Annotated in this window: 55 protein-coding genes and 1 tRNA gene (2 of these 56 cut by a window edge); 30 read left to right on the top strand and 26 right to left on the bottom strand. The window is 64.8% G+C overall.

All coding sequences use genetic code 11. The features are described 5' to 3' along the window. From gltB to CSW57_RS11405, 7 genes are all read right to left on the bottom strand, one after another. On the bottom strand, positions 1-3,603 hold the 5' portion of the coding sequence (gene gltB, locus CSW57_RS11435; RefSeq protein WP_099382869.1) for a glutamate synthase large subunit. 984 nt of this gene lie to the left of the window's left edge; only the first 3,603 of its 4,587 coding nucleotides appear in the window; the start codon lies at positions 3,601-3,603; the stop codon falls past the left edge of the window. A 308-nt stretch (positions 3,604-3,911) separates the two neighbouring features. Beyond that, positions 3,912-4,523, bottom strand: a complete 612-nt coding sequence (locus CSW57_RS11430) for a response regulator transcription factor (RefSeq protein WP_099382868.1) — start codon at positions 4,521-4,523, stop codon at positions 3,912-3,914. Beyond that, positions 4,520-5,629 (bottom strand): sensor histidine kinase, encoded by a 1,110-nt coding sequence (locus tag CSW57_RS11425; protein ID WP_099382867.1) that lies wholly within the window; start codon positions 5,627-5,629, stop codon positions 4,520-4,522. Before CSW57_RS11425 ends, CSW57_RS11430 begins: the two co-directional genes overlap by 4 nt. A 25-nt stretch (positions 5,630-5,654) precedes the next feature. Then, positions 5,655-6,287: a PaaI family thioesterase gene (locus tag CSW57_RS11420; protein ID WP_099382866.1), complete on the bottom strand. Its 633-nt coding sequence runs from the start codon at positions 6,285-6,287 to the stop codon at positions 5,655-5,657. A gap of 60 nt (positions 6,288-6,347) precedes the next feature. Then, entirely contained in the window at positions 6,348-6,644 is a 297-nt protein-coding gene (locus CSW57_RS11415) for a putative quinol monooxygenase (RefSeq protein ID WP_023955154.1), read from the bottom strand. Positions 6,645-6,690: 46 nt separating this feature from the next. Further along, entirely contained in the window at positions 6,691-7,479 is a 789-nt protein-coding gene (locus tag CSW57_RS11410) for an ABC transporter (protein WP_099382865.1), read from the bottom strand. Further along, positions 7,476-8,402 (bottom strand): ABC transporter ATP-binding protein, encoded by a 927-nt coding sequence (locus CSW57_RS11405; protein WP_099382864.1) that lies wholly within the window; start codon positions 8,400-8,402, stop codon positions 7,476-7,478. The genes CSW57_RS11410 and CSW57_RS11405 overlap by 4 nt, the downstream gene beginning before the upstream one ends. Positions 8,403-8,496: 94 nt before the next feature. On the opposite strand from CSW57_RS11405, the gene CSW57_RS11400 reads away from it, so the two are divergent. Further along, positions 8,497-9,282, top strand: a complete 786-nt coding sequence (locus tag CSW57_RS11400; RefSeq protein ID WP_223249197.1) for an ABC transporter permease — start codon at positions 8,497-8,499, stop codon at positions 9,280-9,282. 6 nt (positions 9,283-9,288) lie between these two features. Here CSW57_RS11400 and CSW57_RS11395 read toward each other — a convergent pair whose 3' ends face one another. Both CSW57_RS11395 and CSW57_RS11390 read right to left on the bottom strand, forming a co-directional pair. Further along, a complete protein-coding gene (locus CSW57_RS11395) occupies positions 9,289-9,486 on the bottom strand; it encodes a hypothetical protein (RefSeq protein WP_099382862.1) in 198 nt (65 codons plus the stop codon). An 88-nt stretch (positions 9,487-9,574) separates the two neighbouring features. Further along, positions 9,575-10,456 carry a LysR family transcriptional regulator gene (locus tag CSW57_RS11390; protein ID WP_099382861.1) on the bottom strand — a complete coding sequence of 294 codons (882 nt, stop codon included), beginning with the start codon at positions 10,454-10,456 and terminating at the stop codon, positions 9,575-9,577. Positions 10,457-10,496: 40 nt separating this feature from the next. On the opposite strand from CSW57_RS11390, the gene CSW57_RS11385 reads away from it, so the two are divergent. The 5 genes from CSW57_RS11385 (at position 10,497) to CSW57_RS11365 (ending at position 16,649) form a co-directional block, all read left to right on the top strand. Continuing rightward, positions 10,497-11,792 carry an MFS transporter gene (locus tag CSW57_RS11385; protein ID WP_099382860.1) on the top strand — a complete coding sequence of 432 codons (1,296 nt, stop codon included), beginning with the start codon at positions 10,497-10,499 and terminating at the stop codon, positions 11,790-11,792. A 67-nt stretch (positions 11,793-11,859) separates the two neighbouring features. Continuing rightward, complete coding sequence (locus CSW57_RS11380; RefSeq protein ID WP_099382859.1) at positions 11,860-13,251, top strand: glucose-6-phosphate dehydrogenase; 1,392 nt, start codon at positions 11,860-11,862, stop codon at positions 13,249-13,251. A gap of 134 nt (positions 13,252-13,385) precedes the next feature. Then, positions 13,386-15,191, top strand: a complete 1,806-nt coding sequence (locus tag CSW57_RS11375) for an N-acyl-D-amino-acid deacylase family protein (protein WP_099382858.1) — start codon at positions 13,386-13,388, stop codon at positions 15,189-15,191. Further along, positions 15,192-15,641, top strand: coding sequence for a nuclear transport factor 2 family protein (locus CSW57_RS11370; protein ID WP_099382857.1), 450 nt, complete (start codon positions 15,192-15,194; stop codon positions 15,639-15,641). It begins immediately after the preceding gene. Between the two features lie 207 nt (positions 15,642-15,848). Next, positions 15,849-16,649, top strand: coding sequence for a YsnF/AvaK domain-containing protein (locus CSW57_RS11365; protein ID WP_223249196.1), 801 nt, complete (start codon positions 15,849-15,851; stop codon positions 16,647-16,649). 51 nt (positions 16,650-16,700) lie between these two features. Here CSW57_RS11365 and CSW57_RS11360 read toward each other — a convergent pair whose 3' ends face one another. The 4 genes from CSW57_RS11360 to CSW57_RS11345 form a co-directional block, all read right to left on the bottom strand. Then, positions 16,701-17,270, bottom strand: coding sequence for a YdeI/OmpD-associated family protein (locus CSW57_RS11360; RefSeq protein WP_099382855.1), 570 nt, complete (start codon positions 17,268-17,270; stop codon positions 16,701-16,703). A 120-nt stretch (positions 17,271-17,390) separates the two neighbouring features. Continuing rightward, the gene (locus tag CSW57_RS11355) at positions 17,391-17,801 is read right to left on the bottom strand and encodes a DUF779 domain-containing protein (RefSeq protein WP_023955191.1); all 411 of its coding nucleotides are present in this window, start codon (positions 17,799-17,801) and stop codon (positions 17,391-17,393) included. 53 nt (positions 17,802-17,854) lie between these two features. Beyond that, positions 17,855-19,378, bottom strand: a complete 1,524-nt coding sequence (gene exaC, locus CSW57_RS11350) for an acetaldehyde dehydrogenase ExaC (RefSeq protein WP_023955193.1) — start codon at positions 19,376-19,378, stop codon at positions 17,855-17,857. A 193-nt stretch (positions 19,379-19,571) separates the two neighbouring features. Beyond that, a complete protein-coding gene (locus tag CSW57_RS11345) occupies positions 19,572-20,963 on the bottom strand; it encodes a phenylacetate--CoA ligase family protein (protein WP_143696520.1) in 1,392 nt (463 codons plus the stop codon). A gap of 182 nt (positions 20,964-21,145) precedes the next feature. Here CSW57_RS11345 and CSW57_RS11340 point away from each other — a divergent pair, with 182 nt between their 5' ends. From CSW57_RS11340 to CSW57_RS11320, 5 genes are all read left to right on the top strand, one after another. Further along, the gene (locus CSW57_RS11340) at positions 21,146-21,703 is read left to right on the top strand and encodes a TetR/AcrR family transcriptional regulator (RefSeq protein WP_143696519.1); all 558 of its coding nucleotides are present in this window, start codon (positions 21,146-21,148) and stop codon (positions 21,701-21,703) included. Next, entirely contained in the window at positions 21,696-23,165 is a 1,470-nt protein-coding gene (locus CSW57_RS11335) for an MFS transporter (protein WP_189339216.1), read from the top strand. Before CSW57_RS11340 ends, CSW57_RS11335 begins: the two co-directional genes overlap by 8 nt. Positions 23,166-23,253: 88 nt before the next feature. Beyond that, positions 23,254-23,910 carry a hypothetical protein gene (locus CSW57_RS11330; RefSeq protein WP_223249195.1) on the top strand — a complete coding sequence of 219 codons (657 nt, stop codon included), beginning with the start codon at positions 23,254-23,256 and terminating at the stop codon, positions 23,908-23,910. An 11-nt stretch (positions 23,911-23,921) separates the two neighbouring features. Next, positions 23,922-25,097: an alkaline phosphatase family protein gene (locus CSW57_RS11325; RefSeq protein ID WP_099382851.1), complete on the top strand. Its 1,176-nt coding sequence runs from the start codon at positions 23,922-23,924 to the stop codon at positions 25,095-25,097. Positions 25,098-25,211: 114 nt separating this feature from the next. Continuing rightward, a complete protein-coding gene (locus CSW57_RS11320; RefSeq protein WP_223249194.1) occupies positions 25,212-26,021 on the top strand; it encodes a UbiA family prenyltransferase in 810 nt (269 codons plus the stop codon). 56 nt (positions 26,022-26,077) lie between these two features. Here the strand turns inward: CSW57_RS11320 and CSW57_RS11315 are convergent, their stop codons facing one another. Next, positions 26,078-26,764, bottom strand: a complete 687-nt coding sequence (locus CSW57_RS11315; protein ID WP_099382850.1) for a CPBP family intramembrane glutamic endopeptidase — start codon at positions 26,762-26,764, stop codon at positions 26,078-26,080. A gap of 386 nt (positions 26,765-27,150) precedes the next feature. Between CSW57_RS11315 and CSW57_RS11310 the strand changes: the two genes are divergently transcribed. Further along, positions 27,151-28,716: an acyl--CoA ligase family protein gene (locus CSW57_RS11310; protein WP_099382849.1), complete on the top strand. Its 1,566-nt coding sequence runs from the start codon at positions 27,151-27,153 to the stop codon at positions 28,714-28,716. A 30-nt stretch (positions 28,717-28,746) separates the two neighbouring features. Here the strand turns inward: CSW57_RS11310 and CSW57_RS11305 are convergent, their stop codons facing one another. Beyond that, complete coding sequence (locus tag CSW57_RS11305; protein WP_099382848.1) at positions 28,747-29,484, bottom strand: DJ-1/PfpI family protein; 738 nt, start codon at positions 29,482-29,484, stop codon at positions 28,747-28,749. Between the two features lie 152 nt (positions 29,485-29,636). Here CSW57_RS11305 and CSW57_RS11300 point away from each other — a divergent pair, with 152 nt between their 5' ends. Then, complete coding sequence (locus tag CSW57_RS11300; RefSeq protein ID WP_099382847.1) at positions 29,637-30,317, top strand: alpha/beta hydrolase; 681 nt, start codon at positions 29,637-29,639, stop codon at positions 30,315-30,317. 5 nt (positions 30,318-30,322) lie between these two features. On the opposite strand, the gene CSW57_RS24275 is transcribed toward CSW57_RS11300, so the two are convergent. Next, positions 30,323-30,685, bottom strand: coding sequence for a hypothetical protein (locus tag CSW57_RS24275; protein ID WP_143696518.1), 363 nt, complete (start codon positions 30,683-30,685; stop codon positions 30,323-30,325). Positions 30,686-30,988: 303 nt separating this feature from the next. Between CSW57_RS24275 and CSW57_RS11290 the strand changes: the two genes are divergently transcribed. The 3 genes from CSW57_RS11290 (at position 30,989) to CSW57_RS11280 (ending at position 33,330) form a co-directional block, all read left to right on the top strand. Continuing rightward, positions 30,989-31,357: a PLDc N-terminal domain-containing protein gene (locus CSW57_RS11290; protein ID WP_030167167.1), complete on the top strand. Its 369-nt coding sequence runs from the start codon at positions 30,989-30,991 to the stop codon at positions 31,355-31,357. 101 nt (positions 31,358-31,458) lie between these two features. Next, positions 31,459-32,199: a glucose 1-dehydrogenase gene (locus CSW57_RS11285; protein ID WP_099382845.1), complete on the top strand. Its 741-nt coding sequence runs from the start codon at positions 31,459-31,461 to the stop codon at positions 32,197-32,199. 54 nt (positions 32,200-32,253) lie between these two features. Then, entirely contained in the window at positions 32,254-33,330 is a 1,077-nt protein-coding gene (locus tag CSW57_RS11280) for an NAD(P)H-dependent amine dehydrogenase family protein (RefSeq protein WP_099382844.1), read from the top strand. Between the two features lie 29 nt (positions 33,331-33,359). On the opposite strand, the gene CSW57_RS11275 is transcribed toward CSW57_RS11280, so the two are convergent. Continuing rightward, positions 33,360-35,063, bottom strand: a complete 1,704-nt coding sequence (locus CSW57_RS11275) for a sensor domain-containing protein (RefSeq protein ID WP_099382843.1) — start codon at positions 35,061-35,063, stop codon at positions 33,360-33,362. A 344-nt stretch (positions 35,064-35,407) separates the two neighbouring features. Here CSW57_RS11275 and CSW57_RS11270 point away from each other — a divergent pair, with 344 nt between their 5' ends. Then, complete coding sequence (locus tag CSW57_RS11270) at positions 35,408-36,499, top strand: GAF domain-containing protein (RefSeq protein ID WP_143696517.1); 1,092 nt, start codon at positions 35,408-35,410, stop codon at positions 36,497-36,499. 201 nt (positions 36,500-36,700) lie between these two features. Here the strand turns inward: CSW57_RS11270 and CSW57_RS24455 are convergent, their stop codons facing one another. Beyond that, positions 36,701-36,895 carry a hypothetical protein gene (locus tag CSW57_RS24455; RefSeq protein ID WP_099382841.1) on the bottom strand — a complete coding sequence of 65 codons (195 nt, stop codon included), beginning with the start codon at positions 36,893-36,895 and terminating at the stop codon, positions 36,701-36,703. A gap of 276 nt (positions 36,896-37,171) precedes the next feature. Between CSW57_RS24455 and CSW57_RS11260 the strand changes: the two genes are divergently transcribed. Then, a complete protein-coding gene (locus CSW57_RS11260; RefSeq protein WP_223249193.1) occupies positions 37,172-37,660 on the top strand; it encodes a histone-like nucleoid-structuring protein Lsr2 in 489 nt (162 codons plus the stop codon). Between the two features lie 92 nt (positions 37,661-37,752). On the opposite strand, the gene CSW57_RS11255 is transcribed toward CSW57_RS11260, so the two are convergent. Both CSW57_RS11255 and CSW57_RS11250 read right to left on the bottom strand, forming a co-directional pair. Next, complete coding sequence (locus CSW57_RS11255; RefSeq protein ID WP_223249192.1) at positions 37,753-39,072, bottom strand: transcriptional regulator; 1,320 nt, start codon at positions 39,070-39,072, stop codon at positions 37,753-37,755. 70 nt (positions 39,073-39,142) lie between these two features. Further along, positions 39,143-41,293 carry an MMPL family transporter gene (locus CSW57_RS11250; RefSeq protein ID WP_099382839.1) on the bottom strand — a complete coding sequence of 717 codons (2,151 nt, stop codon included), beginning with the start codon at positions 41,291-41,293 and terminating at the stop codon, positions 39,143-39,145. 211 nt (positions 41,294-41,504) lie between these two features. Between CSW57_RS11250 and CSW57_RS11245 the strand changes: the two genes are divergently transcribed. After that, positions 41,505-42,623 carry a sensor histidine kinase gene (locus tag CSW57_RS11245; RefSeq protein ID WP_143696516.1) on the top strand — a complete coding sequence of 373 codons (1,119 nt, stop codon included), beginning with the start codon at positions 41,505-41,507 and terminating at the stop codon, positions 42,621-42,623. Next, positions 42,611-43,255 (top strand): LuxR C-terminal-related transcriptional regulator, encoded by a 645-nt coding sequence (locus CSW57_RS11240; protein ID WP_099382837.1) that lies wholly within the window; start codon positions 42,611-42,613, stop codon positions 43,253-43,255. Before CSW57_RS11245 ends, CSW57_RS11240 begins: the two co-directional genes overlap by 13 nt. A 2-nt stretch (positions 43,256-43,257) precedes the next feature. Here CSW57_RS11240 and CSW57_RS11235 read toward each other — a convergent pair whose 3' ends face one another. Further along, a complete protein-coding gene (locus tag CSW57_RS11235; protein WP_143696515.1) occupies positions 43,258-43,473 on the bottom strand; it encodes a hypothetical protein in 216 nt (71 codons plus the stop codon). Positions 43,474-43,574: 101 nt separating this feature from the next. Here CSW57_RS11235 and CSW57_RS11230 point away from each other — a divergent pair, with 101 nt between their 5' ends. Continuing rightward, positions 43,575-43,994: a YccF domain-containing protein gene (locus tag CSW57_RS11230; protein WP_099382835.1), complete on the top strand. Its 420-nt coding sequence runs from the start codon at positions 43,575-43,577 to the stop codon at positions 43,992-43,994. A gap of 20 nt (positions 43,995-44,014) precedes the next feature. Here the strand turns inward: CSW57_RS11230 and CSW57_RS11225 are convergent, their stop codons facing one another. The 4 genes from CSW57_RS11225 to CSW57_RS11210 form a co-directional block, all read right to left on the bottom strand. Next, positions 44,015-44,416, bottom strand: a complete 402-nt coding sequence (locus CSW57_RS11225; RefSeq protein ID WP_099382834.1) for a nitroreductase/quinone reductase family protein — start codon at positions 44,414-44,416, stop codon at positions 44,015-44,017. Between the two features lie 21 nt (positions 44,417-44,437). Further along, positions 44,438-45,310, bottom strand: a complete 873-nt coding sequence (locus CSW57_RS11220) for an SCO6745 family protein (protein WP_099382833.1) — start codon at positions 45,308-45,310, stop codon at positions 44,438-44,440. A gap of 87 nt (positions 45,311-45,397) precedes the next feature. Further along, positions 45,398-45,868, bottom strand: coding sequence for an HD domain-containing protein (locus tag CSW57_RS11215; RefSeq protein WP_099382832.1), 471 nt, complete (start codon positions 45,866-45,868; stop codon positions 45,398-45,400). Between the two features lie 57 nt (positions 45,869-45,925). Further along, a complete protein-coding gene (locus tag CSW57_RS11210) occupies positions 45,926-46,420 on the bottom strand; it encodes a DUF6328 family protein (RefSeq protein WP_099382831.1) in 495 nt (164 codons plus the stop codon). A 99-nt stretch (positions 46,421-46,519) separates the two neighbouring features. Between CSW57_RS11210 and CSW57_RS11205 the strand changes: the two genes are divergently transcribed. Together CSW57_RS11205 and CSW57_RS11200 are read left to right on the top strand one after the other, a co-directional pair. Next, complete coding sequence (locus CSW57_RS11205) at positions 46,520-47,413, top strand: alpha/beta fold hydrolase (RefSeq protein ID WP_099383329.1); 894 nt, start codon at positions 46,520-46,522, stop codon at positions 47,411-47,413. Between the two features lie 43 nt (positions 47,414-47,456). Beyond that, a complete protein-coding gene (locus CSW57_RS11200) occupies positions 47,457-48,842 on the top strand; it encodes an MFS transporter (protein ID WP_099382830.1) in 1,386 nt (461 codons plus the stop codon). Positions 48,843-48,905: 63 nt separating this feature from the next. Here CSW57_RS11200 and CSW57_RS11195 read toward each other — a convergent pair. Then, positions 48,906-48,988, bottom strand: a tRNA-Leu gene (locus CSW57_RS11195). Positions 48,989-49,340: 352 nt separating this feature from the next. On the opposite strand from CSW57_RS11195, the gene CSW57_RS11190 reads away from it, so the two are divergent. The 7 genes from CSW57_RS11190 to pknB form a co-directional block, all read left to right on the top strand. Continuing rightward, positions 49,341-50,723, top strand: coding sequence for a DUF3662 and FHA domain-containing protein (locus CSW57_RS11190; protein WP_099382829.1), 1,383 nt, complete (start codon positions 49,341-49,343; stop codon positions 50,721-50,723). Between the two features lie 157 nt (positions 50,724-50,880). Continuing rightward, a complete protein-coding gene (locus CSW57_RS11185) occupies positions 50,881-51,345 on the top strand; it encodes an FHA domain-containing protein FhaB/FipA (RefSeq protein WP_030167109.1) in 465 nt (154 codons plus the stop codon). Next, entirely contained in the window at positions 51,342-52,829 is a 1,488-nt protein-coding gene (locus CSW57_RS11180) for a PP2C family protein-serine/threonine phosphatase (protein WP_099382828.1), read from the top strand. Before CSW57_RS11185 ends, CSW57_RS11180 begins: the two co-directional genes overlap by 4 nt. Further along, positions 52,829-54,256, top strand: coding sequence for an FtsW/RodA/SpoVE family cell cycle protein (locus CSW57_RS11175; protein WP_099382827.1), 1,428 nt, complete (start codon positions 52,829-52,831; stop codon positions 54,254-54,256). Before CSW57_RS11180 ends, CSW57_RS11175 begins: the two co-directional genes overlap by 1 nt. Continuing rightward, on the top strand, positions 54,253-55,755 hold the full coding sequence (locus tag CSW57_RS11170) for a peptidoglycan D,D-transpeptidase FtsI family protein (protein ID WP_099382826.1): 1,503 nt from the start codon (positions 54,253-54,255) through the stop codon (positions 55,753-55,755). Before CSW57_RS11175 ends, CSW57_RS11170 begins: the two co-directional genes overlap by 4 nt. A 4-nt stretch (positions 55,756-55,759) precedes the next feature. After that, positions 55,760-57,139 carry a protein kinase domain-containing protein gene (locus CSW57_RS11165; protein ID WP_099383328.1) on the top strand — a complete coding sequence of 460 codons (1,380 nt, stop codon included), beginning with the start codon at positions 55,760-55,762 and terminating at the stop codon, positions 57,137-57,139. Next, positions 57,139-57,245, top strand: partial view of a Stk1 family PASTA domain-containing Ser/Thr kinase gene (pknB, locus tag CSW57_RS11160; protein WP_099382825.1) — the 5' end (the start) only. Its footprint extends 1,798 nt past the window's final position; only the first 107 of its 1,905 coding nucleotides appear in the window; the start codon lies at positions 57,139-57,141; the stop codon falls past the right edge of the window. The genes CSW57_RS11165 and pknB overlap by 1 nt, the downstream gene beginning before the upstream one ends.

Below are 57,245 nucleotides of genomic sequence, written 5' to 3'. Positions count from 1 at the left end.
GTCGAGCATCTGCACCTGGCCGACGGCTTCCTGCAGGGTGCGGAAGCCGAGGCGGGCCAGCAGTTCGCGCACTTCTTCGGCGATGTACATGAAGAAGTTCTCGACGAACTCGGGCTTGCCGGTGAAACGCTCACGCAGCACCGGGTTCTGGGTGGCGACGCCCACCGGACAGGTGTCGAGATGGCAGACGCGCATCATGATGCAACCCGAAACCACCAGCGGCGCAGTCGCGAATCCGAACTCCTCGCCACCGAGCAGTGCGGCCACGACCACATCGCGGCCGGTCTTGAGCTGGCCGTCGACCTGGACCACGATGCGGTCACGAAGGCCGTTGAGCAGCAGCGTCTGCTGGGTCTCGGCCAGACCGAGTTCCCACGGACCGCCGGCGTGCTTGACCGAGGTGAGCGGCGTCGCACCGGTACCACCATCGTGACCGGAGATCAGCACCACGTCCGCGTGCGCCTTCGAGACGCCCGCCGCGACGGTGCCGACACCCACTTCCGACACAAGTTTCACGTGAATCCTTGCGGACGGATTCGCGTTCTTCAGGTCGTGGATCAGCTGGGCGAGATCCTCGATCGAATAGATGTCGTGGTGGGGCGGCGGCGAGATGAGGCCGACGCCGGGTGTGGAGCCGCGCACCTCGGCGACCCACGGGTACACCTTGTGCGGCGGGAGCTGTCCACCTTCACCGGGCTTGGCGCCCTGCGCCATCTTGATCTGGATGTCGGTGCAGTTGGTGAGGTAGTGCGCGGTCACGCCGAAACGCCCCGATGCCACCTGCTTGATGGCACTACGCCGCCAGTCGCCGTTCTCGTCAGGCTCGAAACGGCTCGGATTCTCGCCGCCCTCACCGGAGTTCGAGCGACCACCCAGTCGGTTCATCGCGATCGCGAGGGTCTCGTGGGCCTCGGCCGAGATGGAGCCGAAGCTCATCGCGCCGGTCGAGAACCGCTTGACGATCTCGCTGGCCGGCTCGACCTTGTCGATGGGGATCGGGTCGCGGTCGTCGAAGTTGAACTCGAACAACCCGCGCAGCGACGCCATCTTCTTCGACTGGTCGTCGATCAGCTTGGTGTATTCCTTGAACACCGAGTACTGCCCGGTGCGGGTGGAATGCTGCAGCTTGAATACCGTGTCGGGGTTGAACAGGTGGTACTCGCCCTCGCGGCGCCACTGGTATTCGCCTCCGACCTCGAGCTCGCGGTGTGCGCGCTCCTCGGGCCGGTGATTGAACGCCAGTTGATGGCGTGCGGTGACGTCGGCAGCGATGTCGTCGAGGCCGATACCACCGAGGTGCGACCGCAGACCGGTGAAGTACTCGTCGACGGTGTCCTGATTGATGCCGATGACCTGGAACAGCTGCGCACCGGTGTAGGACGCCAGCGTCGAGATGCCCATCTTCGACATCACCTTGAGAACGCCCTTGCCGGCGGCCTTGATGTAGTTCTTGCGCGCGGTCTCGTAGTCGAGGTCGCCCAGGGCGCCACGCACCGACATGTCCTCGATGGTCTCGAAGGCCATGTAAGGGTTGATCGCCGCGGCACCGAAGCCCACGAGCGCGGCCATGTGGTGCACCTCTCGGGCGTCACCGGCCTCCACCAGCAGGCCGACCTGGGTGCGGGTCTTCTCCCGCACCAGGTGGTGGTGCACCGCGGAGACCAGCAGCAGCGACGGGATGGGTGCCAGGGTCTCGTCCGACTCGCGGTCGGACAGGACAACCAGTCGGACGCCGTCCGCGATGGCCTCGGACACCTGGGTACGCACGGTGTCGAGCGCCTTGCGCAGGCCGTCGCCGCCCTCGGCGACCGGGTAGAGACCGCGGATCTGCACACTGCGGTAGTCGGCGTACTGCTCGTTGTCACCGAGGTGCACGAGCTTGGCGAGGTCGTCGTTGTCCAGGATCGGCTGGGGCAGCACGATCTGGCGGCACGACTCGGGCCCGGGGTTCAGCAGGTCGGCCTCACGGCCGATGCTCACGCCGATGCTGGTGACCACCTCTTCACGGATGGCGTCCAGCGGCGGGTTGGTGACCTGCGCGAACATCTGCTGGAAGTAGTCGAACAGCATGCGTGGGCGTTGCGAGAGCACCGCGAGCGGGGTGTCGGTACCCATCGAACCGATGGGCTCGGCACCTGTTGTGGCCATTGGCGAGACCAGCAGGTCGACTTCTTCGGTGGTGTACCCGAAGACCTGCTGGCGCAGCCGGACCCGGTCGTGCGGCATATGGGTGTGCGGCCGTCCGGGCAGCTTGTCAAGGTGCAGCATGCCCTCGTCCAGCCACTGCTGGTACGGGTGTTCGGCGGCGAGCTCGTCCTTGATCTCCGCGTCGTCGACGATGCGGCCGGCTGCGGTGTTCACCAAGAACATCCGGCCCGGCTGCAGACGCAACTTCTGCACCACGTCGGAATGGTCGATGTCGAGGACACCCACCTCCGACGCCATCACGACGAGTCCGTCCTTGGTGACCCAGATACGGCTGGGGCGCAGGCCGTTACGGTCGAGCACCGCGCCGATCACGGTGCCGTCGGTGAAGCACACCGACGCCGGTCCGTCCCAGGCCTCCATCAACGTGGAGTGGTACTCGTAGAACGCCCGGTGTTCGGGTTTCATCGACTCGTGGCGTTCCCACGCCTCGGGGATCATCATCAGGACCGCGTGCGGAAGGCTGCGGCCACCGAGGTGCAGGAGCTCGAGCACTTCGTCGAAACGCGCCGTGTCCGAGGCGCCTTGGGTGACAACCGGGAAGATCTTCTCCGCGGTGCCCTCGCCGAACACGCTGGTGTCGATGAGCGCCTCGCGCGCCCGCATCCAGTTCTCGTTGCCGGTGGCGGTGTTGATCTCGCCGTTGTGGGCGACGCGTCGGAACGGGTGGGCCAGCGGCCAACTCGGGAAGGTGTTGGTGGAGAAGCGGGAGTGCACCAGTCCGAGCGCGCTTTCGACCCGGTCGTCCTGCAGGTCGACGTAGAAGCCGCGCAGCTGCGGGGTGGTGAGCATGCCCTTGTAGACGAAGGTGCGGCCGGAAAGGCTGGGGAAGTACACCGTTTCGCGTCCGGGGCCATCCTGGCCCGCGCCCTTGTTGCCCAGCTCGGTCTCGACCCGTTTGCGCACCACGAAGGAACGCCGTTCGAGGTCTTCGCCGCTGCTGTCGCCGGCGATGAAGATCTGCCGGAACGTCGGCATCGCATCACGGGCCAGGGCACCGAGCGAACTCTCGTCGGTGGGCACGTCACGCCAGCCGAGAACCGTGAGACCTTCGGCCTCCACGATCTTCTCGACACCGTCGACAGCCGTCTTGGCGTCGCCGGAACCCTGCGGGAGAAACGCGATACCGGTGGCGTAGGAGCCTTCCGGTGGCAGCTCGAAATCGACCACGGCACGGAAGAACTTGTCCGGTACCTGGATCATGATTCCGGCACCGTCACCGGTGTTCGGCTCGGCCCCTGCTGCACCTCGGTGTTCGAGGTTCACCAGGGCCGCGATGGCCTTGTCGACGATGTCGCGACTGCGTCGTCCATGCATGTCGACAACAAAGGCAACGCCGCAGGAGTCGTGCTCGTTCTGCGGGTCATAGAGCCCTATCGGGCCGGGAGCGTGCTTCATACTTTTCGCCCTTAACATCGCGTTCGCCGTGCGAGCGCACCGTTTCAGCTGTAGGTTACGGCGCACGGGTTGTGGCAGCCCTTGTCAGGACGACCGCACCGCGCTCACCTGCGCATACAGCGCAGCTGAGCAGCATTTCCGTGCACCGAGGCCAGCGCCATTGCTGACCGCGGATCGTGTTTGCCCACCGCATGGAGGATCACTCCTGCTTCAGGCATCAGATCATTTTCTCACGCCACCCGCGCCGTATTGAAATCGCGAGTGTGCCACGACTTCGAGATGACCGTCAAACCCTCTCTGAACAGCAGTTACAACCATCCGTGTCGCTGAGCAATCTGAGCGGCTTCGGCCCGCGTACCCGCTCCTGTCTTGCCGATCGCACTCGACAGGTAGTTGCGGACCGTGCCCGGGGACAGATGTACCCGGGACGCGATGACCGCGACCGTCGCTCCGCCGAGTGCACTGCGGAGGACGTCCTGCTCACGCTCGGTGAGCGGGTTCTGTCCGGTGGTGAGGCTCTCGGTGGCCAGGGTGGGGTCGATCACGCGGAGGCCGGCATGAACCCTCCGCACCGCATCGGCGAGTTCGGCCGCCGGCGTGTCCTTCACGACAAATCCCGAAGCTCCCGCTTCGATCGCCCGGCGCAGATATCCGGGTCGGCCGAACGTGGTGACGATCAGACAGCGCACCTGCGGGAGTTCACGGCGCAGTGCTTCGGCCGCCTCGATGCCGTCGGCTCCTGGCATCTCGATGTCGAGCAGGCAGACATCGACCTCGGCGTCGCGGGCATGTTCCACGACCTCGTCACCGCGCCCCACCTGAGCGACCACCCGCAGGTCGGATTCGAGGTCGAGCAGGGCCGCCAGGGCACCCCTCACGAGCGCCTGATCGTCCGCGAGCAGCAGCCGGATCTCGGTCATGGCACCAACACTCGCAGTTCGGTGCCATGGTCGCCGCCGAGGGTCAGGGTGCCGCCCGCGGCCTGGACCCGTTCACGAAGACCGCGGAGCCCGTTGCCCGACACCGAACCGTCGAGCCCGACCCCGTCGTCGACGATGTCGATCGCGTTGGGCTGCAAACGCACTCGGCAGGTAGTCGCTCCGGAATGACGTACGACGTTGGTGATCGCCTCACGCAGTACCCATGCGAACAACACCCGGTTCTCCGGTGCGGCGACGGTGGCGTCACCAGGTAGATCGGCAGCGATCCGGGTAGCCGTGAGGGCCGTGTCGGCGGCCAGCAGTTCGGTCGCCAGATCCGGCGATCGCAGGCCCCCCACGGTGGTGCGGACCTCGGCGAGGGCTTCGCGCGAAATGCGGTGCAGGTCGGCGAGTTCGGCTCTCGCCGCCGTCGGATCGACGTCCATCAACCGACCCGCGAGCTCGGACTTGACCGTCATCACCGTCAGCGAATGCCCGAGGATGTCATGGACGTCTCGAGCGACGCGCTCTCGCTCGGCGACGATGGCCAATTGCTCGTCGAGCCCACGCTTCACCGCTTCGGACTCCTCACGCAGCTCTTCGCGGGCGCGCAAGATCCTCACCGCGAGCACGGTCGGGCCGACGACCAACAGCATCACCACGACTCCGGTGTCGAGCTCCCAGCCGTCGACGATCTCTGGCATCACCACCGCGGAACCGGTGAGGAACACGAAGATGGCCACCGCCGCCGGTATTGCGAATGACAGTGCGGCGACGGCCATCAGGTAGGGGGCCAGCGCGAACACCTCTTGGTCGAGAGTGACCGTTGTCGCCGCGGCCACCACGGCGAGCGCGACGAACGCCACCGGCGCTGCCCGTCTCCGGTTCGAGTGCCGGGACGTCCCGAACAGCACGTAGACGCATGTGAGGAGGTACCCGACCGCGAAACCGCCGAGCAGGACCAGGGTGTAGACCCGTTCCGCCGTGCTCATGGTGTTCGACCTGATCACGGTCAAAACGGGATAGGCGAGGAAGAACAACCACACAGCGGCGAAGGCCCAGCGCAGATCGCGCCATGCGGTGAACCGGCCGGAGATGGCGGACAACGCGCTCCCGTTCTACTCGATGTGTCTACTCACCGGGCTCGCGAGCCCACTTCGGGACGATGAACACCCCGCGTGCCTCGGCGGTGACACCGTCCTGGTCGGACAGGGTGCCCACGACGTAGGTCTTGATTCCCTCGATCCGATCGATCCAGGCGTCGGCACGCACCGGACCCAGCGGGGTCGCCCGCAGGTACTTCACCTCGATGGTGCCCGTGAACTTCGTCCGCTTGCCGTGGCTCGAGGTCTCTCCCAGTATGTGGTCGAGAACCATCGCGCACACGCCGCCATGCACCATTCCCGGCGGACCCTCATAAGCGGCGCCGAGGTGGAACTCAGACCAGGCCTCGCCCTCCCGGTCGTGGTGGATCTTCAACGGGGGCGCCAGGGCATTGCGGACTCCGACGACGGCGTTCCCCCACGGCATCGACAACCCCGAGGGCGTTATCCGGACACCGTAGGAACCGTCGATCTGCTGGGTCCTCAGCTGGGCGGTGGCCTGCTCGATCTGCGACTGAACCGTGCGTACGGTCTCCTCGTCGACCGTCGTACGGATCGTCGCGTCCACGAGGTCTCGTACCGCCACCGCGAGCGGCTCGAAGACCCCGCGCAACCGCGCGATCTCGTCATCGCTCAGATCTTCCTGCAGAAATTGCACCATCAGAGAACTAGAACACGTTTCCGTTTTCGATGTCCACCATCGATGGGCGCCGCCTGCGGGTTACACGCTGGTGTCGGTCTCGTACTTCGTCAGGCCGGGAGCACCGGCAAGCAGCGGGCCGAGCTCGGTGATGGCACCCGGACCTGCCCGGAACTCGCGGTAGGCAGCATCGTGCTTCTCCGATTCCCAACGCTCCACGATCATCCAGTGATTCGGATCAGCACTGTCGACCAGCACCTCGACCCCCTCGCACCCGTCGAACGCACGTGTGTCGGCGAGAACCTTTGTCATGAGCTCCTTGGCGTCTGACAGGGCTTCGGGCTTGAAGGTCACTTCGAGCAGGGCGGTCAACGACATCGCGGTCTCCGATTTCTGTGCACTGATGGTGTCCTGATCAAACTACTCACCGGCGCGCAGTGCTCCGCCGATAACAGCGAACTGCGGCGAACCCGAAGACAGCTGCCCAGACCACGACGTTCAGCACACAGACCCACAGCGAGATGTGCTCGCCGTAGACGGTGTCGCCGCCGGTCATCGGGTAGCCCGCCAGCGTACTCACGCCGAACATCGGGGTGGACATCGAGAGCGTCAGCATCGCGCCCTTGAGCGGCACAAATAAGTTGCCGGCGAAAGCCAGCAGCGTCAGAACCCCGCCGAGCACCTGAGTCGCCCCGTCCGATCGAAGTGCACCAACTGCCAGGCCGAATGCCGCGAACACCCCGGAGCCCAGCCACCCCAGCACCACACACGACACCCACTGGCCTGCCGGTGCGCTGGCTCCGGTGACCAGGCCGACCGCAGAGAGCAGGACCAAGGGCATCGCCGCGACCGCAAGGGCCACCGTCACCTTCGACATCACATATCCCAGCGGTGTCAGCGGCGTCATACGCAGGGTCCTCGTCCACCCGGCCTGCTGCTCGGAGGCCACCGAGGCCGCGGTGGTGGTTGTCGCGAGGATCGCGCCATAGATTCCCATGTGCACCATGACGTAGGCCGCGGTGTCGGCACTGCCGATCCGGCCGCTGCCGTAGTCGGTGGTGGCCCCGAAGATCACGTACATCAGCGTCGGGATGGCCAGGGTGAAGATCATTGCCCGCCGGTTGCGCAGCACTCGCCGCAGGTCGAGGCGTATGTACGTGGTCGTGAAGCCCCGGAGGGGCGACGCGATGTGAGTGTCGGTCAGGGTGGTCACAGGGTGATCCTTTCGGGGGTCCGGTCGTGGTCCGAGGTGAGTGCGACAAATGCGTCTTCGAGGTTGCGCGAGCCGATTTCGACATCGCGCGCAGCTGTCTGCGTGAGAAGGAAGCGCGCCAGGTCATCTGACTCGTCAGTGCGAAAAATAATCCGTCCGCCCCGCTCTCCGACCTCGGCGAGATCTCCGAACGCGGCCTGCGTCCGGGCGACATCGCACGTCGACATCAACGCCGAGACGCTGCGTCCACCGGCCTGCGCACGAATACTCGCAACCGAACCGTCCGCGACTATGCGCCCGTTGGTCACCATCACGATGCGGTCGGCGAAAGCATCCGCTTCCTCGAGATAATGCGTGGCGAACACCACGGTGCGGCCCCGGCGCGCATCAGCACGCATAGTCGCCCAGAAGGATCGTCGAGACTCCACGTCCATTCCTGCCGTCGGTTCGTCCAGCACGATGAGGTCCGGGTCGGGCAACAGGGCCAGCGCGAACTTGAGTCGTTGCTGTTCGCCACCAGAGCATTTCGAGACCTTGCGGTCAGCGATCCCGGTCAGCTGCGCGCGCTCGATGACCTCCGCGGCCGCGGCAGCGTCGCCGAACGTTCCTGCGACGATGCGGACGGTCTCGGCGACGGTGAAGTCGGGAAGCAACCCGCCTGTCTGCAGCACCGCAGCAATCCGTCCGTCGCCGGCGGCCGTCACCGCGTTCTGGCCGAAGATGCTGACCGTTCCCGAATCGGGTGTCGAGAGTCCCAGCATCATGTCGATGGTTGTGGTCTTACCTGCGCCATTGGGCCCTAGAAACGCGACCATCTCGCCGGCCGCGATACGGAGATCGATGCCGTCCACGGCGCGCACAGGCCCGCCCGCCGAGTCGAATGTCTTTGTCAATCCGCTCAGTTCGAGCGCCATTGTGTTCATGGTTTACAGCCTGCGCGCCACCGCGGTCCGTCACCCACGGCTAATGTCACGAGATCGGCATGACAGATGTCATCTGGGCAGGAGGTCGATCCCGTTGTCCGACACGGTCGTCCGAATCGGACCGGCGCTGGCCATCGCTGTGGTGCTGTTGGCCGTCGTGGCGGTCGCGGTCACTTATCTGGGCCGCACCGGGCACGAACGCGCCGTGGCCTGGTCGTCGGTGCGTGCGGCCGTTCAGCTCGGTCTGCTGGCGGTGGTGCTGGGACTGCTGGTCCGCCACATCTGGTTGTCCGCCGGATTCGTAATGCTGATGGCTCTGGTGGCCGCCTGGACGGCGGCGGGCCGGGTGATCGGCCGTCGTCCGACGGTGTCCGAGACCGCCCGACTACTGCTGCCGGTCGCCGCACCATCAGTTGTGGTGGTGAGCGCATTGATTGTCGTGGGCGTGCTACCGGCAACCGGTCTCGCGCTGATACCCAGCGCCGGCATCATGATCGGCGGCGCGATGAACACCACCTCGTTGACTGGCCGCCGCGCCCTCGACGAACTGACGTCGCGACGCGGTGAGGTGGAGGCCGCGATGTCGCTCGGGCTGTCGAATCATCAGGCGCGGATGGAGATCTGTCGCACCGCTGCGTCCACTGCCCTGATCCCCGCCCTCGACCAGACCCGGACGGTCGGGTTGGTCACCATTCCCGGCGCGTTCGTGGGAATGGTGCTGGGCGGCGCGTCCACCACCGATGCCGCTGTGATGCAGCTCTTCGTGCTCATCTCCATCCTGGCGGTGAGCTCGTGCGCGATGGTGGCGACCACCGATCTGGTCGCGCGGGGTCTGCTCGTGGCAGGCAGGCGCGCGGCGAAGACAGCGCACACCCGGTGAGGGCGGTCAGTCCTCGCGGTACTCGTCTTCCAACGGTGCGGTCACCACTTGTCCCTGTTCCTGGACGTCGGCCGGATCCGCGTCGAGCGGCCCACTGCCACCGGCGTCTTCGGCGACGTCGGCCTGCTCAGGGTCCACGTCCTGCTGCTGCTCGAGCACATCTTCGACGGGCTGGATATCGCTTGGCTCTCCGATCTCGGTCATGGAATTCCCCTACCCCGTCGATGGTGCGAAAAAACCCTCGGCCGGAAATTTCTCGAACTGCCTGAAGGGGCGCGGATGCAGCGACGATTCACCGCCGCTCGGCCGCCCATTCGGTCACGTAGTCGCGAAACCGTCTGGCAACCGGAGTCATCGCGCGGTCGCGATGCCAGATCAGCCCGACGTCGCGCGAACTGCGGTCACCGGTCAGTGGGAGCAGGGTGAGGCCCGCGGGCAACTGCGGGTTGTCCTCGACCGGTATCACCGCAACCCCGAGGCCCGCGGCCACGAAGCCTGCGACCGTCCCCAGCTCGGTGGCCTCGAAGGTGATCTGAGGCCGGAAGTCCGCCTCAGCGCACAGCTCCTCCAGGATCCGTCGCATGCCGAACGTCGGCCCCATCGCGACGAACGACTCGTCGCGCACCTCGGTCATGGCGATCTCGTCACGGACCGCAAACGGATGGTCGGCGGGTACCGCGAGGGCCAGGCGCTGACGCATGATCGGCGCCCACCCCACATCGTTGCTCCGTGGTCGCGGCGACACGATGGCGAGGTCGGCCGGCCCCGCGACCACCCGGTCGAGAATGGCTTCGGCCGCTCCCTGGGTGAGGGTGAAGGCGACCCGGGGCGACATCCGGCGCCGGAACTCCCCGATCAGGGTCGGCACCAGCCAGACCCCGAAAGAGTGCAGGAACCCCAGGTCGATGGACCCTTCGACCGGGCCGGCTCGGTCGGCGATCTCGTGGCGGGCGGCGTCCATCTCGGCGACGGCCCGGCGCAGATGCCCTAGGTAGATCTGCCCATAGGCGTTGAGCCTGAGCCGCTTGGCGTGCCGGTCGAACAATTCCACCCCGAGCTCTCGTTCGAGCCTGCCGAGCATCCGCGACAACGTGGGTTGCGTCAGATGCAGCTTGCGAGCGGCCGCGGACGTGTTCTCGAGTTCCGCGAGGGTGATGAACCAGGCGTCGACCATGCGAGCCTCCTTATGCGTTGGATGCATTAGAACGCATCAAATGATTCATTTCCACTCGATACCCACTGGTGGAAACCTGGGTTCGGTGACCCGCTCGCCGATCAGCCCTACCCTTCCGGTCCCGCCCCGCGCCGGATATCGGACCGGCGAGCGCGGCTACCGCAGAACTGCGTTCGCGCTGTTCACCGCAGGGATGGCGACGTTCATGACGCTGTACTACGTGCAGGGTCTGCTGCCGATGTTCTCGGACCACTACGGGGTTTCGCCGGCCGTCTCGGCTCTGGCCGTCTCCGTCACCACAGGTCTTCTCGCCGTGGCGATCGTGCCCGCCAGCGTGCTGTCGGAGCGGTTCGGCAGAGTGCGGGTGATGACCGTGTCGGCAGTATCGGCAGCTGCGCTGGGCGTGGTGCTGCCGTGGAGCCCGACGTTCGAACTGTTGCTGGCGGGACGCGCAGTCCAGGGAATGCTCTGCGCAGGAGTTCCCGCGGTGGCCATGGCCTACCTCGCCGAGGAGATCGACGCCCGATCGCTGGGCACTGCGATGGGGATCTACGTCTCCGGCACCACGATCGGAGGCCTGACAGGGCGCCTGATCCCCACCCTCGTGGTCGACTTCGCGGCATGGCAGTGGGCGCTGGAGGTTGCCTCCGCCGTTGCGCTTGTGTTCGCAGCGATGTTCTCGCGCTTGGTGCCGCCGTCCAAAGAATTTCGGCCACAACCGATCTCGCCGAGGCGGACGCTGCAGAACCTCGCCATCCACCTGCGCGACGTCCCGCTCCTGTGTTTGTTCGGACTCGCGTTTGTGCTGATGGGCGGGTTCGTCACGGTGTACAACTTTCTCGGTTACCGCCTGCTCGCAGACCCGTTCGATCTGCCGGCAGTTCTGGCCGGACTGGTGTTCATGCTCTATCTCGCGGGAACCGCATCCTCGGCCGTGGCGGGCAGTTTGTCGGATTCCTGGGGACGAGAACGCGTGCTGGTGACCGCGATGTGCGTGATGGTGGCCGGGTTGGCGGTCAGCGTTCCCGATTGGCTGCCAACGGTTCTGGCAGGCACTTTCCTCTTCACCGCCGGGTTCTTCGCGGCTCATTCGGTGGCCAGCGGGTGGGTCGGTGCCCGGGCCACCGATCACCGAGCCGAGGCCTCCTCGCTCTATCTGCTCGGTTATTACCTCGGGAGTTCGATCGTCGGGGCCTGTGGTGGAGTCGCGTTCGCGATGGGAGGCTGGATCGGCCTGGCCGGCTACGTGGCAGCGTTTCTGATCGCCGGGGCCGGGCTGATCGCAGTCCTGCTGCGGTCGATCACCGGGCCTGCGGTCATCGGCGAAACCGCCTGAGCTCATCGAGAGCTGACCTAGACTCGGGGAGCCATCGGAATGTCTTCGCCCTAGGAGCTCACCCAACATGCCCGACGAGAGCAGCGCGGTTGTATTCGTTCTATTCGGTGCCACAGGCGATCTCGCCAAACGCATGGTGTTGCCGTCCTTCTACGAGTTGGCCCGCGAAGGGTTGCTCCCCGAGACGTGGGCGCTGATCGGCAACGGACGCGGCCATCGTTCCGACGACGAGTTCCGCGACCACGTGCGGCAGTCGGTCACGACGTTCGATGCGGCACCCGACGAGACCCAGTGGGCCGATTTCTCGAAGAACGTCCGATTCGCCGGAGGCGGTTTCTCCGTGGACGACCCGGGGGATCTGCCCGGCGTCATCGACGACCTCCGTGGACAACTCGGCGACGAGATTCAGTTGGTCCACTACATCGCGCTGCCGCCGACGACCTTCTCCGACTACACGGCCGCTCTCGGGGCACACGGTCTCGCCGACGGCGCACGCGTGGTGTACGAAAAGCCTTTCGGCACTTCACCGGACGACTTCCGGAAGCTCGATGTCGCCGTGCACGACGTGTTCGATGAAAAGCAGGTCTACCGGATCGACCACTTCCTGGGTAAGGAGAGCACCCAGAATCTGCATGTGCTCCGGTTCGCCAACGGCATGGTGTCCGGCGTGTGGAACCGGGAGCACGTCGAGCAGGTCCAGATCGACATTCCCGAGACGTTGGACATCGACGACCGGGCGGTCTTCTACGACGCCACCGGGGCGTTCCTCGACATGGTGGTGACACACCTGTTCCAGGTCGCCGCGGAGGTTGCGATGGAGCCGCCGCTGAGCCTGGACGCCGACGATCTGCAGGGCGCCCGCGAGTCGGTGATCGCCGCCTTCCGCCCGCTTGATCCGGCCGAGGTGGTCTACGGCCAATACGAAGGTTTCCGGGACACCGAAGGTATTGCCGACGACTCGCAGACGGAGACATTTGTGGCGGCACGCATGTGGGTCGACACCGACCGCTGGCGCGGAGTGCCGTTCGTGATGCGCACGGGCAAGATGCTCAACCGCAGTGCCCAGCGCGTCAGCCTCGTGTTCCGTCGCCCTGACGGGCCGATCAAACATCTCCCACCGGAGGGCACCGTGCTCACCTTCGACCTCAAGGGGGACGGATCGATCGACATGGCGATGACCGTGAAGGAACCGGGCTCGGGCACTTCGCTGTCCGTCGGACACATGTCGCTCCCCCTCGACAGCGTCGCAGACGGCCTCGCCCCGTACTCACGGCTGATCCTCGACGTCTTACGCGGTGATCGCTCCCTGTTCACCAGACCGGACGGTTTGGCACACGTCTGGGAGGTCGCGGCCCCTGTTCTCGACAATCCTCCTGTGCCACAGCCTTATTCTCCGGGTTCGGCAGGCCCGGGTGCTGCTGACCAACTCGTCGGACCCTGCGGGTGGATCTTCGACTGACGCGTGATGCTCCCACCACTGCACGGTGCGAGCGGGCACGTGGTTCCGTAGGCGGCATTTGCACTATGCCAACGGATTTCGGCGGCAGAAGGCCTACTGTTGACGCGCCGTGATCGGTGGGGTTACATCCGACTATGACCTACGACACACTGATCCGCCGGGGTCGGTGGTTCGATGGCACCGGCGCCCCTTCTTCCATCGCCGATATCGGCATCCGGGACGGACGGATTGTCGCGGTCAGCGCCCAGCCGCTGGATCCGGCCGACTGCCGCACCGTGATCGACGCGACCGGCCGATGGGTGCTGCCCGGCATGGTCGACATCCACACCCACTACGACGTCGAGGTTCTCGGCGGGCCGGCGTTGAGCGAGTCGCTGCGGCATGGCGTGACCACCGTTCTGCTGGGTTCGTGTTCACTGTCGACGATCCACATCGGAGCCGAGGTGGCCGGCGATCTCTTCGGCCGAGTCGAGGCGATCCCGCGGCGTCACGTGATCGCCAACGTCGACAGCCGCAAGAACTGGCGCAGCGCCGCCGAGTACGTCGACGCGCTCGAATCGCTTCCCCTGGGGCCCAACCTCGCCGCGTTCATCGGACACTCGGACATGCGGGCGGCAACGATGGGCCTCGACCGGGCGACACGCAAAGAGGTGGCCCCCGAACCCGAAGAGCTCCTCCGCATGGAGAAGATGCTCAACGAGGCCCTGGACGCCGGCTTCGTCGGAATGTCCTCGCAGCAGCTGCTTTTCGACAAGCTCGACGGAGAGGTGTGCCGTTCTCGCACACTGCCTTCCACCTACGCCAAGGCGCCAGAACTCCGTCGGCTGGGTGCCATACTGCGCACCCGCAATCGGGTTCTGCAGACCGGACCCGACATCTCACGGCCATGGAACGTGCTCTCCCAGGCCTTCGGCTCCCTGGGCCTCTGGCGACGTCGCCAACTCAAGACCAGCCTGCTCTCGGCGGCCGACATCAAGGCTCGCCCCGAGGTCATCCACGCGATGGGGCCGATTGCGCGGTTCATCAACAAGCTCGGCGGGAACTTCCGTTGGCAACACCTCCCGGTCCCCTTCGAGGTCTATGCGGACGGAATCGACCTGGCGGTGTTCGAGGAGTTCGGTTCGGGCGCGGCAGCTCTGCATCTGCAGACCGAGGTCGACCGCAACGAGCTGATGCAGAACGAGGACTACCGGCGCGCGTTCCGCAAGGACTACGGGCGCAAGTACGGCCCGCAGGTGTGGCACCGCGACTTCTTCGACGCCGAGATCGTCGAATGCCCCGACACCTCGGTGGTCGGCAAGTCGTTCGGCCAAGTCGGTGTCGACCGCGGTGGACTGCACCCCGTCGACGCGTTCCTCGATCTCGTCGTCGAGCACGGCAATCAACTACGTTGGCGCACAACAATTTCCAACCACCGTCCCGAGCTCCTCAAGAAGCTTGCGGTGGAACCGGGCGTTCAGCTGGGTTTCTCCGATGCCGGCGCCCATCTGCGCAACATGGCGTTCTACAACTTTGGGCTCCGGCTGTTGCGCCATGTTCATTCGGCGGCAGAAGCCGGCACCCCGTTCATGACGATCGAACACGCGGTGCACCGGCTCACCGGTGAGCTCGCCGACTGGTATGACATCGATGCCGGGCACCTGCGCATCGGCGACCGGGCAGACCTCCTCATACTCGACCCCGACCACCTCGACGAACAACTCGATGCCTACAGCGAATCAAGGCTCGAGCAGTTCGGCGGTCTGTCACGAATGGTGAACCGCAACGACGAGACCGTGTCCGCCGTGATGGTCAACGGCGAGCTCATGTTCGAGAAGGGTTCACCCACACCAGTTCTCGGTAAACGACGGGTTGGGCGCTTTCTACGCACCCGAACCGGTGACAGCCCGGCTCCGTCGCCGCACGATCGATCCGCACATCCAACACCCCAAGAGGTATGAGTGACAAGCACCAGTGAATCCGTAGTTCTCGGCCTGTGGGCCGCGCTGAGCCGACGCGACTGGGAGGCCATCAAGGGTTTCGTGTCCGACGACTGCATATACGTCGACATGCCGGTGGGTCCTACAGCTGCCGCGCGAGGGCCCGAGGACATCGTCAAGCGCCTGAAGATCGGCCTGGAGAGCCTGGCCGACTACGTCAACCATGACGGCTTACTGGTGGAGAACGGTCAGGACGTGATGTACGAACACACCGAGACCTGGACCTGGCCCACCGGCGAAACCGCGACCCTGGCTTTTGTGACCGTGCACAAGGTGATCGATGGACGCATCACCCTGTGGAAGGACTACTGGGACTTTGGTGGCCTGGCCAATCACGCGCCGCCGAACTGGGTGGAGAACTTCAGTTCGGCCGACATGTCGTGGATGTACGACGCCACCGGCGTCATCTGAGTCGGCCCAGAGCCGCGCCACCCGGCGTCGGCGTGTCGTTGGCGCGCGGCAAATATGGATCACGAAGGCCGGCGAATAACTCGGACATGGTGTCCAATTATCCTTAATCACAGATGTTTTAGTGTTGATGATCACGGGCATACGTTCGGTGGAGCTGCATTTGCGACTGCAAATCGCCGCTCAATCCGAGCACCACTAGGAGACACCGTGACCATTTCCAGCAATCAAGTGAGCAAACTTTCCAGCGGCGGCGGAAACGTCGTGTCCGCGAGCGGCGGCAAGATCGGCAGTATCGGCCAGATCTACCTCGACAACCAGACCGATGAGCCCACGTGGGTGACCGTCAAGACGGGCCTGTTCGGCACATCCGAGTCGTTTGCCCCTCTCGCCGATGCGACCGTCCAGGGCAACGACATCGCCATCAGCTACGACAAAGACAAGATCAAGGACGCGCCGCGGGTCGACCCTGACGGGAGCCTGTCACCGGCCGAGGAGGACCGGCTCTACGAGTACTACGGCCTCGCAGGAACGGGCGGCGGCGGCGATGCGGGCCACGTCGGTACCGCGGACAACACAACCGGCACCGGTGGTTCCGGCAAAGGAGTTGTCGGACATGATACTTCGGGTCCCACCACGGACGATGCGATGACCGTCTCCGAGGAGAAGGTCCGCGTCGGGACCACCCAGCAGGAGACCGGCCGTGCGCGACTGCGCAAGTACGTCGTCACCGAGAACGTCACCAAGACGGTGCCGGTCAGCCACGAAGAGATACGTATCGAGCGCGAACCGATCACCGACGCCAACCGCGGCGCCGCCCATGACGGTCCCGCCATCAGCGAGGAAGAGCACGAGGTGGTCCTCCACAGCGAGGTGCCCGTGGTGGAGAAGGACGTCGAAGCTGTCGAACGTGTCCGGCTGAACACCGAGACGGTGTCCGACGAGGCGACGGTCACCGACGAGGTTCGCAAAGAGCGCGTGGAGATCGACGAAGACGGCAAGAAGCACTAGCCGTCCGGCTCACGCCGCCATTTCCGGGAAGGGGAATGGCGGCGCAGCCTGTCACGGCCGTTGATTCCGGGCGGCCTTCTCGACGATGGCAGCGATGCGCTTGGACTTGGTCTCCGGGCGCTTGGCAAAGGCGATCTGCGAGAGGCCCAGCTTACGAGCGCTGGGCGGGAACGCATCCCAGTTTTCGCGGGCAACCGGATCGACATCGAGAGCTGTTGCCAGTTCGGGTGATTCGATCAACGCCTCGGCATCGTCGAGCAGGTTCCACAGCCCGCGGGATTTGGCGTCGTCGATGACCGCTTGTCCTGGAGGTCGCATCCGACCCTGAGCGATCAGGTCGGCAACCCGCGCCTTGTTCGACGTCGCCCACGCACTGTCGCGTCCCCTGCGCGTGAACCACATGCCACGGCGGTGGTCGTCGATCGCCCGGGTGTGACCGTCGATCCATCCCCAACAGAGTGCTTCACGAACGGCTTCGTCGTAGTCGAGTGGTGGGTGACCGGATCCCTTGCGCCAGAACACGAGCCACACGCCCGACGAGGTGGCGTGATTGTCTGCCAACCACCTGGCCCATTCGGCAAGATCCGCCGGATGCAGCTGGGGCGCCTGGATGTCAGCCATGCCGGTAGCGTAGCGCCGGTGCCATCTGCGGTCCGCTGAACGCGAAACGCCCGCCCCGGTCATCTCCTTCAGTGGCGGCCGTCAGAGATGTCCGGAGCGGGCGGGGTGACCCTGATCGGGTCAGCCGACCTCTGCGCCGCGCAGGGGTGGAGCGGCGTCGAGATCGGAGTTCTCATCAGCGGTGAATGCTCTCGAACGGGAGAGGAACCGGACACCCTCGGGCGCCTCGAGGCTGAACCCGGCACCACGCCCGGGGACGACATCGAGGATCAGCTGGGTGTGTTTCCACAGTTCGAACTGGTCACCGTTGATCCATACCCGTACCGCGGGTAGGGGTTCGGGCAGGTCGAGCGTTCCGACCAGCACATCACGACTGCCGACGCGGAACTCTCCGGCGGGGTAACACATCGGGGCCGATCCATCGCAGCATCCACCGGACTGGTGGATCATGAGGCCGCCGTGGAGCTCCGACAGCTTGGTCAGGAGCTCCACGGCGGAGTCAGTTGCGACGACCCGTTCCGGTGCAGTCATCACACACTCACTTCCTGATGAAATCTGTTGTCACGCTTGAGGAAAAGCTTCGATCAGAAGAAGCCCTTGGCCTGTTGAGCGTAACCCACCAGCAGGTTCTTGGTCTGCTGGTAGTGCTCGAGCATCATCAGGTGGTTCTCGCGGCCGATGCCGGACTGCTTGTAGCCGCCGAAGGCCGCGTGAGCCGGGTAGTCGTGGTAGGTGTTGGTCCACACCCGACCGGCCTGGATCTCACGGCCTGCGCGGTAGGCGGTGGCACCGTCGCGGGTCCACACCCCGGCACCGAGTCCGTACAGGGTGTCGTTCGCGATCTGCATGGCGTCGGCATAGTCGGAGAACTTGGTGACAGCGAGGACCGGGCCGAAGATCTCCTCCTGGAAGATGCGCATCCGGTTCGTGCCGGCGAAGATGGTGGGCTTGATGTAGTAGCCGCCGGCCAGATCGCCCTCCAATTCGAGGGGCTCACCACCGGTGAGAACCTTGGCTCCCTCCTCCTTACCGATCGACAGGTACGAGGTGATCTTCTCGAACTGGTCGTTGGACGCCTGGGCGCCCATCATGCTGTCGGTGTCGAGCGGGTTGCCCTGCTTGATCTTCTTCGTGCGTTCCACCGCGAGGTCGATGAAGTCGTCGTAGATCGAGTCCTGGATCAGGGCACGGCTGGGGCACGTGCACACCTCGCCCTGGTTCAGGGCGAACATCGTGAAGCCTTCGAGCGCGCGGTCGCGGAAGCCGTCGTCCTGTGCCATGACGTCCGCGAAGAAAATGTTCGGGCTCTTGCCACCGAGTTCGAGGGTCACCGGGATGATGTTCTCCGACGCGTACTGCATGATCAGCCGGCCCGTGGTGGTCTCGCCGGTGAACGCGATCTTGCGGATCCGGTTGCTCGAGGCCAGCGGCTTGCCCGCTTCGACACCGAATCCGTTGACGATGTTCAGCACGCCGGCCGGTAGCAGGTCGGCGATCAGGCTCATCAGGTAGAGGATCGAAGCCGGCGTCTGCTCGGCGGGCTTGAGCACCACCGCGTTTCCGGCGGCCAGCGCGGGAGCGAGCTTCCAGACGGCCATCAGGATCGGGAAGTTCCACGGGATGATCTGGCCGACAACGCCGAGGGGCTCGTGGAAGTGGTAGGCCACCGTGTCTTCGTCGATCTCGGAGATCGACCCCTGTTGGGCGCGAAGCGCTCCCGCGAAGTATCGGATGTGGTCGATCGCCAGCGGGATGTCAGCCGCCAGGGTCTCGCGAACGGCCTTGCCGTTGTCCCATGACTCCGCGACAGCCAGCTTCTCGAGGTTCTCCTCCATGCGGTCTGCGATCCGCAGCAGCGTCAGCGACCGCTCGGCAACCGAGGTACGACCCCACATCGGGGCGGCCTTGTGGGCTGCGTCGAGGGCCAGATCGATGTCCTCGGATGTGGACCGGGCGACCTCGCAGAACGTCTTGCCGTTGACGGGCGACGGATTCTCGAAGTACTGGCCCTTGACCGGTGCTGTCCATTGGCCACCGATCCAGTTCTCGTAGCGCGACTCAAAACTCATCACTGCGTCGGATGTTCCGGGATTGGCGTAAACGGTCATGATGCTCCTCTGTTACCTGTGGTGGCCCTCGTGACCCGCCCCCGCAGGGCGGCCACGTGTGACTTAAGGCACACAGTACGAGTCGCCGCGTTGCATCCGGGTTGCAACAGGCGACTGGTTTTCTCGGAACCGTTGTTCGTGGGAGCACCTCCCACGGCGGGATTCATAACGCTGGGTTCGGTCAGCCCCCACCTCAGCGGTGAGCGTCGACAATCCGCACGAGTTTGCCGCCGGAATTCCGAACCGGAGGCTCGCGTATGACGTCGACACTCACTGTCGACAGCCCGGACTTGACCAAGATTTCGGTCAGTCGCCGGCGGGTGTCTTGTGCGACGACCTCCGCATCGTGATCGGCTTCCACTGAAATGCGAGCGGTCAAGTGCATCGGTGAGTCTCGAACCACCTGCCAGAGGGCGACACCGGGCGTTTCATCGAACGTCACGCTGATCACGGTCGGCGAGATCCCTCGGAGTCGCCCGGCAGCCGTGAAGTTCAACAGCTCACCCGAGCGTCCCACCACGTCAAACGCGGGTAGCGGGTTACCGCAAGGGCACGGGTCGGGTCGCATCACGATGGAGTCACCGAGGTCATATCGGATGATCGGTTGGACCCGCCGGAAGAGGTTGGTGAGCAGAACAGTATGCGACTGCGTGCCGGGCGGTACCGGATTGTATTCGGCATCAACAGGTTCCAGGATCACCCAGTCGGCGTTGAGATGGTGCCACCGCTGCGAGCACCGCGCCGAGATGAACATGCACTCATTCGACACATAGCGATCGATTATCTGCGCGTGTGGCCACGCGCGTTGCATCAGCTGTAGCGCCTCAGCGGTGATGGTCTCTGAAAATGGCAGCACCACCGCAGGATTGATGGAAAGTCGACCGGCCAACTGCTCGCGTGCGAGTAGTACCACGACAGACGCGTACGAGCTGATACAGGCTGGATCGAACCGTGTGAGCTGCTCGGCCAACGTGTCGATCGGGTCGAACACGGACATGAACCGAACCCGCGAGTCCGCACCTGCGACCGTCCGACTCGAGTAGAAGGCGGCGCCCATATGGTGGCCCTTGAGATTGATGATGAGTGCGGTTCGCATTCTCTTGGCCAGCAGTCGAACCATTGCGGTCGGTGGCGGTCGGCGATTGCGAACTCCCAACGCTGCGGCGACCGTCACCGCCGATTCCTCCGTGACGAACAGCCCGGTCACCCCAGACGTGCCGGAGGACTCACTGCAGAGGTACTCACCGAGGAACCGCTGCCCTACGTTGCCGGTGTCGGCAATGAACTCGTCGATGGCCGCGCGGGTGACCGCACGATCGGTGCACCACTCGTCGAACCGATCGAGCAGCATGGGTTTCGTGGTGGCCGGCAGGCCCTGCAGGGTCACCCGATTGTCGATGTCGGCATACAGCTCGGAGAACAGCGGTGACAGCGTGCGAGACCGGTCGACCAGTGATGACAAACGCCGAGTCACCCGCGCATCGAGATCGGCGTCCGGGCGCGACGCTCGGCGCGCATCCCGGCGAAGCCACTGCCGGCCCCGGTCGACATCCTCGACCCCATCCTGGGCAAACCCGTCATGCATCGGCTCAGCCTGGCAGAGAGTCATCAGCATTGCCGAGCGTTCGGGATTCCTGAGCCGAGTTTTCGATACGACACCGTTCCGTTTCGTGCTACCGTCCACCAGTGCCATCCATCAACGCCGCGGAGGAAGCCCGTCGAGGGCGACCTCGGGATCCGAGCCGGGACGAAGCGATCATCGATGCGGTGGTCGAGGTTCTCGTCCGCGACGGTTACGACCGCCTGACCATGGAAGGCGTCGCCACCGCGGCAGGCGTCGGCAAGGCCACCGTCTACCGCCGGTGGGCCAACAAGGCCGAGCTCGTCATCGACACGATGGCGACGCTCAAGCCTGCCATCGACGCGATAGACACCGGCACCCTCGAAGGCGACATCGAAAAGATGATCGCCATCTCCTGCAATCCGTATTCACAGCGGCTGTTGCGGGTGATGGTGAGCATCTGTTCCGCCCTTCCCCGTGAGCCCGAGCTTCTCGAGGCGTTCCGAACCCGCTTCACCGAGCCGCGCATCGCCCGCATGACCGAGATGCTCGAACGCGCGCGGCGCCGAGGTGAACTCAAAACCGACATCGACGTGGCCATGGCCGCGAGCCTGTTGCCCTCGCTGATGCTGCAGCGTGCACTCACGACAGGCCAGCCCGCCGGCCGCGCTTACGCTGAGAAAGTTGTTGGCAGCGTGCTACTTCCGGTGCTGGGGCTCCCCCGGCGAACCATATCCACCGCCCAGAAGGACAGCCATGACTGAAGCGCCACCCACACCCGCGACCCGCAACGGCGGCATCGCCCTCGCCGTGATCTGCGTCGCGCAGCTCATGGTGGTGCTCGATGCCACCGTGGTGAATGTCGCGCTGCCCAGCATCCGCGACGACCTCGACTTCTCGGCGGCCAACCTCACCTGGGTTGTCACCGCCTACTCGCTCGCGTTCGGCGGGCTCCTACTCTTCGGCGGACGCACCGGCGATCTGTTCGGCCGCCGGCGGATGTTCATGATCGGCATCGCGCTCTTCGCGGTTGCATCGCTTGTCGGCGGATTCGCCACCAGCGAGATGATGCTGATCATCGCCCGCGCCGCTCAGGGCGCCGGTGGTGCCATCGCCGCGCCCACCGCTCTTGCCCTGCTGGCCACCACGTTCACCGAGCCGAAGGCACGAGCTCGTGCCTTCGGCGTGTTCGCGGCCATGGCCGCATCGGGCGGGGCACTGGGTCTGCTGCTCGGAGGCGTGCTGACCGACTTCGCCAGCTGGCGATGGGCTTTGTTCATCAACGCCCCGATCGGTGCGATCGTGCTACTCCTGGCGCCACGCGTGCTGGGCGAGTCGCAGGGCTCAGGCACCAAACTCGATCTACCGGGTGCCATCTCCGTCACCGCCGGAATGTCGCTGCTCGTCTACGGGCTGACCAAGGCCGCGGACGACGGCTGGGGTGCGACAACAACTGTCGCGACCCTCGTGATCGCCGCAGCACTGCTGGTCGCGTTCGTGGTCATCGAACGCTTCTCCAGCCATCCGCTCATGCCGTTCCACATCTTCGGCGACCGTAACCGCACAGGTTCCTACCTGATCATGCTGTTCCTCGCGGCCGGAATGTTCACGACGTTCTACTTCTTGGCGCAATACCTGCAGAACGTGCACGGCTGGAGTCCCTTCCACACTGGCGTCGGTTTCCTGCCCATGCCGGTGACGATCATGTTCATGTCCATCGTCGTGGTCCGGCGACTCATCCCGAAGATCGGTATCCGTCCGTTCCTCACCGTCGGACCGATCCTCGCTGTCGTGGCGATGGTTCTGTTGACACAGCTCGACGCCGGCAGCAGTTACTGGTTCTTCTTCGGCTCTCTGGTTGTGTTCGGCGTGGGCATGGGTTGCAGCTTCGTGCCGCTGACACTGACTGCTGTCAATGGCGTGGCCCCACACGAAACGGGCCTGGCCTCTGCCCTGCTCAACACCGGCCAGCAGGTCGGCGGTGCGATCGGTCTCGCCGTCTTCGGCACCATTTTCGCGCATGCCGCGGCGTCTCGCGCCGACGAGCTCGGGGCCGGCGCGGGCACCGCAGGCGGTCAGGCCGACATCTTCGTGGCAGGTCAACAGCATGCCTTCCAGGCAGCCATCGTGGTGACCGTGCTCGCGCTGATCGCGTCGCTCGCGCTCATCCGCGTCAACAAGGTCGACACCCCGGCGCCCGCCGCCGAACCGGCTCTGGCGGACTGACCTCAACACACACCCGCTGGAGGCGGACCCGGGGCTCTGCCAAACGTCCATGTCCATAGCGCGGTCACCAACGCGATAGCCTGCGTTGGTGATCCGGCACCCCGTACGCACTGAGTGCTGGGGCTTTGCCATCGGATCGGCGGCCTTCGCCATGGGTTCGGCGCCTGGATTCACAGCGGTGGCCGGTTCCACCGCCTCCAACATCGCCTTTTTCGCCGGCTCGTGGTTCTTCACTGCCGCGGCACTGCTCCAGTTCCGGTTGGCCGGGCGCCTGGGGAGTGCCTCCGCCATCACGGGATCACTCAAGGTGGGACGAGAAGTCCACGTGTCCGAATGGCTGTCGGGGCTCATCCAGTTCTTCGGCACGATCGCCTTCAACATCAGTACCGGTGCCGTGCTCATCGTGCACTCGATAGCGGATCAGGATCGATACAGCTGGCGCCCCGACGTCTACGGGTCCATCGCGTTCCTGGTGAGTTCTGCGCTCGCCGTCTTCGCCACCGACCTGTACCGACGACGTGACGAGCCCGATGCGCCCGCATGGCCCGCGACCGTCCTCAACACGGTCGGCTCCGTTGCCTTCGGCTTCTCTGCGGCCGGTGCCTACGTCGACAGCGCGGGTTCCCCGATCGCCCCGTTCCTCGATCAGGGCGGCACCTTCATCGGCGCGCTCTGCTTCTTGGCCGCCTCCCTTCTGAGTCTCCCCCGCAAGAAAGCGCCTGCGGGACAGGCGGTCGCAGGTTAGCGTCGTAGCCGATGAGCGAATTGGATCCCCACAGCACCCTGCCGCCGTTGTCGTCGGTGCTCGAGTCGGTCGCCGCATCGCTCGGTGCGGCCGACTTCGACAACCGGCTACGTCTTGTCCCGGCCCACTCGGCAACAGTCCTACTCATCGACGGCCTGGGCGCAGAACTCGTTGCCGCCCATCCGATTGATGCCCCGAATCTCAATGCCGCGAGTCTGGACCATTCGACGGTGGTCGCCGCCGGCTTCCCGGCCACCACGTCGGTGAGCCTGACCAGCTTGAGTACCGGACGCACGGTGGGACAACACGGGATGGTCGGCTACACGTTCAGGGCCGGTGCCGACGGGCTGGTCCCGCAGTCGCCGATCCTGAACACACTGCGGTGGTGCGCACACGGAGATCACGACCACGACCTGATGCACGTGGCGGTACCTGAGGACATCCAATCGGGGACAACGATTTTCGAGCGCTGCCGCGCGCAAGGGTTTGTCACCCGCCAGATCGTCCCGGGCCACCACATCGGGTCAGGACTCTCGCGCGCGGCCTTCCGCGGGGCCGGACAGATCATCGCCGCCGAGAAGCTCGATGAGCTGCGCGTGGCGATCCTCACCGAGATGACGGGTCGTGAACCGACACTGGCATACGCCTACTACGGGGGCCTCGACCTCGCCGGGCACCTCGAGGGACCGGGGTCGGAGTCCTGGCGCGAACAGTTGCGCCTCATCGACGAGATGGTCGGCGCACTTGCCGATGAGCTCCCGGCGGGCAGGCAGATCGTCGTGACAGGTGACCACGGGATGGTCGACACCTCGACCGGCCGATTCGACATCGACACCCACCACGAGCTGACGATCGGTACCACTGCGGTCGCCGGTGAGGCACGGGTACGGCACATCTACACCGAACCGGGAGCAGCGGCCGATGTCCGGAGCGTCTGGCAGGAGACGCTGGGCGACCGCGCGACGGTGGTCACCCGGGAAGAGGCGATCGATGCCGGTTGGTTCGGGCCGACGGTGACCGAGCGGCACAAGGTCAGGATCGGTGATGTGATCGCGGCGGCTCGTGGAGCAACCGCGATGGTGCGCTCCGTCGTCGAACCGCTCGAGTCCCAGCTCGTCGGGCAGCACGGAGCCTGGGACTCGGCAGAGCAGTTGGTTCCGGCCATCGTTCTGCGGGGCACCCGCTGACCTGTTCGTGTTCAAGCGAGTCGTGTCGGAACGGGTTCGCCGTACCGTTGGTTCGGTGAAGGCAACACGGACCACTCGATCTGCCGCCACCGGCCCCATGGTGATCGACGTATCGTGCTGACGCTCCGGCCGGCAGTTGCGCTGGTGGGCGCGGCCCACGTGATCCCGGCCCTCGCCGTCACCGCGCTGACCGCGGCCGTCGCCTTCGCCGCCGACGTCGCTGCACCGTTGATCCCCGTGCTGATGGTGGCCGTATTCAGCGGTCAGCTGATTGTCGGCTGGACGAACGATCTCATCGACCGGGACCGGGACCGGCAGGTCGGCCGGACCGACAAACCGCTTGCGTCCGGCCACCTCAGTTCCAGGACGGTGACCGTTGCGGTCGTCATCACTGCCGTGGTGTGTGTGGTCGCGTCGCTGGCGTGCGGGGTGGCCCCGGGACTGGTCCACCTCGTTCTGGGCGTCGGATCAGCGCTAGCCTACAACGCAGTACTCAAATCGACGGTGTTCTCCTGGGTTCCCTACTTCGTAGCGTTCGGCTCGCTACCGGTGGTCGTGATGCTGACCGCCGAGCCGAGTCATCTGCCGCCGCTGTGGATGGTCGCGGTCAGTGGACTGCTCGGGGTGGGGGCACACCTGCTCAACGTGGTGCCCGACCTCGGAGACGACGCCGCCACCGGCATCGAAGGACTGCCGCATCTGTTGGGAGCTCGAAGGATCCCCTACGTCGCCGCTGGACTGCTCGTGGGCGCCACGGCGATCGCAGTGATCGCAAATGCTCATATGCCTTGGCTGTGGGCTGGACTCGGCGCGGTGATTGTCATCGCGCTGGCGACGATGCGCGCTCCTGGCCGGACGCCGTTCTATGGTGCCATCGTCATCGCCGCGGTCGATGTCACCATGCTTGTTCTGATCGCCCGCTGACGCCCGAGTCGCCGGCACGTCGCACCCCGAACCGGACCGTCTCGCCTCCCGTACCGCTACCCCGACAACTGCCACGCAAGCGCGGCGCCGAGCGCTCCGATTCCGTTCACGGCCCAGTGCAACGCAACCGGTACGAGCAAACTGTCACTGCGGTGCCGGAGCCAGATGAACAGCAGACCAGCGCACGTCGTGACCACCACCGCGCCCGCGATGCCGGCCACCTGCGCTATCACTCCCGAGCCCAAAAGATCTGTCAGACCATCGTTTCCCGCGGTCAGACCGGTGGACGACCCCACATGCCACAGGCCGAAAAGACTCGCGCCGACGACATACACCGCGCGCGACGACACAGCCGGCCTCAGCGACGCATCGAGAGCACCGCGGAAGAGCAACTCCTCTGGAATGACGGTCTGGAGCGGAATCACGAGCAGAGCACTGTATACGGCGAACCCGACCGTGTCGTACCGATCCGACAGGAAAAGCGTCCTGGTGAAGGGGATGATGGCGCCGCCGATAGCGATCACGGTGACGACCAGCAGGATCGGCAAGGCATACTTGGCGCCCCGCTTGAATTGATCAGGCGCAAGTCCCATTTGGCGCCAACTGAAGCCCCGCCACCGCATGCACATGATCACGATGATCGATCCGAGCGGCACCACCAGGTACGCGGCATTGTCGATGGTGAAGTGCGCCAACACATTGATCAGCGCCAGCGCGCCGACCACCATTGCCACGTCGCGCATCACTGCACTGTATCGCTGGACGGGTCGGTTCGGTACACCTCGACGTCGCTCGCTGCTTGCCCGACCCGAGTGCCGATTTCGGCTCCCTGAGCATGAATGATGTTCACGCGTCCTCTGTTACGCGCTCGACGCTTGGCACAAGATGCCAAGTTTTCGGAATGAATCTGCTCGACCCCTCATTACGCCGTCGCGATGTTCGGCATCGAGCTGACCTTCAAATCGCATGAAGAAGTCACCGCCCGTCTCGCCGGTTTCTGACCAGAACCTACGCCCGACCATGATGTCGGCCACGGTGTCGAAAGTGATCGCCGGACGGCCTCATCGAACACACGAAACGCGGAGCATACGATTTCACCATCGCGAGTCTTATCGAGGGAGCAATACCGATGCCGGCAGAACGAGCAACTGATCCCCATCCGAGCGACTTCACCTTCGCTCCTTTGACCCCGGCGGCATTCCTGACGCGTGCCGCGCAGGCCTTCGCGCACCGAACCGCGATCGTCGACGGCGACCTAACCTTCACCTACGCCGACTACCACCGACGCGCGCTCGCCCTCACCGGCGTGCTCGAAGACCTGGGGATCGGTGAGGGCGACAGGGTGGCGGCACTGTGTGCCAACAGCCACGTGATGCTCGAACTGCACAGCGCCATCCCGCTGCACGGTTCGGTTCTGGTGCCGCTCAACATTCGGCTATCGGCGCCCGAGATCGAGTACATCCTCGACCACAGTGGAGCGAAGGTCCTCGTGGCAACAGCCGAGTTCGCCGACGTCGCTGCGAAAGTCGCCACAGCAGTGGGTATTCGACTGATCGTGTCAGGAGGACCCGACGACGAGTACGAACAGTTGCTCTCTCAGTCAACCGGCGCGGTACAGCGCGAGCCAAGCGAACGCGGTCTGTTGGCCATCAATTACACCTCTGGGACAACCGGGCGGCCCAAAGGCGTGATGTACCACCACCGGGGTGCGTACCTGCAGGCCGTTTCGATGGCCTTCCAGTCCCGTCTCGACCCGGGCTCGAACTACCTGTGGACCCTTCCGATGTTCCATTGCGACGGTTGGTGTTTCACTTGGGCCGTCACCGCAGCCGGTGGTACCCATGTCTGTCTGCGTGCGATCGACACGGCCGAGATCTGGCGCCTGGTCCGCGACACAGGCATCACCCATTTCTGCGCTGCGCCGACGGTGTTGACGATGATCGCCGAGGATCGTTCAGCCTCACCGCTCGACACCCCGATCCAGGTGTCCACGGGCGGTGCCCCGCCGTCGCCCGCCCTGCTCGCCCGGATGGCCGCGCTCAACATCGAAGTGACCCACCTGTACGGCATGACCGAGACCTTCGGCCCCATCGTCGTCAATCAATGGCAACCCGAGTGGGACGCAGCCACGCCCGATGAGGTGGCCGAGAAGAAGGCGCGTCAGGGCATCGGGAACATCACCGCCGGGCCAGTGCGGGTCGTCTCCCCCGACGGCGACGACGTGTCGGCCGACGCCCAGACCCTCGGCGAGCTGGTGGTCAGCGGCAACAACGTGATGCTGGGCTACTACCGCGATCCCGACGCCACCCGCGCCGCGACCATCGACGGGTGGCTGCGCACCGGCGACCTGGCAGTCATGCATCCCGATGGCTATGTGGAACTCAAGGACCGCAGCAAGGACGTCATCATTTCCGGCGGCGAGAACATCGCCTCGGTTGAGGTCGAACGTGTCCTCGACGCGCATCCAGATGTTGTCGAATCGGCCGTCGTCGGCCGTCCCGACGAACGCTGGGGTGAGGTGCCGGTCGCCTACGTCACCGTCCGGTCAGGCCACGACCTCACCGCAGCCGACCTGATCGAGTTCGCCCGAACCAGACTCGCCCGGTTCAAGGTCCCGAAAGAAATCGTGTTCAGCGACCTGCCGAAAACCTCGACCGGAAAGATACAGAAGAACGTGCTGCGGTCGGGACACTGAAGGTGAGGTAAGGCAACGACTTCGAGCGTCTTACTGCCTATTCTGATGCCTGCTCATCTTGACTCGCGCCGCAGAGATCACCTGCTCCCACAACAGTTTCGACGCGGCTGAGATCTGAGCCTTATTGAGGCTCTCTTTGGCGAGTATTGCTGTCGCGAGCGCCTTGGTTCCCAAGTCGGCTTTGTCTTGGTGCCCCGAATCGAAGGGTGGTTGCGGGTCGTACTCGATGGCCAGCTGGATCGCTCTGGCTCGTTTCTCATCGGCGATCTGAGCAGCCACCCACAAGGCGAGGTCGATACCGGCCGACACCCCTGCGCTGGTCGCGATCTTTCCCTCATGCACGATTCGCTGGTCCCCTACCGGCGTGACACCGAACAACTTCAAAGCACTCAAGGTCTGCCAATGTGAGGTTGCCCGCTGACCGTCGAGCACACCGGCAGCCGCCAGCACCACTGATCCAGCACACACCGAGGTGGTCCAGGTGCTCGAGGTGTGGACAGATCTCAGCCACTGCAGTAGCTGCCCGTCCCGGGCCTGATTCATCACCGAGGCGTTGCCCCCAGGAACGAGGACCACATCGGGCGACGGCGTTTCGTCCAGTGTGTGGGTTGCACCAAGGATCAACACCCCCGAATCGGCCACAACGGGGCCGGCCTCATGCCACACGAAGCGGACGTCTGCATCCGGCAACATGCGAAACACCTCGTACGGTCCTACAACATCGAGCGCTGTGAAACCCGGGTACACAACCAGCGCGATCTGTGTCATGTGAACTCCTCTGTTATCAGTAGAGATTGGTAGTGCCGTCCGTTGCGGTTTCCGGGTCGACGGGACGAGCCCCTCACTCATCCCGGTCATCGGTTCGCTCGTATCGCATTCGACCAATTTCGCCATCGCCTGATCTCAGGCAGACTCGGGGTATGGAGACCATCGACTACGCACCCGGACGACAGGCAGACCTTTTCGGCGACCCCGAACATCCCACCGTGTTGCTCTGGCACGGGATGCAGACCGATGCACGGGCAGCTGTTCGCCCGCTCGCCGAACGCATCGCCGCACACGGGGTGAACGTGATTGCTCCGGACTGGGATTCGCACTCCGCCGACGGTGGCCGAGCAGATCTGCTCCGATCAGCGCAGGTTGCAATGGATCGGGCCGAGTCTTCCAGCGGATTTGTCATCGTCGGGTGGTCACTCGGTGGCCTCGCGGCGGCCGGGCTCACGATCGACGCCGACGCACTCGGAGTCCGTATCCATCACGCCGTGTGCCTCGCCGGAGCCTTCACGGCAACCAGCCCGCTCACCGGTGAGAAGCTCCCCGAAGAATTGCCGTCGACCGGTCAGCGACCGCCGTTCACGTTGCTGCACGGCCGATCCGACGACGTCGTACCGATCAGCTCCAGCCAAGGTTTCGCCGCCACCCTTCAGCGCAGCGACTGGCCGGTCGAACTCGTCGAACTCGACGCCGATCACGGTTCGATCACCGGAGCGGCCTACGACGCCGCCTCCGACCACTACGTACCCTCGGATGCCCCCGACACCGAAGCAGTCACCGCTGACGTGGCATCCCGGGTCGCGGGCGCCTGCGGCGTCACTTCCTGAGGTCTTCAGTCAACCAATGTGAAATTGTTGTTGTCCCAGTTGATGTCCCATGAGGTGGTCGCTGCGAAGATCCGCTGCGGCCACGAGAGGTCATAGAAGTAGCAATCGCCGTAGCTCAGGGCTTTGGTCTCACCGGGCGCGATCGTCCCCACCCACTGAGGCGCGACTGGCGCCGGCGTCGTGGGTACGACAAAGACGTTGTAGGCCGCCGCGGTCCCGGTGTTCGACACGTTCACCGGACATCCGAAACCGGTGCCCCAAGACAGCGCCACGTCCGTATACCCCGGTGCCGCAGCAGCGGGCGCTGCGGCAACCCACCCTCCCGCCAAGGCCACCACACACGCCAATGAACCAATTATTCTCCTCACTCAACCCACCCCATTCATCTCGATTTCGGCATCCTTCTGAAAAAATATAATCCGGTATTGATGGATTCACCGGGAAACATGAGCGCCCAAACGCACAATAGTTTTTTGTAGCGTCAGTAATTGAATCTGCGCAACACGGATCGCACCCAGCTGAATGTGCAGGTGATACTCCGCCGCCGAGCCGCGTATTCAGTTCCCCGACGAACCGCACGGACTCATCCGTTCCGGGGACGCGCGTCGCCGGTGCCTCGGGATATGAATGAGGGTCGCAATTTCTGCGATTTCACCGAGTGGGGGGTTCGCGTGCCATATCTGAGTCTGATCGTCCTCGTCGTGATGATCGCCGCACTGGTAGACATCATCGGCAGTGACGCTGCCGGAATCCGGGGGCTACCGCGTTGGGCGTGGCTTCTCCTGGTGATCATCTTGCCGTTGGTCGGGTCTATCGTGTGGTTCCTCGCGGGTCGTCCGGTCTCCGGCATCTCCGGTCGGGTCAGCGGTTCGGGTCGCGCCTCGGCACTCGGCTACCCCGAATACGACGTTCCGGGACGATTCGAACCGCAGGATCCCGAGGCAGATGCAGAATTCCTGCGTCGATGCCGCGAGCGCGCGGAACAGCAACGACGTCAAGGTGAACTCGACCGCCGTCGGCGCGAGCGCGAGGCCGACTGACCCCCTCGTTCGTCAGCAGCCCCCAGCGTCAGTCGGTGTTGGACCGATTGCGCGACACGGGTCTGGACACATGTCTGGATTTGCAGGTACCGTGACGCCCCATGGGACGCGTGGACGGAAAAGTAGCAATCATCAGCGGCGGTGCTCGAGGAATGGGCGCAGCGCATGCGCGGTTACTGGTCGCCGAAGGCGCCAAGGTCGTGATCGGCGACATCTTGGATGACGAGGGCAAAGCGCTTGCCGATGAGCTAGGTGACGCCGCACGCTATGTGCACCTCGACGTCGCCCAGGCCGACCAGTGGCAAGAGGCTGTGGGCATTGCCGTCGGTGAGTTCGGCAAACTCAACGTTCTGGTGAACAACGCCGGTATCGCCAACGGCAGCTCCATCCAGGCGTTCAAGCACGACAAATGGCAGAAGATCATCGACGTCAACCTGACGGGCACGTTCTACGGAATCCAGGCCTCGACCGATCCGATGATCGCGGCCGGCGGCGGTTCGATCATCAATGTGTCGTCGATCGAAGGACTTCGTGGAGCGCCCTGGGCCCACGGCTATGTCGCCACTAAATGGGCCGTCCGCGGACTCGCGAAATCCGTGGCCCTCGAACTCGCGCCCCACAACATCCGGGTCAATTCACTGCATCCGGGCCTGATTCGCACACCCATGACCGAGAAGTTCCCTGACGATCTGGTGACGATCCCCCTCGGCCGCCCGGGCAACTCCAGCGAGGTCTCCACGTTTGTGTTGTTCCTGGCAAGTGATGAGTCGTCGTACGCCACGGGTACCGAGTTCGTGGTGGACGGCGGGTTGGTCACCGACGTGCCGCACAAGTCCATGTAGCGCACAGACTCGCACGTCGATCGCAGCCCGCACAACACTCACGAGGAGACACACATGGCGATTCGCGTCGCTCATATCGGAACCGGGAACGTGGGGAGTTTGGCACTGACCCAACTCATCACGAGTGCGGACTACGAACTGACCGCGGTCGGCGTCTCCACAGAGTCCAAGATCGGCCGCGATGCGGGTGAACTCGCGGGCCTGGACGTCGTCACCGGAATCACCGCGGTCGGCGACATCGACGCGGTGCTCGCGACCGAACCCGACTGCGTCGTCTACTGCGCGATGGGAGACACGCGTACCGGTGATGCGCTCCGGGACTGCCAGAAGATCCTGGAAGCCGGCGTCAACGTTGTCGGGTCATCTCCCGTGATCCTGCAGTACCCATGGCAGCTGCTACCCGACAAGAACATAGCCAGGGTCGAGGCGTCGGCGAAGCAGGGTGATGCCAGCATCTTCATCACCGGCGTCGACCCCGGCTTCGCCAACGACCTCATCCCGCTCGCGCTGGCCGGGACCTGCCAGCGCATCGAACAGGTCCGCGTCATGGAGATCGCCGACTACGCCACCTATGACGGCGCCATCGTGATGTTCGACGTGATGGGTTTCGGCAAACCGCTCGACGAACTCCCGATCCTCTTTCAGCCCGGCATTCTCGGGTTCACATGGGGCACAACGATTCGTCAGCTTGCCGCCGGTCTCGGCATCGAGGTGGACGAGATCACCGAGAGCTTCGAGCTCGAGCCAGCACCGGATTCGTTTGACGTCGCAGTCGGACGAATCGAGAAGGGCACCGTCGCGGCCATGCGTTTCGAGATCCACGGGAAGGTCAACGGCCACTCGGCCATCGTCGTCGAACACGTCACCCGGCTACGTGACGACCTCCGGCCCGATTGGGCCCGCCCCGCGCAGGAAGGCGGTTCGTACCGCGTGGAGATCACGGGCGAACCCAGCTACACCGTCGACATCTGCCCCACCAGCGAGAAGGGCGACCACAACCATGCCGCGATCGTCGCCGCAGCAGGCCGCATCGTCAACGCGATCCCCGAGGTCATCGCAGCGACGCCGGGCATCCACACCACGCTTGATCTGCCACTCGTGACCGGTCGAGGGTTGTACGCCCACGCCTGATGCCCGCGAAGCCCGGGACCTGACCGAGCTCAGCGCACCAATTTGATTGCCTCCGGGGTGAATTCGCGGCTCGGGTGCGCCTTGTCGTGCTCCACCGTATGGCCTCCACCGCGGAGTTTGGCCTGGTACATGGCCGTGTCTGCATCACTGATGATGTCCTGGGCAGTGCGCTTCTCGCCGTCGCGAATCCGGACAATGCCCACACTTGTGCGCATTCGGAACTCTTCCCCGTTGATCTCGATCGGATCGAGGAGCAGCAGGTGGATGTCGTCGGAGATGTCTTCCATGTCCTCTTCGTCGACTCCGATCAGCACAGCCACGAACTCGTCGCCGCCGACACGCCCCACGAAATGCGGTGCGGGCAACGCCGCACGCAGCCGCCTGCTCACGGCGATGAGGGCGCGGTCGCCGGCGCGATGACCATGAGAGTCGTTGACGTTCTTCAGTTTGTCCAGATCGATGTACATCACCACGTCGATGTCGCCCGAATCGTGTTGTGCGGCGCGGTTCTCCAACATTGTGGTGAGGCGGCGCAGTACATAGGAACGGTTGGGCAGGTCGGTCATCATGTCGTGGTCTGCCGCGTACTCGAGTCGTGCCGCACGCGCTCGACTCTCGGTGACGTCGGTGAACGAGATCACCACCGACGAGTGGTCGGGGTCGTTGGGGTTCAGGACAAAACCATTGCACGACAGCCACACTCTGCTGCCATCGAGGCGGTCGAAACCGACGATCGCATCGATGACCGGCTTGTGCGTGGCAGTCACGATCTGCGACGGCCAGTTCTGCGGCGGAATGGGAATGCCATTCAGGTCGACGATGGTGATGCGCTCCGCGGTGGAGCCTGCGGACCTGCGCTTTTCGCTCTCGAACATCCGCCGAGCAGCCGGGTTTGCGGATTCGACCACCCCGTCTTGAGAGATGAGCAGCACGCCCTCTTGGAGTGAATTGACGACCGAGGTGAACTTGGTCTCGGCTTCGATCTGTGCGGTGTTGTCCGAACAGACCACCACATATCCACCGTCCATCTCGGAGACAGCCAGACGCATCATCCTGGGAGTGCCGTCTTTCGCATAGTGCACAACACTTTCGGCGGGTTTGCCGACACGGCGACGGAGGTTCATCGGCGCCCCCAGTACCTCGGCAACCGGACAGCCGATCGCCTCGACCGCAGTGGAGCCGTAGATGGACTGTGCGGCAGGATTCCAGCTGACCACTGTTCCGGCGGAATCGGTGGCGATGATGGCGTCGCTGACGGTGGCCACCAGCGCGACCTGATGACGGATCGCCTGCTCCGCGGCCTTGGTGGCCGTCAGGTCCCGGAAGATGACCTGGTAGGCAAGGGCACCTCGCCACTTCGTGAGGACAGACACGATCTCCATGTCGATGACCGAGCCATCGAATCGAACCATTCGAACCTCCACCGCGTCGGTGAAGTCACCGTCCGTCGTGAGTGAGACCAGCTTCGTGGTGATCTCTCGGATCGAGTCGGGATGCATGAAGTCCGTGATCGGCCGGCCGACCAGGTCGTTGAGCGAGGTGGCGCCGATCTCCACGATGGCGGCGCGGTTGGCATAGACGATGACGCCGCCGGAGTGCACCGCAATCGGATGGGGGTTGTGCTCGACGAGACTTTGGTAGTGCTCGTGCTCCCGCAACGCACGCCGCTCGGACGCGTCCTCATCTGCCCCGATGGCCTTTCCGGTGATCACGTCTCTGTTGTTGTCGCTCATCGCACGGCTGTCCCCCTCTCGATCAAGTACAGCATGCGACCACTGAGACCGTGCTGTGAAAACCCACCAACCTGGACGTGGTTGTTTTGGACTTGGCGCCGTGGTGACCGTTTCAGAAACAACCGGCCCGATCGAGGGGAAATGTGACCTGTGGAAAAGTTTCCGTTCTGGAGTCTTTTCACGGAAATAGCCGAACGTCCAAAAAGGGAATTGGCATTCGCCTTACCGAGAGCCCGCACGAGATTGTCGCGACGTCGGCGCACCACGCACAATGAGGCTTGGAATGATGGGGTTCCGTAGGGTATCGAGATGTCACCCGCGGGAGGCGGCGACATGGGGGGCCGATGACTGTTTCACCCGGCACGTGGTTGTTGATCGCGACCTTTCGCGGTTCCATCGCGGGCGTGGTGGCCAGGGGCGACAATCCTGCGGTGCTGCCTGGTGCCGATGGGTTCCAGCAGCTCAAGCGAGTCGACCTTCCGCTGCCGGCCATCTCGAAACTCGTCAAGCCGGCCGTCGAGGTCGCGGTGGCGTCGCGAGCTCCTGTTCGGAGAGAGTTACTCCTTCGAGGGGACCGACTGCACGCGTACGCCGAACCGGTGACCTCTGGCTCGGGGAACGTCCACGCGGTCTGGGTATGGGTCGGGGGTACAGCCGAGCCGGTATATCCGCATGTCAGCACCGGCGCTTGGGAATGGGACCTGGAGAGGCTGACCGTGATCTACGGCCCTGGCATACCCAACATCTACGGGCGCGATTGGGCGCCCGGGAAGCCGTATCCACTGCACAACACGGTCGACACTTTCTCGGAGGCGGACATGGTGGCGGCTGCTGCAGTGCTGGCGAGTCGCGCGGACGGCACCCGCTACCCGTTGACCGTCCGGATCGATCGCCCGTCAGATGGCACGAGCGGCAGTTCAGACCCCAGGTCGCTACGGGCGGCCACCGAGGTGGTCAAAACAGATACCGGTTGCTTCTGGCGCGGGGTGACCTGGGACGTGACCCAGTTCGACCCGCCTCGCGAGAACCCCCTCCATGCTGCCAACAACCTGTTGGCACAAGAGGTGGACGGGTGGACCGCGATCGTCTACTGGAAGCTGGATCGGTCACAAACGCGTGGTGACCGCTTCCCCATCATGGTGGCCCGCTGGCAGGGCCAGAAGGTACTCGATGGCATTCATCTGGACCCAGATACCGGGCGCGCCCGTGTTCATCCCGACGATCACGGACTCCCGCACCGTTGGGCGGAAACGCTCGAACGCGAGCCTGAACTCACGGCAACGCTTCGGCTGTGGGGAGACGACGCGCACTGGCACACGCTGGATCTCGCCTGCCAACGAGTCAGGGGCACCGATCCGCCGGCAGCCACTGTTCGTATCACTCGACGCGCAGAGCGGCACAAAGATTGGCTGCCTCCGGCCGCCCCCGTGACCTGACTGCCGCTCCCGTGGTCGTCTACCCGTAAGATGTTGTGCTGCTGCGAGATACAGCGGGCGGACGGCCGGATCATTCTTCCCCGTGAAGGGGTATCACCGGCAATACCTCAGTGTTCTCGCAATCAATAGACACGTGTCCATAGCGGGCGAACAATTGAATTCGTGCCCGAACGGCAATGGGTCGACGGTTCGTAGCTGGTGTCAATTGCCCAGTTCGATGAGCACTATCACGCCTATGACCAGACCCAATAGAGCAGTGAGGGCAAGGACCACCATCAGATCGCCCCCGATCAAGGTCTGTTTCGCGGACGGAATCCGATCTACATTGACGTTCGACGCATCCTGCGGCATCGATGAATCATCGTCAATTTCCATTGATTCGTTGTAATCGTTCACGAAATACCGACCAACTCTGATTTGCACACTTCAAAACCCCCCATGCGGCTTATCTTGCCACGCCGGAGTTGTATGCGCGAGATCGATAGGACCTACACGGTGAACTTCAAACCTCAAACGATCCAGGGACCTACAAATCGTTGCCGATGGTGCCGATGGACTCCCTGGGCGCCTATCGCAACAATGGCGAGGGCTGGAAGAACAGTTCGCTTAGCGTCGCCCCAGCGAGCACAACACGTCGGCCGAGCGGTGAGCAGTAGCCAGACAGTCTCGCGGGTGGCGCCATTCAACCGTTCGGACGAGGGAACGCATCGTCCATGGAATGTTTTGCGGACGGATTGTCTTTTTAGCCCGCGTACCGGCACCAACTTGGCTATCTTTAGCCGCATGGCGAAAAAGACCGTCGTCGAATACGTCGACGACTTGGATGGCAAGCCGGTTCACATTGATCACTTGCACACGATCGAGTGGTCGTGGCTGGGGGTCGACTACGTAATCGACACCAGTGCAACGAATTTGGAGAAGATCGAGAACGGCCGAGTTCCGGTCTCGACTTTGCTGAGCAAGTCGGCCCGTGTAGGTGGTCGTCGACGGTCGACCGCACCCAAGCACCACACCACCGGCCGAGAGGGGCCTGCGGTCGGCGCCGACGAACGGACAGCTATTCGGCGATGGGCCCGGGAACAGGGCTACGAGATCGGCGATCGCGGACGCATCAGCCAGCAGATCATTGCCGCTTACCGGGAGCAGTCAGACGGGCGTTGACCGGAGGCGGAACCAACATCGGCCCCCGCGAGTACCTACCGAGGGCTATCTGCCCTCGGCGATCGCGTAGGGGGGTGAAGGTGGTGCGACGATCAGATCCCGAAACGCCGATCGAGCAACCGGACCCTGCCGCGGACGAGGGCTTCGTCGCGGTGGCCCGGGGGAAGCGTCTGCGCCCAGCGACGCCAGGCCGCCAGGTCTTCACGCCCGTGCACCGAGCCGGTCCACACGCGCAGCAACACGGGGTCGCGCGCCGCGAGGACCGTCGAACGCATGTCTTCCTTCAGCTCCTCGAAGACATCGGCTATCCCAGGGGCCAGTGACGCGGCGAGCAACCCCCCTCGTCCGAACTTCTCGATGGCGCCGGCGACATCACCTCCCCGCAGCAACCGCCGCACCTGCTCGATATCCGACTCGACGGGCACGGTGAGGCGGTACGGTCGCGACGCCACCAGGTCTGCCCCAAGGTCGCGCCGGAGCCGGGAGATCTCGGCACGTACGGTCACCGGGTCGATCCCGTCCTCGGCGAGCATGGTGGCGATCTCCTCGGTACCGAGACCATCCGGGTATTCACCCAGCAGAACCAAAATCTCCGCATGCCGGCGAGACAGTCGGAGCGCAGGCGCCGAACCGGTCCGCCAGAAGTACCGATCACCGTCCAGCACAAGCAGTTCCGGGCCCGTCGCCGGCGCCACCGCAGGTGCATTCCCGGTCAGGGTGCGCACCCGCAGCTCGCTTTCCACCGCCGCGACAACCGATTTCACCATCGACAGGGCAAAGGGTGCGGCCACCCGCTCGCCTCCCGTCACATCGATCACGCCGATCACGGCGCCGGTCACGGGATCGTGCACCGGAGCCGCGACGCAATTCCACTCCTGAACGGGTACCGAGAAGTGCTCGGCCCCGAAGATCTGCACACCGTGGTCGACCTCGAGAGCCAGGCCGGGGGCATTGGTGCCGGCAACGCGCTCCGCCCACACCGCTCCTTCGACAAAATTGATGCCGCCGGCCTGGTCTCGGGCTTTGTGGTCGCCCTCTACCCACAACAGCCGACCCACGTCATCGGTGAGAGCTACCACCACACCTGAGTCGGACACTTCGTCGAGCATCAGCGAGCGGACCAGGGGGTAGGCGGCTGCCATCGGGTGTCCGGCGCGGTATTCGAGGAAGTCATTCCACGACATTCCTCCCGCGTCGATCATCCCCGACGGGTTGACGCCGCCCTTGACCGAGCGCAGCCACGAGTCCCGGACCACCGACCGCACCGAGGTGGGGCCGGTGGCCGGGGCAAGTGTGCCCGTCTGCACAAAGAGTTCGTGGGCGCGGCGGACCTGTTCGAGCCGGGCAGCCGGGTCTTCGCCGGGGGTGAGAGCAGTCCAGAAGTCGCGCGCCGGTGACGTTGTCTCACTCATCGCGTCCTCCGATCTGTTCTCGGCGTCTGTCACGGCGCGGCCGTGAGCCTGCCCTCAATTGTGCACTACCTCACACTCGGGCAGGTACGACCCGAGGATCCGGAGCCTGACGCCGGACCGCGCGGACACGCCGTGGCCACCACGCCCGGTCACCGAGGAGTACCAGGATGGACGGCAACAGGAGCAAGCGCACGATGGTCGCGTCGATCAGGATCGCTGCCGCCAGCCCCACCCCCATCTGCTTCATCTCCACCATGCTCTGCGCCGCGAACAACGCGAACACCGAGACCATGACCAACGCCGCACTCGTGACGACCCCAGCGGTCTGGGTGACGCCGGCGCGCACCGCGGCCGTAGGCGTCAATCCCATGTCGATACCTTCACGGATCCGGCTCAGGACGAACACGTGATAGTCCATCGACAACCCGACGAGCACGGCCAGCATGAACAGCGGAATCCACTCCACCACGGTCCCGTTCGAATTGAAGTCGAGAATGCTCTCGGCCCACGAATGCTGGAACACCAGAGCCAGCACCCCGAACGCGGCCCCCACCGACATCAGGTTGAGCAGCGTGGAGACCACTGCGATCACCGGGCTCCGGAACGTCGCGATCAGCATCAGCATCGTGAGAGTCAGGATCACCGCGATGACCACCGGCAGACCATCGGACTGATTCTTCGCCGAGTCGTACTGTTCGGCGAGGTCACCACCGACAGCGAACCGCGCGCCGTCCACGGGGTCGATCTGATCGGGCACCACGCTTGTCCGAAGTGCCGCCAGGGCGTCATCGCCTTTGGCGTCGTCCGGCGGATAGGTACTGGCGAGTTCGAGGACGCAGGTGCTGCCGGACGGCGAGATCGTGGGCTCGCCGGTGACCGTCCACTCCCCTGAGCTCTCGGCCTGTTTGCCGATGTTGTCCACTGCAACAGCAACTTCGGCAGCATTGCCTCCCTGTACCACAACCTTGGCGGACGGGCCCTCGGACGGAAACTGCGTGTTCATCGTCTGTGCGACCTGCACCGGAGGTAGATCCTGTGGCAGCGTGTCGAGGTTGGCGCTGCGCATCGTCATCGACAACGCGGGCACTGCCAGGGCGAGCATCACGACCAGCCCCACCAGCAGCGCGGTGATGGGCCTACGGATGACGGGTCCGATGATCCGCGAGCTGATCCCGCCCTGACCGATCCGGTTGTTGACGCGCCAGAGCAGCGGCACCCGGGGACGATCCACCCATCTGCCGAGCTTGGCCAGCAACGCCGGCAACACGGTGAGTGAACCGATGACCGCCACCGACACGACGATGATCGCCGACGTGGCGAGCGAGTTGAACGTCGCACTGCCCAACGCATAGACACCGGCGAGTGAGGCGATCACCGCAACACCGGACACGATGATCGAGTGCCCAGAGGTGGCTGCCGCCATCTCGACCGCATCGATCGTGCTGTGACCCTTACGCCGCTCTTCGCGTTCGCGTTTGAGGTAGAAGAGCGAATAGTCCACTCCGACAGCCATTCCGATGAGCATCACCATCGACGACGCAGTCGACTCGGAAGGAACGAGGTAGGAGATGGGAGCGTAGATTCCGATGGTGGCCACCACTGAGGTGATCGCCAGCAACACCGGGATGCCGGCGGCTATCAGCGCACCGAAGGCAACAAGCATGATGCCGAACGTGATGGGGATGCTGATGATCTCGGCCGAGACCAGGTCGTCGGCCACCCGCTCGTTGATCGACTCGTCGAGCGAGACATCGCCGGTCTGACCGAACGTCAGTTCCGGGTGATTCGAACCGACCGCCGCGACGGCGGTATCGATATCAGTGATCGACGCGTCCTCGTCGCCCGGTGGCGCGCGCAGCGAGATCGCCGTCAGCAGCGTCGTCCCATCGGGACTCCACACCGGCGCCACGACCTCTTGCACTTGGTCCGAGCCGGCCAGTGCCTGGCGCAGCTCGTTTGCGGCGAGCACCGCCGCGTCGCGGTCGCCGGTGATGACGACGTACTCGGTGTCCGGTGCGGCGAGACCGGCTTCGTGGATCATCTGGTCGGCGGTCCCCGACTGACCGACCCGGTAGTCGGCGTCGTCGGTCGTCTGGGTGGGGATCAAAGCGCTCAATCCCACGGCCAGCACCACAAGCGCAAGCCAGAGTCCTATTGCGCGCCAGGGATTGTGCGCACTCCACCGCGCCACTGCCTGTGGCCCTCGGGTCAACTTTCCCATGTCAGCTCCTGATGCGTGAGGCGGTTCGCCTCGACGGGTGGCCCGGCGAACACCGAGCACCACCTGAGACTGCTCGCTTCCCGGAACCCGGTCAGGAGCGTCAATCCCCCAGGTGAGGCCGGAATATTCCACCCCTGGGGTAGGCCCAGGTCTACTGTCATCTACTGCCCGCTTCGGTCACGATGGAGATCTGAAGAGTGGAAGGACCGCTGTGAGATCCGACGAAGAACCGACGCCGATTGTTCGGTGGCTGAGGGCGGCCATGTATGCCGTTGTGACCACTCTGCTCGCGCCGGTCGCGCTGGTGCTGTTCGTCGTCCAGGTGGTCGCGATCCCGCTGGTCCTGGTCTCCGTCGGCGCCCTGGTGCTGTGGATCAAGGTGCCGATCACCGGCGCGTTCTGTGACCTTCATCGGCGGATGGCGGCAGGTGTTCTCGACCGGCCGTGGCAGCCGGGTGATTACCGGCCCACGAACAACCGGGGGATCTTTCATCTGTTGTCCGTGTGGAGTACCGATTCCCTGCGCTGGCGCGACCTCGGCTGGCTGGTGATCGCGTCGACGGTCGGATTCGTCATCTCCCTGGTCGGAGTGATCTTCACGGCGACCCTCATCCTGCTGCCCTTCGTGGAGCCATTGATGAAAACCCGTGCAGTGATGGATCTGTGGGCGCTGGGCCGCAGCCGCAACGAAGTCCTCGAGGCACGCGTACACGAGGTGACCGAGTCACGGGCGGCGACAGTCGATTCCGCGGCAGCCGAGCTGCGCCGGGTGGAGCGGGACCTCCACGACGGGGCTCAGGCACGGCTCGCCGCCCTCGGTATGACAATCGGCCTGGCCGAGAGTCAGATCGCCACCGACCCGGAAGCGGCCCGACAACTGATGGCCGAAGCGCGGACCTCGGCCACCTCGGCCCTCGGCGATCTGCGATCAGTGGTCCGCGGCATCCATCCCCCGGTACTGGCCGATCGCGGCGTCGGGCCGGCAGTCGAAGCGCTGGCCCTCGACATGCCTCTACCCATCACGCTCAATCTCGGTGTGCGCGAACGCCTTCCCATCGCCACGGAGAACGCCGTATATTTCGCGGTCGCCGAGGCGCTGGCCAACATCGGGAAACACGCCCGTGCACGGAACGCGTGGATCGCCATGGGTATCTTCGACGGTGTGCTGCGCGTAGAGGTCGGCGACGACGGGGTGGGCGGCGCCGCACCCTCGGGTTCGGGGCTGCACGGTGTCACCCAGCGATTGACCGCCCTCGACGGAAGGCTCTTCGTGCACAGTCCGATCGGCGGGCCGACCATCGTGTCGATGGAGGTGCCATGCGCGTCGTGATCGGCGAAGATCACGCCCTCCTGCGGGACGGGCTCACCCGCATCCTCCAAGCCCACCGCATGGACGTGGTGGCGGCCGTCGACAACGCCACCGAGCTCGACTTCGCGCTCGGCGACGACTCCATCGACGTTGCGGTGCTGGACGTTCGGATGCCACCCACCTTCACAGACGAAGGTCTACGCGCTGCCATCAAGATCCGGGCCTCCCGCCCCGGCTTCCCGGTCCTGGTGCTCTCTCAATACGTCGAACAGCTCTACGCGCGCGAGCTGCTGGAGAGCGGCGAAGGCGCGGTCGGCTATCTCCTCAAAGACCGGGTGGCCAACGTCGCCGGGTTCATCGACGCCGTACGGCAGGTTGCCGCGGGTGGCACCGTCCTCGATCCGGAGGTGGTGTCGCAGCTGCTCACAGGTCAGCGTGCCGACGGACCGCTCGAACGTTTGACTGCGCGGGAACGCGAAGTGCTGACCCTGATGGCCGAGGGCCGCTCGAATGCAGCCATCGCCGAGGCCATGTTCGTCTCCGAGAAAGCGGTCAGCAAGCACTCGAACAGCATCTTCACGAAACTCGATCTGCCGGTGTCGGCCGACGACAATCGACGAGTCCTGGCGGTGCTCGCCTATCTGGGGGTCTGACCTCAGCCGCGGATCACGTTGTAGAGGAAGGTGCTGCCGGCCAGCAGGATGCCCGAGACAGCGGCCGGCCACAACCAATGATTGAGCAGGTCCGACCGGAACGCCACCACAACCCAACCGATGATCAGCAACGCCGTGGTGAGGGTGGTGACGATCCGGACCAGCAGGATCACGATCATTCCGAACGACCACACGAGCTCTCGAAGCCCAGATCCCATCAGACTCCTCAGAAGCGAAAGTCCCGTCAGCTTCTCAGAAGAACGCACAGGGTAGCTGCGTTCATCCATGCGGAGTCGGTCACATTTGGCAGACTGAACTGATGAAGACCATTCTGAATGTCATCTGGCTCGTGCTCTGTGGATTCTGGATGGCGTTGGGCTACGTCGCCGCCGGGATCGTGTGCTGCATCCTCATCATCACCATCCCGTTCGGGATCGCATCGTTTCGGATCGCCGCGTACGCCCTGTGGCCGTTCGGCCGAACCGTGGTTCGTAAACCGACAGCCGGGGTCGGCTCGGCCATCGGCAACGTGATCTGGCTTGTCTTCGCCGGTATCTGGCTTGCCATCGGCCACATCGTCACCGGAATCGCTTTGTGCCTCACCATCATCGGCATCCCGCTAGGCATTGCGAGCTTCAAGATGGTCCCGGTGTCGCTGCTGCCGTTGGGCGCAGAGATCGTCGATTCGGACGAGGTCGGTGTCATCACCGCTCCCCCGCCCCGCCAGCGCACATACTGATCGCGCGCGCCCGGCCGACCTCAGGCTCGGGACAACGCCAGCACCGGAATCGTGCGGCTGGTCTTCTTCTCGTAGTCCGCGAAGCCCGGCATCAGGCCGGCCTGCTCGGCGTAGATCCGGTCGCGGTCGGCGCCGGTGACCTCGGAGACGGTCACCGGGACGGTGTCGTCACCGATTTCCACCTCGGTTGCCGGGTCGGCGAGCAGATTCCGGTACCACTGGGGGTCCTCGTCGGCGCCCGCAGCGCTCGCGAAGATGTACGAGACCCCGTCCTTGGGCAGATAGACCAGCGGGGTCACGTACTGCTTACCGCTCTTGATCCCCTTGTGATGCAGCAACAGAAGCGGCGCACCCTCGAAATTGCCACCGACCTTGCCGTGATTGGCGCGGAACTCTTTGATGATCTCGTCGTTGAAGCCCATGGCGAAAAGTCTAGGCGCTCATCACCCGACATCGTCGAGATCGAGACCCATCGGAGTGACCGAAGGGATGTCGCCGCTCGCGACCACTGTCTTCGTCAACGTCATCAACGCCGAGGTGAGTTCATCGACCTCGGCTTCTGACAGGACGTCGTACGCAGGTGCGGCCAGCCGGTCGGTGGTGGTCTCGATGTCACCCTTGAGCGCTCTCCCGGACGGCGTGATCGCCCCGGAGTGGTCGAGCAGTCCGCGCTCGGCCAAACGTTCTGTGAGCGCACTCCATTCGTCGGGTGTGTACTTGCGGCTGGTCTCGAGAACCGACCGTGGGATGGCAGCGGCACTCGAATGCAGCACCCCCGCCTCGCGACCGGTGACACCGGCGGTCGTCAGGGCGGCCACGTGGCCGTCACCCCGATGTTCGCGCAGCAGGGTCGCGGCATGCCACAGGGCCCCGTATCGTTCCTCCGGCCACGGCAGCGCGGCGTTCGCCGCAAACAGCGCCCGACCACCCAGGTCCGCGTTCTGCGCTGCCGGCCTCAGCAGCGCCACCACCCGATCGACCACCTCGTCGTTCCCCACCGAACCCAGCATCCGCTGGAGAGTGGCAACCGCAGCCTGCCGGCGCACATCGATCGCCGTCTCCGGCGGAGCGAACCGCCAGGCGTCCGGGATGGCGCGGGCGACGTGGTCGGGCGCGAAGTTGTAGAACAGCGCGGTCACGATCTCGGGACCCACCTCGCCCAAGGGCGCGGCACGACCCGCGAAATACCCCATCCAGAAACCGCGATAACCGGCTGCTGCCAGTGCCTCTCGCGTCTCGTCCGAGAAGTAGGTGACGGCGTGGATCGGTTCGAGCAGTCGCCACAGACGACGCGCTGTGGACAATTCGATGGCCATGGGCTCGACAATGCCATTGCGCGCGCAGATCAGCCATGGTTCTGCGATGCCCGACTCAATGGATCCGCGACCGACAGGCGTTGCCGACTACAGCGCGTCTGCGAGGGACTCGACCCCGAGACACCGGTAGGCGCTGCGGTACTTGGTGCGCAGCCGTGCCTGGGTGTCGTCGGGCAGGCGGTTCAGCCGAACCGGATCGGTGTTGTCGGCGAGGTCGGCGAGTTTGACGGCCAGCGCCATCTGGTTCGTTCGGATACGTGCGTAATACTCTTGTGGCGCAACATCTTCGGTTCGGGTCAGTAGCGTCACCGCATCCACCACCGCTCCCGGGATGCCCTCTGCCAGCAGATCTGGGGCGGTGATGTCGGAGTCCTCGATCACATCGTGCAGCAAGGCGGTTGCGATGTACTCGGCCGACTGGGGCATGACTCTCGTCGCGACCGAACGAGGGTGCACGATGTACTCGCCACCCACCTTGTCGACCTGTCCGTGGTGGGCGCGGTCTGCGATGGCTCCGGCCGCCTCGATCAGGTCTTCGCCGCCACGAGATTGCGCCATGGTCCGCCTTTCCAGATGTTCCGACTGTAAGAGAGGGCCGGACCCTGTGACCGGCGATCAGTCATCGAAGCGCCGATAACGCCACGGGTACGCAAACCAGAAGAACGCGAAGGTGAGCAGAGCGACCAGACCCGCGACCCACCCCACCGTTTTACTGACCACCAGTTCGAATACCAGTGTCATGACGCCGGTCAGTGCCACTCCGAGCAAGACGAGCCCACCGAGAGCGAATCGCTGGGCCGAGTTCACCAGCTCTTCGAGACGGTGCCGCCTGAACAGGAGGCGATGCATCGCGACGGGCGACAGCAAAAGCACCGTTGCGCCGACCGAGGCAGTCACCGTCACGAGATACACGTTCTGGAACAGACCGTCCTGCTCGTAGAAGCGGTCCTGGAACGGCACCGTCAACAGGAATCCGGTCAACAGCTGAACGCCGGTCTGCACCACCCTGAGCTCCTGCAGCAAACTCGCCCAGTTGCGGTCGAGACGCTGCGTGGGCGTCTCGTTGCGCTCCCGGCGTAGCCAGTCGTCATCAACCGTCTCGTCGCTCATCTGCCAATGGTCGACCGCTTCCTTCGCACTGGCAAGTGCCTGCCGAAACGCGGTGGATATGGTCAGCCGAGAGGTTTCACCGTGGCGAAGGAGCAGGCAATGGCAACGGGTCGGTCCGGGACAGCAACACCCGCGTGGTTCACCGCCGCCATCGAGCAGTCGCCCGACCATCGCGACGTCGAGGTCGAGGGTGCGTCGGTACATCTGCGTTGCTGGGGCGAGCCGGGCACGCCCGGTGTTGTCCTGGTGCACGGTGGTTCCGCGCACTCGGGATGGTGGGACCATGTGGCGCCACTTCTGGCCGTCTCACATCGGGTGGTCGCCCTGGACATGACCGGTCACGGCGACAGCGATGCACGCCCCGACTACCCGCTCGAGACGTGGGCCGCAGAGGTACTGGCCGCCGCCGAAGCGGGCGACATCGCGGGCAAGCCGTACGTGGTGGGGCACAGCATGGGCGGCTGGGTGACGTCGGCAGTCGGCGCCCTGCACGGCGACTCCGTGGCAGGCATCGTGGTGATCGACTCACCCCTGCTCGATGAACCGCCCGAAGAGGTGATCATCCGCCAGCTGAGCCGCAAGGCGCGGGCGTATCCGTCCAAACCCGAAATCATGGCCCGCTTCCGCACCGAACCGGCACAAGAACTGTTGCTGCCCTACGTGGCCGAGCATGTCGCCGGCGAATCGGTGCGAGATACCGAGGCAGGCTGGATGTGGAAGTTCGACCCCGACATGTTCCGCAAACGGCACGAAGGCGGCCGGCGGGTCAAGGTACGGGACTTCCTGGCGCAGGTGAGCACGCGGGCGACCTACATCCGCTGCCAGAACGGCATCGTTCCCAAGAAGACCGCCCAGGAGATCGCCGGCCTCTTCGTCCCGCGGGCCACCGTGGTCGAACTGGCCGAGGCCGGGCACCACCCGATGATGGATCAACCTCTGCCCCTGGTTGCCACACTGAGAACTGTTTTCGCGCACTGGGATTCGGCTCAGTGACATCAAGCGCCGCAACGTCGGCGATGGCGGTGCTCCACCACTGATGTCAACAGAGGATGTCGGCGCGCCGCGATATCGCACCTTGTTGCTGACCCTGGGTCTGCTGACCACCATCACCGCGATCGTCAGCAGCCTCGGGGCCCCGCTGATCCCGGCCATCGCCGACGAGCACAACGTGACGCTCACCGAAGCGCAGTGGGCTCTGACCGCCACCCTGCTCACCGCGGCAGTCGCGACACCGATCATCGGGAGACTCGGAGCCGGACAGATGCGTCGGCCGACGATCATCACCGGTCTGGTCATCGTCACCCTGGGTTCGATGCTGGCCGCACTTCCCTGGGGTTTTGCCCCGCTGTTGATCGGCCGGGCGATGCAGGGCGTCGGACTCGCGCTGGTCCCCCTTGCGATGGCCGTTGCTCGCGACGTCATCCGACCGCCGAGGATCTCGGCCGTCATCGCGATGTTGTCGGTGACAGCTGTCGCCGGTACCGGCCTCGGATACCCGCTGACGGCCGTGGTCGCCCAGACCTGGGGCTTGGCTGCCGCTTACTGGATGGGCGCCGTGCTCAGTGCCTGCACCCTGCTGATGGCGCTGAGTTTTGTTCCGCGTGCCCAGACGGCGATCCGCGCACCTGTGGACTGGGCAGGCGCGGTGATGCTGTCCGCCGGTACGGGGTCCACACTCCTGGCGGTCAGCAGGGGTGAGACATGGGGCTGGACGTCGCTCCGCACCGTTGTCCTTGCGCTGGTAGGACTTACGTTTCTCGTCGTGTGGGGGCGATGGAGTCTGCGACGCGATCACCCGCTGGTCGATCTCCGCCTGGCCACCCGCTCGGGAATCGCTGCACCGAATCTGGTGGCCTTCGGCGGTGGCATCGGTATGTACACATTGCTGACGTTGACCATCGTGCTGGTCCAGAGTTCAGATCCTGGCTGGGGGCTTGATCATTCGGTCACCGTCGCCGGGCTGATGTTGGTGCCCTACTCGCTGACGAGTGTTGTCGGCAGCAGACTCGCGCTGGCGGCCGGCGCCAAGTACGGCCCCGACGTCCTGCTGCCTCTGGGCTCGGTTGTGTTCATGGGTTCCACTCTCGGTCTGGCCTTCGTACACAGCAATGTGTACTGGGCGCTGGGCTGGATGGCCGTCGGCGGACTCGGCAGCGGCTTCACGTTCTCGTCGCTGGCCGTGCTCATCGTCCCGCACGTTCCGCCGGAGGAAACCGGTAGTGCGATGGCCTTCAACATGGTGCTGCGCTATCTCGGGTTCTCGGTGGGCAGCGCGGTCAGCGTGACGTTGATGGCCGTGTACGGCGGCGGGCAACAAGGCTTCGTCTGGACGCTGGTGACCATGGCGGCGGTGTTCGCCGTAGTCGCGGTGGGTGCGTGGTTGCTGACCACTCGGCAGAGACCACCCGCGGTTCCGGCATGAACCGGTCGACGCCACAAAAAGAAAAGGCCAGGAACTCGTGGTTCCCGGCCTGATCTCATTCTGTGGGCGAAGGGGGACTTGAACCCCCACGTCCCGAAGGACACTGGCACCTGAAGCCAGCGCGTCTGCCATTCCGCCACTCGCCCGTGGCTGCTCGTCGGTCTTCAAACGAACTGGAAAACGGTAACATGGGCCGGCCCTGCGTCAGAAATCGGCAGCTCCGGGCCGCGAGGGTGACGGGTCGGACGCGCGGCGCGTCAGAGGCACGTGCGATCAGATGAGTTGTACGTCACTTCTCGCGCAGCGTCAGAGTGGCCCCATTCGGGCCGATCAGCCCACGTATTCGGCCGAATCGGACACCGGCCGCCTCCTGGGACATCTGTGGCGGACGGTGCAGAAGTTCCGTCCGGAGTGTCCAACGGGGGGTGTGAGTCGCTATCATCAAACAGCACGATTGGCACGCCGACACGCTGAGAACCCGAAGGGAGGTCGTCGGTAGTGGGGATTCTGCAAAGAATCGAACGCAAACTCGAAGGTGCGGTAGATGACGGCTTCGCCCGGGTCTTCGGCGGCAAGGTCGCCCCGCAAGAGGTCGAGAACGCTCTGCAACGCGAAGCCGAAGACAACTTGGAAGATCTCGGCGACGGCGGCAAGCTCGCCCCGAACGCCTACAACCTGGTGGTCAGCTCCACCGACCACCGCGAGATGGTTGCCGAGTACGAGCTCAACCGGAAGACCTTCTCCAAGCATCTCGAGAATTTCATCCGTGACAACGGATGGCAGACATACGGTGACGTGGTGGTCGAGTTCTCCCACTCACCCACCCTGCACACCGGTCAGTTCCGGGCGCGGGGCACGGTCAATCCGGACGTCCGGCCGATGCCTGTGCAACAAGCAGGCCATCGTCCTCCAGATCGATCAGGGCCGCCGTTGCCCCCTCCGCCGCCCCCGGCGCCAAACCGAAACCCACAAGTAGGAGCCACTCCCATGACGCAGAACTCCGGATACGACCCCCGCGGAGGTTACGAACAGGGCTCCTACCCACCGCAGGCGGCCTACAGCCAGCAGCCCTACGAGCAGGGCCAGGACAACTCCGGTGACGGCGCGCAGGCATACAGCCAGCAGGGTGGCTACGACCAGCAGGGTTACAACCAGGCCGGCTACGACCAGCAAGGTTACGACCAGCGTGGCTATGACCAACGCGGTTACGACCAGCACGGTGGTTACGACCAGCAAGGGTATGACCAGGGTGCCTACCAGCAGGGTGGCCACGACCAGCAGGGTTACAACCAGGGTGGGTACGCCCAGCCGCCGGCCAACCCGGAGCAGGGCTACGACCCGCGCAACTACCAGCAGGGCTACGACCAGGGCGGCTACCAGCAGCCCGGGTACGACCAGCAGGGTTACGACCAGGGCGGCTACCAGCAGCCCGGGTACAGCCAGAACGAGTACGACCAGCAGGGTGCCTACAACCAGCAGGCCGGCTACGCGCAGGGATACCCGCAACAGGGCGGGTACGACCAGCAGGGTGGCTACGACCAGCAGGCCGGTTACGCCCAGGCTCCCGGCTACGGCGCCCCCGCCGCTTACGCACCGACGGCGATCACGCTGCTGCTCGAAGACGGCAGCAACCGCACGTTCCAGCTGCGCAACGGCTCGAATGTCATCGGCCGCGGCCAGGACGCCCAGTTCCGCCTGCCCGACACCGGTGTTTCCCGCCGCCACGTCGAGATCCGCTGGGACGGCTCGAGCGCCCTCCTCAACGACCTCAACTCCACGAACGGCACCACGGTCAACGATGTCCAGGTCAGCAGCTGGGAACTCGCGGACGGTGACCGGATCCGCGTGGGGCATTCGGACATCACCGTCCGTTTCCAGTGACGCCCGCACAAACCGTCACTACCCAGTAGCGCGCTCCCTCGATCCGCGTGGCTCACAGCTGCTCGATGCACAAGTGAGACATCCGAATGCGTGATGGAGCGACACTGGGCCATAAGATGCACTGGACGTTGATGGCTGGCCCAGGAGGTGGAAAAGCGTGCAGGGCATAGTGCTGCAACTGACGCGTGTCGGCTTCTTGCTACTGCTGTGGCTCCTGGTGTGGGCAGTACTGCGGGTCATCCGCACCGATGTGTACGCCGCCACCGGTCAACGACCCATGACGCGCTACGAACGCCGCAACCGCGGCGGGTCCCCCGCCAAGGTCAAAGGCGGGGCCAGATATCTCGTGGTCACCCATGGGGCCCTGGCCAACACGAGGATCACGCTCGGCACTCAACCGGTGTTGCTGGGCCGCGCCGACGACTCGACCCTGGTTCTCACCGACGAGTACGCCTCGGAGCGTCACGCTCGGCTGATCCGCCGGGGAGACGACTGGTATGTCGAGGACCTCGGCTCCACCAACGGCACCTACCTCGACCGTGCGAAGGTGACCACCGCTGTGCGCGTGCCGCTCGCAACTCCGGTCAGGGTGGGCAAAACCGTGATTGAGTTGCGCCCGTGACCCTGGTGTTGCGCTATATCGCGCGTAGCGACCGCGGCCTGGTCCGTGCGAACAACGAAGACTCCGTGTACGCCGGTGCCCGACTGCTGGCCCTTGCCGACGGCATGGGCGGCCACGCAGCCGGTGAGGTGGCCAGCCAGCTGGTCATCCAGGCCCTACGTCCCCTCGATGACGACGAGCCCGGCGGCGACCTCCTCGCGAAACTCGAAGAGGCCACCCGCCACGGCAACGAGGCGATCGCCGACCAGGTTGCCGAGGCCCCCGAACTCGACGGCATGGGCACCACCCTCACCGCCATCCTCTTCGCGGGCTCGCGCCTGGGTCTGTGCCACATCGGCGATTCGCGCGGCTATCTGCTGCGCGACGGCCAGCTCACCCAGATCACCCGCGACGACACGTTCGTTCAGACCCTTGTCGAAGAAGGCCGGATCACGGCCGAAGAAGCACACACACATCCGCAACGGTCGTTGATCATGCGTGCGCTCACCGGTACCGAGGTCGAGCCCACGCTGACGGTGCGCGAAGCCCGCCCCGGCGACCGCTACCTCCTGTGCAGCGACGGCCTGTCCGACGTGGTCAGCGAAGAGACCATCGCCGACACCATGACGTCGGTGGAGAACTACCGCGACTGCGCCGACCGGCTCATCGAGCTCGCCCTGCGTGGCGGTGGGCCCGACAACGTCACCGTCGTGGTCGCCGACGTCGTCGATGTGGATTACGGCGACAGCCAGCCGATCGTCGGCGGCGCGGCCGGAGGCGACGACCAGGAGTACGTCCCCGATCCGCGTACCTCGGCCGGTCGTGCGGCCGCGCTGCGCCCGCCTGCCCAGTCGCCCCGGCGGCCGACCATCGGAACCCCCGAACCCGAACCGCCGCAAGCACACCCGCGCCGTAAATGGATCCTCGGCGGCATCGCTCTGGCCGTGATCGCCGTACTCATCGCCGGTGTCTTCGTCGGCCGCGCGATCGTCCGGTCGAACTACTACGTCAGCGCCGACAACGGCGAAGTGGTGCTCTACCGCGGACTGCAGGGGTCATTCCTGGGCTTGAGCCTGCACGAGCTGAGCAAGATCACCTGCACCGGAGCCATGGACACCGACAGGCCGACGGTCACCATCGCCGACTACAACAATCGCCCCGAGAACTGCGTACCCCTGAAGGTGTCCGACCTCACCGGCACGGCGCCCGCGTCGCTCGAAGGCCGCGACCCGGTGCCTCTCGACGATGCCGAGGAGCAGGTCCGCAACCTGATGGACAACCTCGTGCCGTTGTGTCCCGAAGAGGAATCGGCCTCGGCCGAAGGCGTCACCCCGGGCCCGGCCCAGCCCCTCGCGCCGGGTACCGAGAGTCCTGTACCGCCGCCGGCCACACCGGGACAGCCCGCGCCGGTGCTCCCGCAGTCGGGCAGTGCCAGCACGCAGCCTCCGCTGACATCCACCACCACGCCGCCCGTCACGGCCCCGGAAAACTGTCGGGGGCGCTGATGTCACAGGCCGCCGTCACACAGACACCGGCTTCCGGGCCGATCCGCAACTACACAGGCCGCAACTCCGAACTGGTGTTGCTCGGCCTGTCGACGATCATCGTCTTCACCGCGCTCATCCTGGTCGAGGCTGCGCAGTCCCAGAGCATCACCTGGGAACTGGCCAAGTACATGGCCGCCTACGTCCTGCTCTACGGTTTCGCCCACCTGGTCGTACGGCGATTCGCGCCCTACGCCGATCCGCTGATCCTGCCGCTGGTGGCCACCATCAACGGTCTCGGGCTCGTCCTGATCCATCGCCTCGACCTCGGAACCGGTCAGAACGGTGAGACCGCCAATCCCATCGACCGCACCAACGACGCCGATCAGCAGGTTCTGTGGGCCGTCCTCGGCATCATCGCGTTCGCGGCCATCCTGATCCTGATCCGCGACCACCGGACGCTGTCGCGGTACAGCTATCTACTGGGCCTGAGCGGTCTGGTTTTCCTGGCCATCCCGGCGATCCTGCCGTCGTCTATGTCGGAGATCAACGGTTCCAAGATCTGGATTCGCACCCCGCTGTTCAACATCCAGCCAGGCGAGTTCTCGAAGATCCTGATCATCATCTTCACCGCGTCGTTGCTGGTGTCCAAGCGTGATCTGTTCACCACCGCGGGTAAGCATTTCCTCGGTATGGACCTGCCCCGCGCTCGCGACCTCGGCCCGCTGCTCGCCGCCTGGATCATCTCCATCGGCGTCCTGGCGTTCGAGGCCGACCTCGGCACCTCACTCCTGATCTTCTCGACCATGCTGGTGATGCTGTACGTGGCGACCGAGCGGGTGAGCTGGCTGATCATCGGCGTCAGCCTGTTCGCCCTGGGCGCACTGGTCGCCTACCAGCTGTTCTCGCATCTGCAGGTGCGTGTCGCGGTGTGGCAGGACCCGTTCGGCGACTTCTACGGCCAGGGCTACCAGGTCGGCCAGAGTCTGTTCGGTCTGGCCACCGGCGGTCTGTTCGGCACCGGTCTGGGTTCTGGCAGGCCCAACATCGTGCCGTTCGCCAACACCGACTTCATCATCGCCACCATCGGCGAAGAGCTCGGCCTGGTGGGACTCGCGGCGATCCTGCTGCTTTATCTGGTGCTGATCGTCCGCGGTCTGCGCACCGGCATCGCCGTTCGTGACAGCTTCGGCAAGCTCCTCGCCACCGGGTTGTCGTTCACGATCGCGGTGCAGATCTTCGTGGTGGTCGGCGGCGTCACCAAGCTGATCCCGCTGACCGGCCTGACCACACCGTTCATGTCCTACGGCGGCTCATCGCTGCTGGCGAACTACATCCTGGTCGCGTTGCTCATCCGCGTGTCCAACGCCGCACGTGAGCCCGATCCGACCAAGAAGAAGTCGACGCCCATCGCCGAGGCGCCCACCGAGATGGTCAAGCGCTCATGAACATTCCCATTCGTCGCGTGGTCATCGCGGTCATGGTGATCATCCTCGTGCTGCTCGCCAACGCCACCTACGTGCAGGTGTTCAAGGCCGACAACCTGCGGGCCGACCCACGCAATCAGCGGGTGCTCCTCGACGAGTACTCGCGTCAGCGCGGCCAGATCACCGCCGGCCAGGACGTGATCGCGCAGTCGGTGCCCACCGATGACCGGCTCAAGTACCTGCGCACCTATCCGGGACCGTGGGCGCCTGCCTTTGCACCGGTCACCGGTTACTACTCGTTCCAGTACGCGAGTTCGGGACTCGAGCAGGCCGAGGATTCCATCCTCAACGGCAACGACGACCGGCTGTTCGGACAGCGCTTCGCCGACATGTTCTCCGGTCGTGATCCACGCGGGGGCAACGTGATCACCACCATCGACCCGCGGGCGCAGCAGATCGCCTTCGACGAGATGAACAAGGGCTGCAACGGCGGCTGCCGCGGAGCCGTGGTGGCGCTCGCACCGAACACCGGAGCGATCCTGGCGATGGTGTCCACACCGAGTTACGACCCCAATCTGCTGGCCAGCCACGACACCACCGTCCGTGAAGACGCTTGGGCCGCGTGGAATCCCACCGAGGATTCGACCGGGTTCCAGCCGATGCTCAATCGGGCCCTCAACGAGACCTACCCACCTGGTTCGACGTTCAAGGTGATCACCGCTGCCGCTGCGCTCGAGCAGGGCATCGGCCAAGATGAACGCCTCACGGCGGCAAGCAGTTACACGCTGCCGCAGACCGAAACCGGTCTGACCAACTACGGCGGTCAGACCTGCCCCGACTCCAGCGGTGGCCAGGTGACGATGCATCAGGCCCTCGAGTACTCGTGCAACACAGCGTTTGTGCAACTGTCCACCGAGAAACTGCAAAACCCGATCGAAGCGGTCAAGAACCAGGCCAACGCTTTCGGTGTCGACACCGAACTACCCGACACCCCGCTGCCCGTCTCCGAATCGTCGGTCGGCCCGATTCCTGACCTCGCCGCTCTCGGCCAGAGCTCCATCGGCCAACGTGATGTGCGGTTCACCCCACTCCAGAACGCGATGATCGCCGCGACCATCGCCAACGGTGGGGTTCGCATGCAGCCGTACCTCGTGGACAAGTTGCAGGGTCCTGACCTCAAGACCCTGAACACCACCCGGCCCAATTCGCTCAACGAGCCGATCAGCGCTCAGACCGCCGCGACCCTGACCGACATGATGATCGACTCCGAACGCAACACCCGCGGATCCGGCGGGCCGGTGCCCATCGCATCGAAGACAGGAACCGCCGAGCACTCCAACACCCAGGGCACCGATGAGACCCCCTACGCCTGGTACATCGCGTTCGGTCCGTCGAGCAATGCCAAGGTGGCCGTGGCGGTGATCGTCGAGAACGGGGACGGCGGACTACAGGCAACGGGCGGCTCGTCAGCCGCCCCTATCGGGCGCGCCGTGATCAACGCGCTCGCGGGTGAGAGGTGACCGCGTGAGTTTGCAGGGTGGCACGACCATCGCAGGCCGGTATCGGCTGATGCGGTTGATCGCGACCGGTGGCATGGGCCAGGTGTGGGAAACCATGGACACCAGGCTCGATCGGCGCGTGGCGGTCAAGGTTCTCAAGGCAGAGTTCTCCGACGACCCCGAGTTCCTGGAGCGGTTCCGCACCGAGGCCCGCACCACAGCCCAGTTGAACCATCCCGGCATTGCCAACGTCTTCGACTACGGCGAGGCGCAGGACCCGGGTGCGGGTTCGGTGGCCTATCTGGTGATGGAACTGGTCAACGGGGAGCCGCTCAATGCGGTGCTGTCCCGTGTCGGCCGGCTGTCATTGAACAACTCCCTCGACATGCTCGAGCAGACCGGCCGGGCGCTCAAGGCCGCCCACGACGCCGGTCTGGTGCACCGCGACGTCAAGCCCGGCAACATCCTCATCACTCCCACCGGCCGGGTGAAGATCACCGACTTCGGTATCGCCAAGGCAGTGGACGCGGCGCCGGTCACCCAGACCGGAATGGTCATGGGCACAGCGCAATACATCTCGCCTGAGCAAGCGCTCGGCGAAGACGCAACCGCCGCGTCCGATGTGTACTCACTCGGCATCGTCGGCTACGAGGCGATCGCAGGCCGTCGTCCGTTCCTGGGTGACGGTGCCATCACCGTGGCGATGAAGCACATCCGCGAAGAGGCACCACCGCTTCCGACCAACCTCCCGGTCAATGTCCGGGAACTGATCGAGATCACCATCGCAAAGGACCCCAAACAGCGGTATGCCGATGGCGGGGAGTTCGCCGACGCGGTGGCTGCGGTGCGCGCCGGCCGTCGGGCACCTCTGCCAGGTACCGCCGCAGCCGCGGGAGCACGGCCGGCCACGGCGATGATGGCCCCGATGACGGGCGCCACCCGTCCCACCCCGCCGCCGCAGCACCGTGCCGCGGTCGCACCGGTGCCGGTGGATCGCCAAGACGGTTGGTCCACGGGGCAGAAGGCCCTCGCCGCCGCTGCCGTGATCCTGCTGCTCGGTGCGCTGGTCCTGGTCGGCTTCCTGATCCTCAACTCCGATGACGCCACCGGCGACGTCCCGACGAGGTCGACCACCCCGACCACGACGACGACAACGAGGACCACCACGCCTCCGCCGACGACCACCGAAGAAACAACCACCGAAGAAACAACGACCACAACCACGCGCACGACCACGACGACCACTGAAGAAACGACGACGACCACCGAGTCGACGACCGGTGGATTCACCCTGCCGAGCATTCAGATCCCCGGCCTGCCGGCCCGGGAGAGCGATGACCAGCTCGGCCAGGGCGACGAAGAGGCCAGTACGAGTGCGCAGCCCGAACCGCAGGATGGTGGTTGATGGCCGACCCCCGGCAGATCTCTGATCGATACGAACTGGGCGAAACCCTCGGTTTCGGCGGCATGTCCGAGGTCCACCTCGCGCGTGACCTGCTCCTGCACCGCGA

This window comes from Williamsia muralis, assembly GCF_002735905.1.
Taxonomy (GTDB): domain Bacteria; phylum Actinomycetota; class Actinomycetes; order Mycobacteriales; family Mycobacteriaceae; genus Williamsia; species Williamsia muralis_A.
The sequence above is the reverse complement of the archived record's forward strand: the minus strand, read 5'-3'. Positions and strand labels throughout refer to the sequence as shown.

Excerpts from the sequence above, each read along its gene's own strand:
- CSW57_RS11380 (WP_099382859.1), top strand. The coding sequence starts at position 11,860 with ATGCCCGACGAGAGCAGCGCGGTTGTATTCGTTCTATTCGGTGCCACA.
- CSW57_RS11420 (WP_099382866.1), bottom strand. The coding sequence starts at position 6,287 with ATGGTGCAATTTCTGCAGGAAGATCTGAGCGATGACGAGATCGCGCGG.
- CSW57_RS11300 (WP_099382847.1), top strand. The coding sequence starts at position 29,637 with ATGGAGACCATCGACTACGCACCCGGACGACAGGCAGACCTTTTCGGC.
- CSW57_RS11430 (WP_099382868.1), bottom strand. The coding sequence starts at position 4,523 with ATGACCGAGATCCGGCTGCTGCTCGCGGACGATCAGGCGCTCGTGAGG.
- CSW57_RS11170 (WP_099382826.1), top strand. The coding sequence starts at position 54,253 with ATGAACATTCCCATTCGTCGCGTGGTCATCGCGGTCATGGTGATCATC.
- CSW57_RS11415 (WP_023955154.1), bottom strand. The coding sequence starts at position 6,644 with ATGTCGTTGACCGCCCTGCTCGAAGTGACCTTCAAGCCCGAAGCCCTG.
- CSW57_RS11205 (WP_099383329.1), top strand. The coding sequence starts at position 46,520 with ATGGCAACGGGTCGGTCCGGGACAGCAACACCCGCGTGGTTCACCGCC.
- CSW57_RS11175 (WP_099382827.1), top strand. The coding sequence starts at position 52,829 with ATGTCACAGGCCGCCGTCACACAGACACCGGCTTCCGGGCCGATCCGC.
- CSW57_RS11275 (WP_099382843.1), bottom strand. The coding sequence starts at position 35,063 with ATGAGCGACAACAACAGAGACGTGATCACCGGAAAGGCCATCGGGGCA.
- CSW57_RS11345 (WP_143696520.1), bottom strand. The coding sequence starts at position 20,963 with ATGCATGACGGGTTTGCCCAGGATGGGGTCGAGGATGTCGACCGGGGC.
- CSW57_RS11270 (WP_143696517.1), top strand. The coding sequence starts at position 35,408 with ATGACTGTTTCACCCGGCACGTGGTTGTTGATCGCGACCTTTCGCGGT.
- CSW57_RS11285 (WP_099382845.1), top strand. The coding sequence starts at position 31,459 with ATGGGACGCGTGGACGGAAAAGTAGCAATCATCAGCGGCGGTGCTCGA.
- CSW57_RS11310 (WP_099382849.1), top strand. The coding sequence starts at position 27,151 with ATGCCGGCAGAACGAGCAACTGATCCCCATCCGAGCGACTTCACCTTC.
- exaC (WP_023955193.1), bottom strand. The coding sequence starts at position 19,378 with ATGACCGTTTACGCCAATCCCGGAACATCCGACGCAGTGATGAGTTTT.
- CSW57_RS11335 (WP_189339216.1), top strand. The coding sequence starts at position 21,696 with ATGACTGAAGCGCCACCCACACCCGCGACCCGCAACGGCGGCATCGCC.
- CSW57_RS11255 (WP_223249192.1), bottom strand. The coding sequence starts at position 39,072 with ATGAGTGAGACAACGTCACCGGCGCGCGACTTCTGGACTGCTCTCACC.
- CSW57_RS11220 (WP_099382833.1), bottom strand. The coding sequence starts at position 45,310 with ATGGCCATCGAATTGTCCACAGCGCGTCGTCTGTGGCGACTGCTCGAA.
- CSW57_RS11250 (WP_099382839.1), bottom strand. The coding sequence starts at position 41,293 with ATGGGAAAGTTGACCCGAGGGCCACAGGCAGTGGCGCGGTGGAGTGCG.
- CSW57_RS11360 (WP_099382855.1), bottom strand. The coding sequence starts at position 17,270 with ATGGCTGACATCCAGGCGCCCCAGCTGCATCCGGCGGATCTTGCCGAA.
- CSW57_RS11210 (WP_099382831.1), bottom strand. The coding sequence starts at position 46,420 with ATGAGCGACGAGACGGTTGATGACGACTGGCTACGCCGGGAGCGCAAC.
- CSW57_RS11385 (WP_099382860.1), top strand. The coding sequence starts at position 10,497 with ATGATTCATTTCCACTCGATACCCACTGGTGGAAACCTGGGTTCGGTG.
- CSW57_RS11240 (WP_099382837.1), top strand. The coding sequence starts at position 42,611 with ATGCGCGTCGTGATCGGCGAAGATCACGCCCTCCTGCGGGACGGGCTC.
- CSW57_RS11200 (WP_099382830.1), top strand. The coding sequence starts at position 47,457 with ATGTCAACAGAGGATGTCGGCGCGCCGCGATATCGCACCTTGTTGCTG.
- CSW57_RS11375 (WP_099382858.1), top strand. The coding sequence starts at position 13,386 with ATGACCTACGACACACTGATCCGCCGGGGTCGGTGGTTCGATGGCACC.
- CSW57_RS11390 (WP_099382861.1), bottom strand. The coding sequence starts at position 10,456 with ATGGTCGACGCCTGGTTCATCACCCTCGCGGAACTCGAGAACACGTCC.
- CSW57_RS11315 (WP_099382850.1), bottom strand. The coding sequence starts at position 26,764 with ATGCGCGACGTGGCAATGGTGGTCGGCGCGCTGGCGCTGATCAATGTG.
- CSW57_RS11280 (WP_099382844.1), top strand. The coding sequence starts at position 32,254 with ATGGCGATTCGCGTCGCTCATATCGGAACCGGGAACGTGGGGAGTTTG.
- CSW57_RS11395 (WP_099382862.1), bottom strand. The coding sequence starts at position 9,486 with ATGACCGAGATCGGAGAGCCAAGCGATATCCAGCCCGTCGAAGATGTG.
- CSW57_RS11225 (WP_099382834.1), bottom strand. The coding sequence starts at position 44,416 with ATGGGCTTCAACGACGAGATCATCAAAGAGTTCCGCGCCAATCACGGC.
- CSW57_RS11215 (WP_099382832.1), bottom strand. The coding sequence starts at position 45,868 with ATGGCGCAATCTCGTGGCGGCGAAGACCTGATCGAGGCGGCCGGAGCC.
- CSW57_RS11325 (WP_099382851.1), top strand. The coding sequence starts at position 23,922 with ATGAGCGAATTGGATCCCCACAGCACCCTGCCGCCGTTGTCGTCGGTG.
- CSW57_RS11355 (WP_023955191.1), bottom strand. The coding sequence starts at position 17,801 with ATGACTGCACCGGAACGGGTCGTCGCAACTGACTCCGCCGTGGAGCTC.
- CSW57_RS11235 (WP_143696515.1), bottom strand. The coding sequence starts at position 43,473 with ATGGGATCTGGGCTTCGAGAGCTCGTGTGGTCGTTCGGAATGATCGTG.
- CSW57_RS11305 (WP_099382848.1), bottom strand. The coding sequence starts at position 29,484 with ATGACACAGATCGCGCTGGTTGTGTACCCGGGTTTCACAGCGCTCGAT.
- CSW57_RS11405 (WP_099382864.1), bottom strand. The coding sequence starts at position 8,402 with ATGAACACAATGGCGCTCGAACTGAGCGGATTGACAAAGACATTCGAC.
- CSW57_RS11230 (WP_099382835.1), top strand. The coding sequence starts at position 43,575 with ATGAAGACCATTCTGAATGTCATCTGGCTCGTGCTCTGTGGATTCTGG.